The organism is Bradyrhizobium ingae (genome assembly GCF_055791185.1).
Window position 1 is genome coordinate 1 of record NZ_JBVUBB010000049.1, and the last position, 51,233, is coordinate 51,233.

Annotated in this window: 44 protein-coding genes and 1 other RNA gene; 28 read left to right on the plus strand and 17 right to left on the minus strand. The window is 64.7% G+C overall.

The genetic code is table 11. The features are described 5' to 3' along the window. Nucleotides 1-138 precede the first annotated feature (138 nt). The 6 genes from ACV1FX_RS37745 to ACV1FX_RS37770 form a co-directional block, all read right to left on the minus strand. Nucleotides 139-1,350 carry an ABC transporter substrate-binding protein gene (locus ACV1FX_RS37745; RefSeq protein WP_473122593.1) on the minus strand — a complete coding sequence of 404 codons (1,212 nt, stop codon included), beginning with the start codon at nt 1,348-1,350 and terminating at the stop codon, nt 139-141. A gap of 267 nt (nt 1,351-1,617) precedes the next feature. Further along, the gene (locus tag ACV1FX_RS37750) at nt 1,618-3,186 is read right to left on the minus strand and encodes a DUF4403 family protein (protein ID WP_473122594.1); all 1,569 of its coding nucleotides are present in this window, start codon (nt 3,184-3,186) and stop codon (nt 1,618-1,620) included. Nucleotides 3,187-3,300: 114 nt separating this feature from the next. Then, on the minus strand, nt 3,301-4,149 hold the full coding sequence (locus tag ACV1FX_RS37755) for an SMP-30/gluconolactonase/LRE family protein (protein ID WP_473122595.1): 849 nt from the start codon (nt 4,147-4,149) through the stop codon (nt 3,301-3,303). After that, nucleotides 4,146-4,670 (minus strand): GNAT family N-acetyltransferase, encoded by a 525-nt coding sequence (locus ACV1FX_RS37760; protein ID WP_473122596.1) that lies wholly within the window; start codon nt 4,668-4,670, stop codon nt 4,146-4,148. Before ACV1FX_RS37760 ends, ACV1FX_RS37755 begins: the two co-directional genes overlap by 4 nt. Nucleotides 4,671-4,690: 20 nt before the next feature. Beyond that, nucleotides 4,691-5,419 carry a dienelactone hydrolase family protein gene (locus ACV1FX_RS37765; RefSeq protein ID WP_473122597.1) on the minus strand — a complete coding sequence of 243 codons (729 nt, stop codon included), beginning with the start codon at nt 5,417-5,419 and terminating at the stop codon, nt 4,691-4,693. A 114-nt stretch (nt 5,420-5,533) separates the two neighbouring features. Continuing rightward, a complete protein-coding gene (locus ACV1FX_RS37770; protein ID WP_473122598.1) occupies nt 5,534-6,283 on the minus strand; it encodes a GntR family transcriptional regulator in 750 nt (249 codons plus the stop codon). 118 nt (nt 6,284-6,401) lie between these two features. Between ACV1FX_RS37770 and pcaB the strand changes: the two genes are divergently transcribed. After that, the gene (gene pcaB, locus ACV1FX_RS37775; protein ID WP_473122599.1) at nt 6,402-7,742 is read left to right on the plus strand and encodes a 3-carboxy-cis,cis-muconate cycloisomerase; all 1,341 of its coding nucleotides are present in this window, start codon (nt 6,402-6,404) and stop codon (nt 7,740-7,742) included. Between the two features lie 206 nt (nt 7,743-7,948). On the opposite strand, the gene ACV1FX_RS37780 is transcribed toward pcaB, so the two are convergent. Next, nucleotides 7,949-8,668 (minus strand): L,D-transpeptidase, encoded by a 720-nt coding sequence (locus ACV1FX_RS37780; protein ID WP_473122600.1) that lies wholly within the window; start codon nt 8,666-8,668, stop codon nt 7,949-7,951. A gap of 274 nt (nt 8,669-8,942) precedes the next feature. Between ACV1FX_RS37780 and ACV1FX_RS37785 the strand changes: the two genes are divergently transcribed. From ACV1FX_RS37785 to ACV1FX_RS37795, 3 genes are all read left to right on the plus strand, one after another. Continuing rightward, nucleotides 8,943-9,995, plus strand: coding sequence for a glycosyltransferase family 4 protein (locus ACV1FX_RS37785; RefSeq protein WP_473122601.1), 1,053 nt, complete (start codon nt 8,943-8,945; stop codon nt 9,993-9,995). Nucleotides 9,996-10,028: 33 nt separating this feature from the next. Beyond that, on the plus strand, nt 10,029-10,718 hold the full coding sequence (locus ACV1FX_RS37790) for a class I SAM-dependent methyltransferase (protein WP_473122602.1): 690 nt from the start codon (nt 10,029-10,031) through the stop codon (nt 10,716-10,718). Nucleotides 10,719-10,841: 123 nt separating this feature from the next. Then, on the plus strand, nt 10,842-11,501 hold the full coding sequence (locus tag ACV1FX_RS37795) for a hypothetical protein (protein ID WP_473122603.1): 660 nt from the start codon (nt 10,842-10,844) through the stop codon (nt 11,499-11,501). A gap of 335 nt (nt 11,502-11,836) precedes the next feature. Here ACV1FX_RS37795 and ACV1FX_RS37800 read toward each other — a convergent pair whose 3' ends face one another. Next, a complete protein-coding gene (locus ACV1FX_RS37800; protein ID WP_473122604.1) occupies nt 11,837-13,501 on the minus strand; it encodes an aminotransferase class III-fold pyridoxal phosphate-dependent enzyme in 1,665 nt (554 codons plus the stop codon). 35 nt (nt 13,502-13,536) lie between these two features. Here ACV1FX_RS37800 and asd point away from each other — a divergent pair, with 35 nt between their 5' ends. Both asd and ACV1FX_RS37810 read left to right on the plus strand, forming a co-directional pair. Next, complete coding sequence (gene asd / locus ACV1FX_RS37805; protein ID WP_473122605.1) at nt 13,537-14,406, plus strand: archaetidylserine decarboxylase; 870 nt, start codon at nt 13,537-13,539, stop codon at nt 14,404-14,406. A gap of 167 nt (nt 14,407-14,573) precedes the next feature. Continuing rightward, nucleotides 14,574-15,137 carry an NUDIX hydrolase gene (locus tag ACV1FX_RS37810; protein ID WP_473122606.1) on the plus strand — a complete coding sequence of 188 codons (564 nt, stop codon included), beginning with the start codon at nt 14,574-14,576 and terminating at the stop codon, nt 15,135-15,137. 228 nt (nt 15,138-15,365) lie between these two features. Here ACV1FX_RS37810 and ACV1FX_RS37815 read toward each other — a convergent pair whose 3' ends face one another. Together ACV1FX_RS37815 and ACV1FX_RS37820 are read right to left on the minus strand one after the other, a co-directional pair. Beyond that, nucleotides 15,366-16,763 (minus strand): FecR family protein, encoded by a 1,398-nt coding sequence (locus tag ACV1FX_RS37815; protein WP_473122607.1) that lies wholly within the window; start codon nt 16,761-16,763, stop codon nt 15,366-15,368. A 229-nt stretch (nt 16,764-16,992) separates the two neighbouring features. Further along, entirely contained in the window at nt 16,993-17,775 is a 783-nt protein-coding gene (locus tag ACV1FX_RS37820) for a DUF2147 domain-containing protein (RefSeq protein ID WP_473122608.1), read from the minus strand. A 516-nt stretch (nt 17,776-18,291) separates the two neighbouring features. Here ACV1FX_RS37820 and ACV1FX_RS37825 point away from each other — a divergent pair. From ACV1FX_RS37825 to ACV1FX_RS37835, 3 genes are all read left to right on the plus strand, one after another. Further along, the gene (locus ACV1FX_RS37825) at nt 18,292-18,654 is read left to right on the plus strand and encodes a thermonuclease family protein (RefSeq protein ID WP_473122609.1); all 363 of its coding nucleotides are present in this window, start codon (nt 18,292-18,294) and stop codon (nt 18,652-18,654) included. Between the two features lie 50 nt (nt 18,655-18,704). After that, nucleotides 18,705-19,112, plus strand: a complete 408-nt coding sequence (locus tag ACV1FX_RS37830; protein WP_473122610.1) for a hypothetical protein — start codon at nt 18,705-18,707, stop codon at nt 19,110-19,112. 403 nt (nt 19,113-19,515) lie between these two features. Further along, entirely contained in the window at nt 19,516-20,736 is a 1,221-nt protein-coding gene (locus ACV1FX_RS37835; RefSeq protein ID WP_473122611.1) for an extensin-like domain-containing protein, read from the plus strand. A gap of 23 nt (nt 20,737-20,759) precedes the next feature. Here ACV1FX_RS37835 and ACV1FX_RS37840 read toward each other — a convergent pair whose 3' ends face one another. From ACV1FX_RS37840 to ACV1FX_RS37850, 3 genes are all read right to left on the minus strand, one after another. Further along, nucleotides 20,760-20,954: a hypothetical protein gene (locus ACV1FX_RS37840; RefSeq protein ID WP_473122612.1), complete on the minus strand. Its 195-nt coding sequence runs from the start codon at nt 20,952-20,954 to the stop codon at nt 20,760-20,762. 646 nt (nt 20,955-21,600) lie between these two features. Continuing rightward, complete coding sequence (locus ACV1FX_RS37845) at nt 21,601-21,951, minus strand: DUF6665 family protein (protein WP_473122613.1); 351 nt, start codon at nt 21,949-21,951, stop codon at nt 21,601-21,603. Between the two features lie 249 nt (nt 21,952-22,200). Continuing rightward, nucleotides 22,201-22,836: a TetR/AcrR family transcriptional regulator gene (locus ACV1FX_RS37850; protein ID WP_473122614.1), complete on the minus strand. Its 636-nt coding sequence runs from the start codon at nt 22,834-22,836 to the stop codon at nt 22,201-22,203. 183 nt (nt 22,837-23,019) lie between these two features. On the opposite strand from ACV1FX_RS37850, the gene ACV1FX_RS37855 reads away from it, so the two are divergent. The 5 genes from ACV1FX_RS37855 to ACV1FX_RS37875 all read left to right on the plus strand — a co-directional run bounded on the left by ACV1FX_RS37855 (nt 23,020) and on the right by ACV1FX_RS37875 (nt 30,887). Then, nucleotides 23,020-24,342 carry an HlyD family secretion protein gene (locus ACV1FX_RS37855; RefSeq protein ID WP_473122615.1) on the plus strand — a complete coding sequence of 441 codons (1,323 nt, stop codon included), beginning with the start codon at nt 23,020-23,022 and terminating at the stop codon, nt 24,340-24,342. A gap of 25 nt (nt 24,343-24,367) precedes the next feature. Next, nucleotides 24,368-25,951, plus strand: a complete 1,584-nt coding sequence (locus tag ACV1FX_RS37860; protein ID WP_473122616.1) for a DHA2 family efflux MFS transporter permease subunit — start codon at nt 24,368-24,370, stop codon at nt 25,949-25,951. Nucleotides 25,952-26,287: 336 nt separating this feature from the next. After that, a complete protein-coding gene (locus tag ACV1FX_RS37865) occupies nt 26,288-28,087 on the plus strand; it encodes an ABC transporter ATP-binding protein (RefSeq protein WP_473122617.1) in 1,800 nt (599 codons plus the stop codon). Between the two features lie 63 nt (nt 28,088-28,150). After that, nucleotides 28,151-29,554, plus strand: coding sequence for an MATE family efflux transporter (locus tag ACV1FX_RS37870; RefSeq protein ID WP_473122618.1), 1,404 nt, complete (start codon nt 28,151-28,153; stop codon nt 29,552-29,554). A 70-nt stretch (nt 29,555-29,624) separates the two neighbouring features. After that, complete coding sequence (locus tag ACV1FX_RS37875) at nt 29,625-30,887, plus strand: O-antigen ligase family protein (protein WP_473122619.1); 1,263 nt, start codon at nt 29,625-29,627, stop codon at nt 30,885-30,887. Here the strand turns inward: ACV1FX_RS37875 and ACV1FX_RS37880 are convergent. Together ACV1FX_RS37880 and ACV1FX_RS37885 are read right to left on the minus strand one after the other, a co-directional pair. Then, nucleotides 30,884-31,627, minus strand: coding sequence for a sulfite exporter TauE/SafE family protein (locus tag ACV1FX_RS37880; RefSeq protein WP_473122620.1), 744 nt, complete (start codon nt 31,625-31,627; stop codon nt 30,884-30,886). The two genes, ACV1FX_RS37875 and ACV1FX_RS37880, sit on opposite strands and share 4 nt — an antisense overlap. A 131-nt stretch (nt 31,628-31,758) precedes the next feature. Further along, the gene (locus tag ACV1FX_RS37885; RefSeq protein WP_473122621.1) at nt 31,759-33,135 is read right to left on the minus strand and encodes an aminotransferase-like domain-containing protein; all 1,377 of its coding nucleotides are present in this window, start codon (nt 33,133-33,135) and stop codon (nt 31,759-31,761) included. Nucleotides 33,136-33,213: 78 nt separating this feature from the next. Here ACV1FX_RS37885 and ACV1FX_RS37890 point away from each other — a divergent pair, with 78 nt between their 5' ends. Continuing rightward, a complete protein-coding gene (locus ACV1FX_RS37890) occupies nt 33,214-33,654 on the plus strand; it encodes a DUF983 domain-containing protein (protein ID WP_473122622.1) in 441 nt (146 codons plus the stop codon). Nucleotides 33,655-33,719: 65 nt separating this feature from the next. Further along, nucleotides 33,720-34,448, plus strand: a complete 729-nt coding sequence (locus ACV1FX_RS37895; protein WP_473122623.1) for an alpha/beta fold hydrolase — start codon at nt 33,720-33,722, stop codon at nt 34,446-34,448. Nucleotides 34,449-34,610: 162 nt separating this feature from the next. On the opposite strand, the gene rnpB is transcribed toward ACV1FX_RS37895, so the two are convergent. Continuing rightward, nucleotides 34,611-35,036, minus strand: an RNA gene (gene rnpB / locus ACV1FX_RS37900) — RNase P RNA component class A. A 149-nt stretch (nt 35,037-35,185) separates the two neighbouring features. Between rnpB and ACV1FX_RS37905 the strand changes: the two genes are divergently transcribed. Next, on the plus strand, nt 35,186-35,536 hold the full coding sequence (locus tag ACV1FX_RS37905) for a YciI family protein (RefSeq protein WP_473122624.1): 351 nt from the start codon (nt 35,186-35,188) through the stop codon (nt 35,534-35,536). Further along, a complete protein-coding gene (locus ACV1FX_RS37910) occupies nt 35,536-36,768 on the plus strand; it encodes an RNA polymerase sigma factor (RefSeq protein WP_473122636.1) in 1,233 nt (410 codons plus the stop codon). Before ACV1FX_RS37905 ends, ACV1FX_RS37910 begins: the two co-directional genes overlap by 1 nt. A gap of 183 nt (nt 36,769-36,951) precedes the next feature. Here ACV1FX_RS37910 and ACV1FX_RS37915 read toward each other — a convergent pair whose 3' ends face one another. Beyond that, nucleotides 36,952-37,734: an N-acetylmuramoyl-L-alanine amidase gene (locus tag ACV1FX_RS37915; RefSeq protein WP_473122625.1), complete on the minus strand. Its 783-nt coding sequence runs from the start codon at nt 37,732-37,734 to the stop codon at nt 36,952-36,954. 517 nt (nt 37,735-38,251) lie between these two features. On the opposite strand from ACV1FX_RS37915, the gene rsmH reads away from it, so the two are divergent. The 10 genes from rsmH (at nt 38,252) to murC (ending at nt 51,168) form a co-directional block, all read left to right on the plus strand. Further along, nucleotides 38,252-39,241 carry a 16S rRNA (cytosine(1402)-N(4))-methyltransferase RsmH gene (gene rsmH, locus ACV1FX_RS37920; RefSeq protein WP_473122626.1) on the plus strand — a complete coding sequence of 330 codons (990 nt, stop codon included), beginning with the start codon at nt 38,252-38,254 and terminating at the stop codon, nt 39,239-39,241. A 3-nt stretch (nt 39,242-39,244) separates the two neighbouring features. Continuing rightward, nucleotides 39,245-39,637, plus strand: coding sequence for a cell division protein FtsL (gene ftsL, locus ACV1FX_RS37925; protein ID WP_473122627.1), 393 nt, complete (start codon nt 39,245-39,247; stop codon nt 39,635-39,637). Continuing rightward, nucleotides 39,634-41,385: a peptidoglycan D,D-transpeptidase FtsI family protein gene (locus ACV1FX_RS37930; RefSeq protein WP_473122628.1), complete on the plus strand. Its 1,752-nt coding sequence runs from the start codon at nt 39,634-39,636 to the stop codon at nt 41,383-41,385. Before ftsL ends, ACV1FX_RS37930 begins: the two co-directional genes overlap by 4 nt. 66 nt (nt 41,386-41,451) lie before the next feature. Continuing rightward, complete coding sequence (locus ACV1FX_RS37935; RefSeq protein ID WP_473122629.1) at nt 41,452-42,918, plus strand: UDP-N-acetylmuramoyl-L-alanyl-D-glutamate--2,6-diaminopimelate ligase; 1,467 nt, start codon at nt 41,452-41,454, stop codon at nt 42,916-42,918. Then, nucleotides 42,915-44,294, plus strand: a complete 1,380-nt coding sequence (locus ACV1FX_RS37940) for a UDP-N-acetylmuramoyl-tripeptide--D-alanyl-D-alanine ligase (RefSeq protein ID WP_473122630.1) — start codon at nt 42,915-42,917, stop codon at nt 44,292-44,294. The genes ACV1FX_RS37935 and ACV1FX_RS37940 overlap by 4 nt, the downstream gene beginning before the upstream one ends. 142 nt (nt 44,295-44,436) lie before the next feature. After that, on the plus strand, nt 44,437-45,540 hold the full coding sequence (gene mraY / locus ACV1FX_RS37945) for a phospho-N-acetylmuramoyl-pentapeptide-transferase (RefSeq protein WP_473122631.1): 1,104 nt from the start codon (nt 44,437-44,439) through the stop codon (nt 45,538-45,540). Nucleotides 45,541-45,547: 7 nt separating this feature from the next. Continuing rightward, nucleotides 45,548-46,948 carry a UDP-N-acetylmuramoyl-L-alanine--D-glutamate ligase gene (gene murD / locus ACV1FX_RS37950; protein WP_473122632.1) on the plus strand — a complete coding sequence of 467 codons (1,401 nt, stop codon included), beginning with the start codon at nt 45,548-45,550 and terminating at the stop codon, nt 46,946-46,948. 240 nt (nt 46,949-47,188) lie between these two features. Continuing rightward, complete coding sequence (ftsW, locus tag ACV1FX_RS37955) at nt 47,189-48,340, plus strand: putative lipid II flippase FtsW (protein ID WP_473122633.1); 1,152 nt, start codon at nt 47,189-47,191, stop codon at nt 48,338-48,340. A 200-nt stretch (nt 48,341-48,540) separates the two neighbouring features. Continuing rightward, a complete protein-coding gene (gene murG / locus ACV1FX_RS37960) occupies nt 48,541-49,641 on the plus strand; it encodes an undecaprenyldiphospho-muramoylpentapeptide beta-N-acetylglucosaminyltransferase (protein WP_473122634.1) in 1,101 nt (366 codons plus the stop codon). Between the two features lie 123 nt (nt 49,642-49,764). Beyond that, nucleotides 49,765-51,168 (plus strand): UDP-N-acetylmuramate--L-alanine ligase, encoded by a 1,404-nt coding sequence (gene murC / locus ACV1FX_RS37965; protein ID WP_473122635.1) that lies wholly within the window; start codon nt 49,765-49,767, stop codon nt 51,166-51,168. The last annotated feature ends 65 nt before the right edge of the window (nt 51,169-51,233 follow it).

A 51,233-nucleotide genomic window follows, 5' to 3' on the forward strand; every position in this document is an offset into this window, starting at 1 on the left:
TGTAATCTACTACAATAACTTCAGGCCTCATCAGGCCCTCGGCGGCAAGACACCAAAGGAATTTGCCGAGGTCCAGACCCAGACCATTCGATCAGCGAATTAGTGAACTTGCACAGCAATGACGGAGCTTGTGGAGGCTCAATGCCCCACCAGCGGGCAGCCGCCCTTGTCGAGCGGGCGGAATGCCTCGTCGCCCGGCACAGTGGCGATCAGCTTGTAGAGGTCCCATTCGCCCTTGGATTCCTCAGGCTTCTTGACCTCGAACAGATACATGTCGTGCACCATGCGGCCGTCGATGCGGATCTTGCCATTCTTGGCAAAGAAGTCGTTGATCGGTGTGGCGCGCATCTGCTCCATCACCTTCGGCGCCTCGTCGGTCTTGATGGCCTCGATCGCCTTCAGATAATGCATGGTTGCCGAATAGAGCCCGGCCTGGATCATGCTCGGCATGTGTCCGACCTTGTCGTTGAAGCGTTTTGAGAAGGCGCGCGTTTCCTCGTTCATGTCCCAATAAAAAGCGTCGGTGACGATCAGGCCCTGCGTCGCCTTGATGCCGAGCGAATGCGTGTCGGTGATCTCCTGGAGCAGCGCGATCATTTTCTGCCCGCCTTGCGTGAGGCCGAACTCCGATGCCTGCTTCAACGCATTGGTGGTGTCGCCGCCGGCGTTTGCCAGCGCCACCACCTTGGCCTTGGAGGCCTGCGCCTGGAGCAGGAAGGATGAGAAGTCGGAGGAGTTGAGCGGATGGCGGACGTCGCCGAGCACCTTGCCGCCGCTTTCCTTCACGACGTTGGCGGCGTCGCGCTCCAGCGCCTGGCCGAAGGCGTAGTCGGCGGTGACGAAGAACCAGGTGTCCTCGCCGCGCTTCACCATCGCCTTGCCGGCGACGTTCGACAGCGCATAGGTATCATAGGTCCAGTGCACGGTGTTGGGCGAGCAGGCAACACCGGTGATGTCCGACGAGCCGCCGCCGGAATTGATGTTGATCTTGTTCTTCTCGCGCGTCAGCGCGGAGATCGGCAGCGCCACCGAGGAGGTCGGCACGTCGAAGATCGCATCGACCTTCTCGTTGTCGTACCAGTTGCGCGCGATGTTGACGCCGACGTCGGGCTTGTTCTGGTGGTCGGCAGCGACCACCTCGACCGGCTTGCCGGCAACGTTGCCGCCGTAGTCGGCGACCGCCATCTGCACCGCTGCGAGCGAGCCCTTGCCGGTGGCGTCGGCATAGAGGCTCGACATGTCCGTAAGTACGCCTATCTTGACGACGTCGTTGGAAATCTGCGCCTGCGCGGCGCCGCCGCTGGCCGCAAGGGCGAGGGACGCCGCGACCGCGGCAAACAGTTTATGCATGGTGTTCTCCCTGAGCGTTCTTATTTGGGTTTCGTTGTACGGGAACAGTTCTAGCGGCTATCGGCGGCTGCAGCTAAGCGATCCCCGTCATGGCCGGATGCAAAAAGGGAAGGGGATGCGGTGTTCCTTTGCCTCTCCCCTTGCGGGGAGACGCCGTATCGCATCGAAGATGCGATACGGGTGAGGAGGACTCTTCGCGAATCCATCGGCCTCCGTTCGCGTGGGAGCAGCCCCTCTCCCCGCAAGAACTGGGGGAGGGAGTAGCGATTACATCCCCTGCAGCTTGGTCACATACACGTTCAGCGAGCCGCCGGCTTCCGCGATGATGCGGAGCGTCTTGGAATCGAAGGCGATGTCGGCGAGCGTCAGGCTGTCGATATTGGCCTCGACGCGCAGGCCGTCCTCGGTCTTCTGGTAGTCGGCGATCGCCGTCGCGATCTTGTCGCGTGCGTTGGCGGCGATCGGCTTCAGGTCGAGCGTCGCCTTCTGCAATAGCGCTTGCTGGAGGTGCGGCACCGCCGCGCGCGCCGCCGCCCCTAACAGTCCGAACGCCGCCTCGGATTCCACCGCGAGCTGGATGTCGGCGAGCCGCAGCGTCTGCTGCGCCTGGTCGAGCATCGGCCGTCCCCAGATGTGCACGGTGGCCTCGGCGCCGAGGCCGAACCAGCTCTTCTTCTCCGTGGCGCGCACCAGAAGCGAGATCAGCAGCCGGTCGCCCGAGGGAATGACGTTGACGCTTTTGACGGTGACGTCGGCCGGACCCGAGCCGTCTTCCGGATAGGTATGGCCGACCATCTGGGCTGCGATGAGCTTGTTGATCTCGGTGAAGGGTACGTCGATCGGCACGCCGATGTTCACGCCGGTGCCAGTCGGCGGCACGATCGAGATCTTCTCCGGGAACGGGCACTCGGGCCTGGTCTGGGCCGTGGTGACGCGGGTCTCGGCCTCGATGCCGAGCAGCAGCGTGACGGCCTGCGCATCGACGCGCGGCTGGGCCGCGATCGCGCGGATCGGCTTCATTTCCAGCCAGAGCGGCGGCAATGCGGCCGAGGACCCCGAGCCTTGCAGCGGCATCGAGCGGCAGGCCTTGATCCATCGCGCCTTCGCATTCTCACGCAGGCTCGGATCGTTGCGGATGCGCTCGGCGACAACGTTGAGCTGATCGTTGACGGTCTTGTCGATCAGCGGCTTGACCTGCGCCGGCACGTTGACCTTGGCGCCGGCGACCGCGAGGTTGGTGTCGCCGAGATTGACCTGCGCGCCGAGATTTGGCTCGAGGTGCCAGTTGGCGGCGAGTTTCGGGCGCGAAGTGATGACCACGTTGCCCTTGATCTCGGCACTGGCATTCAGGTTCTTGATGTTCACGGCGCCGATCTGCTTGGCGGCGTTGTTGCCGAGCATGCTGCCGAGCGCCTCGCCGAGCGCGCCGGTGGCCTTGGCGGACAGCGATCCCGTGACGTTGAGCTTCCCGGTCAGGGGAGTCGACATCGTCAGCACGTCCTTGTCGCCGCTTGCGGCAATCGCCCCGCGCGATGCCGTCCAGCCGATATCGGCGTTCTGGAGGATCTGTGAGATCGGATTGTCGGCCTTGCCGGTGAAATTGCGCGGGGTGCTCCTGTCGGCGGCCTCGCGGATCGCCGACAGCGCGATGGCAACCGGCGCGACCACGATCGAGCTCTTGGAGACCGGCGGCAGCGGCGGCAACTGCGTGACGGCGGGCGCTGTACCTGCGCCGCGCGGCGACAGCCAGTCCATGGCCTTCAGGCTCACGAAAAACGACGCCGCGATCACCGCGATCGCAATCAGGATAGTCTTCAAGTTCAACGTCAAACGCATCAATCCCCCGAAACGCCCCGTTGCGGGAGTCTACAGGGCGGGTGACAGCCGCGCTAGAGCGCGGCGATGGGGTGGAATTGGGGCGGCGGGCGCCGGGCGGCAATATGTGATGGATCAGGGATAGCCCGATCCCGGCGTCTCCACCTCGACGATATCGATTCGCGCCGACGATTTCCCTTGTCTCAGTTCCTCCGGCGATGTTGCCGCATTGATGCAGAACAGCGTTCTGCGGTCGGCACCGCCGAGCGCGCATGCAATGCCGCGGCGGCCGGGAACGCTGATGCGCTGCCGCTCGCGTCCATCGCGATCGATCCTGATGAAGGCGTCTTCACCATAGGACGCGACCCAGACGGCGCCGTCGCGATCGAGGCAGATGCCATCCGGCTCCTTCCCGCAAGCAAGCCGGCGGCGGAAATGCAGGCTGCCGTCGCTGCCGATCTCGTAGTCTGCGAGGCATTCGCCGTCCATCTCGGCGACGACGAGCCTGTCCTGATCTTCCGAGATTGCGATCCCGTTGGGAAAGCGCAGCCCTTCGGCGACGATGCGCGCCTGGCCGTCCGGCGTCACCAGGATGATGCGCCCATCGGCGCCGCGATCGGGAGGCGGCGGCAGATTGAAGCCGAGATCACCGACATAGGCGCGTCCGAGCCCGTCGATGATCATGTCGTCGATCGTGCCGGCGGCAATGCCGGACAGATCGGCATAAAGCGAGAGCGCGCCGTCGGCATGGGCCAGCAGGCGCTTGCGGAACATGGTGAGCACCACCAGCCTGCCATCCGGCAGAACTCCGGTGCCGCAAGGCACGTCGTCGAAGCTGGCATGTTGCGTGCGATCGCCCGACGGACCGACGCTGAGCAGGGTGCGCGCCATGCAGTCGACGAACCAGAGCCGCCCCGCATGCCAGCGCGGCGCCTCGAAATACCTGCCGCCGTCGAGCAGAGTTGTTAGTTGTGCTTCCTTCATTCGGCGCTCGCGTCGAGGAACAGCTTCATCAAGATCTCGTCGAAATACCGGCCGTCCTGCTTGAGCGCCTTCGGTTCGCGACCGTATTCGACGAATCCGGCACGGGTATAAAGACGCAGGGCGGGTTCGTTGTCGCTGACGACCGACAACTGAAGCTGTTCGACCTGTTGTGCCGCATGCGACACGACGGCCTCGACGAGGCGGCGCCCGACGCCGAAACGGCGTGCCGCCGGCCGCACATACATGCCCCAGAGCATTGCCTTGTGCGCGGTCTTCGTCCCATCCTGGCGGCGAAAGCCGGCGACGCCGCACAACACCTGTTCGATGAAGGCGCCAAAAACGTCAGAGGTTTTGAGGCGCTCCTCGAACCAGGAAAGCGCCATCTCCTTCTCGCGTACGAGCACGCTGGAGTAGGCCCCCGGATGCGCTTCGAGCGCTTCCAGCCTGATCTGTCGATAACTCGCCGCATCCGCCGGCGCGAGCAGCCTGACGACGGCAGTGTTGTGGTCCCCTGACGGCATGTCCTGCTTTCGCCTCCAAGTCAGCGCATCGCCGTTGCAAAGACTTCATCGAACAGGCCGAGCATCGCCGCCCAGGAGCGGCGATCCGCGTCTGCATGATAGGCGTGGTTCGGTATGCTTGCGTCAATGAGCTCGGGGTTGGTGAATCCGTGCGCCGCGCCGCCATAGACATGGGCCTGCCAATCGACGCTGGTCGCGCGCATCTCGCGCGCAAAATTCGCAAGCTGCGTCAGGGAGACCAGCGCATCCGCTGCACCGTGACACACCAGCACTTTCGCCTTGATGTTCGCGGCATCCTCCGGCCGCTCGCTCGGGAAACCGCCATGGAAGCTCACGACGGCCGCAAGGTTCGCGCCGGTCCGCGCCAGCTCCAGCGCCGTGCTGCCGCCGAAGCAATAGCCGATCGCGGCGAGCTTCGTGGCGTCGACCGGGTCGTGCCCGGCAAGCGCCAAATGCGCCGCCTCGGCCCGCTCGCGCCAGCGCGCGGTGTCGGCGCGCAAGCCGTTCATCAGCTCGATCGCCTGCGGCACATCGGGTGCCGTCTTGCCGTCGCCGTAGAGATCGGCCACGAGCACGACAAAGCCAAGCGCAGCGAGTCGCTCGGCGCGCGCAATCGCATGCGTGCCGATGCCGCGCGCGTCCGGGAACAACACCACGCCGGGGCGGGGGCTGGCGGCGGAGTCGTCAGTTAAGAGAATGCCCTTAAGCTCGGCGGCGCGATCGCGATATCCGAGAACAATCTTTTTCATGCTGACGTTCCTCGTCCGGCGAATTGACCATACGGGTTGCACCAAAGGCAACCTTTGATTGTCATCCGTCTCGCCTGGTGTCGCTTTCGCACGGCATGCGCCGTCGCGATCGCATCAGGCCTCGGGGTCCTCCTGGCGCGTCAGCCGCGTCGAATATTGAAAGCGGTCGGCGGGATGATAGCTGAGCGAGATCTCCACCAGCGTGCCGGGGCTCAGCATGTATTGCCTGCGGATTGCGAGCGCATGGTCGCCCGTCCTTGCAGCGAGGGGAGCTGCGATGTGCTCGGGCAGCCCGCAGGCCGCAATGTCCTGCCGGATTTCTACGATGCGCCGGCCGGTGACGGTTTCTATCAGGTCGCCGAAGATGCCGCGGTACTGCTTGAGCCGCGGCGTGATCTTCTCCGCCAGCGATGCGTCGATGTAGACGTCGGTCCAGCAGATCGGCGGCGCACTGCGCTCTCCCGGTACGCGGCGCAGGCTCGAGATGCTCAGCCAGCGGCTTCCCGGCTTGCACCCGAGCTTTGCGGCGAGCGCATTGTCGGCCACGGTCTCTCCGATTTCCTGGATGTCGCGCTCGGTTTCGACGCCGAATTGCTGGATCGCCTCGATCGAGCCGAGCGACTGCGCGAATGCGCCGCCGGCGCGTTGCGCGCTGGTCGCCTCAACGCGCGTTCCGGCGCTTTTCTTGCGGCTGACGAGGCCCATGGCCTGGAGCTCGCGCATGGCGGCCCGAACGGTCGAGCGGCTCACCGAAAACTGCTCGGCAAGGTCGAGCTCGTTGGGAAGCAGCGAGCCGACCGGATAGCGGCCGCTCGCGATGGCTTCCGTCAACTCCCTCGCGACAAAGGCATATCTGGTTTCCAAAGTACCCTCTCCAGGGCCGGCATGAGGACGTGAGTCAGCGGCTCCAGGCAAGGCCTCTTGACTCGTCCATTATGTTCGTACATAAATCTATGTACGAACATAATAGAGAGGAAGCGCTATGGCGAGCACGGTCTTCGATTCCCTCCTGTTCCGCGACATGTTTGGTACCGGCGAGATGCGCGCGGTGTTTTCAGATGAAGCGCTGGTCGGGCGCTATCTGGAAACCGAGGCCGCGCTTGCCCGGGCGCAGGCCCGCGCCGGCGTCGTGCCGAAGGACGCCGCGGCCGCGATCGATGCCGCCTCCCGCAGCATCAAGCTCGATTACGACAAGCTCCGCCACGAGACCGAGATCGTCGGCTATCCGATCCTGCCGCTGGTCCATCAGCTCTCCGAGGCCGCGGGCGAGGCCGGCCGCTATGTCCATTGGGGCGCGACCACGCAGGACATCATGGACACCGCCAACGTGCTCCAGATCCGCGCCGCGCTCGACATCGTTGCGCGCGACCTGAAGGAGCTGCGCACGATCCTCGCCGATCTCGCGCGCAAGCATCGCGATACGCCGATGGCGGGCCGCACCCATCTCCAGCAGGCGCTGCCCGTGACCTTCGGCTACAAGGTCGCGATCTGGCTGTCCTCGATCGACCGCCACATCGACCGCGTCGACCAGGCGCGGCCGCGCATCCTGCTCGGCGAGTTTTCCGGTGCAGCCGGCACGCTCGCCTCCGTCGGAGACGGCGGCCTCGAGATGCAGCGCCTGTTCTGCGAGGAGCTCGGCCTCAACCAGCCGCCGATCACCTGGCACGTGGCGCGCGACGGCATCGCGGAAGCGGTGACGCTGCTCGGCCTCATCACCGGCACGCTCGGCAAGATCGCCACCGACGTGATGCTGATGTGCGCGACCGAATTCGGCGAGCTCTCCGAGCCGTTCGTGCATGGCCGCGGCGCGTCCTCCACCATGCCGCAGAAGCGCAACCCGATCTCCAGCGAGCTGATGCTCGCCGCCGCCAAGGCGGTGCGCCAGCATGTGGCCACCATGCTCGACGGCATGATCCATGATTTCGAGCGTGCGACCGGTCCCTGGCATCTCGAATGGGTGTCGCTGCCGGAGAGCTTTTTGCTCACGGCGTCCTCGCTCGCCAATGCGAAATTCATGCTGGCCGGCCTCGTCGTGCACGAGCAGCGCATGCGCGAAAATCTCGGCCTGACGCACGGCCTCATCGTGGCCGAGGCCGTGATGATGGCCGCTGCGCCGAAGCTTGGCCGGCAGCACGCACATGACGTCGTCTATGATGCCTGCCGCAAGGCCATCGAGGGCGGCGGCGACCTCGCCGACATCCTCTCCGGCGTGCCCGAGATCGTGACCGCGCTCGGCGGCATCGATGCCATCCGCCGCCACTGCGATCCCGCCAACTATCTCGGCCTCTCCGGCCAGATGGTGGACCGCGTGCTCGGCGGCTGACCTGTCGCCCGGATGAGCGAAACGACATCCGCGTAGCTGGTGTCGCATACCGCTTCCGCATTCGCTCTTCGTCGAGCTTCGGCGGACAAGCCGCTCATGCGGGTCGCGATAGCAAATTAGACCTACCGAATCCTGCAGATCGTCTGCCAAGGCGCCGCAAGACGCGCCGTCGCACATCCATTGCCGTAACGAGGAAACGATGGCCGCTATCGCGTCGCGCTGCCGAGGTCTGCGCGGCGGTCGGTCATGGGGAGCACGACGACCTTGGTGCCGACGTTGACGCGGGAGTAGAGGTCGGTGACGTCTTCATTGGTCAGGCGGATGCAGCCGGAGGAGACGTGCTTGCCGATCGTCTCGGGGGCGTTGGTGCCGTGGATGCGGTAGATGGTGCCGCCGAGATACATGGCGCGCGCCCCTAATGGGTTGCCGGGACCGCCGGCCATGTGGCGCGGCAGATAAGGCTGGCGGGCGATCATTTCCGGCGGCGGGGTCCAGTCCGGCCACTCCGCCTTCTTGGTCACCGACTGGGTGCCTGACCAGGTGAAGCCGTCACGGCCGACGCCGATGCCGTAGCGCACGGCCTGGCCGTTCCCGAGCACGTAATAGAGATAAGTGTTGGGCGTATCGATGATGATGGTGCCGGGGGCCTCGCGCGTCGCATAGCTGACGACCTGGCGGCGGAAGCGGGCGGGCATCTCGACGCTGTCCTGATCCTCCGACGGCGCGCTCTGATAGGACGGTGCCGGCTGATAGGGCTGATAGGGTTGCAGCGGCTGCGGCGCGGCGAAGCCGGGAGGCGGCGCGAAGAAGGGGAAGAGCTGCACGGGTGCGGCGTGTGCCGGGCCGGCAAACGCGATCGCGGAGATCGCAACAGCACCGAAGGCAATGGCGCGCGAATACGTCTTGAACGTGTCCAGATTCAACATTGATCGCCCCTGTTTGATCGGTGTTTTTGATCACCGCGGCACCGCTACCGGTGCTCCGTTGCCTAAACTCGTAACGGCGAGAAGTTTCGGGACGTTTGCGCGGGAAATCGAAAACGGTTTCGTCGCGGCAAGGATTGTTTCATGACAGTTTCGTGGCTGTGCGGACCCGTTAACGAACAAAACAGTGGGTCGACACTTCTGTGACGTCACACGCCTGAAATATCCATGGTTGATGGTCGAAAGCCGAGAATCATCAAACTCTCGGGATTTTCCCATGCGGGTATTAATCGCGACTGACGCCTGGCATCCGCAGGTTAACGGTGTGGTGCGAACGTTGACCTCGCTGGCGAATGCGGCCAGAGCCCTCGATGTCGAGATCGACTTCCTGACGCCGGATGGCTTTTCTTCGCTGCCGTTGCCGACCTATCCGGGCCTGCGCATCGCGCTGCCGAGCCGCACCGAGATCGCGCGGCGGATCGAGGCGGCAGCTCCGGAAGCGCTGCACATCGCAACCGAAGGTCCGATTGGCTGGGCGGCGCGCAGCTATTGCCGCAAGCGCGGGCTTGCTTTCACCACCTCCTACACCACGCGCTTTCCGGAATACGTTTCGGTGCGCACCGGTATTCCGGCCAGCGTAGGCTACGCCGTGCTGCGGCACTTCCACGATGCCGCCGCCATGACAATGGTGGCGACGCCGTCGCTGCGGCAGGAGCTCTCCGAACGCGGCTTCAAGCGGCTCGGCTTCTGGACCCGCGGCGTCGACACCACGCTGTTTCATCCCGATCATCCTGCACAGCTCGACCTGCCTCGGCCGATCTTCATGGCGATGGGGCGCGTTGCGGTGGAGAAGAATCTCGACGCGTTCCTCTCGCTCGATCTGCCCGGCACCAAGGTCGTTGTCGGCGATGGCCCGCAGAAGGCGCAGCTCGAAAGGAAATATTCCGACGTTGTGTTCCTTGGCGAGAAGAAGGGCGCCGATCTCACCTCGCATCTCGCGGCTGCCGACGTCTTCGTGTTTCCGAGCCTTACCGACACCTTCGGCGTGGTGCAGCTCGAGGCGCTCGCCTGCGGCACGCCGGTCGCAGCGTTTCCGGTGACGGGTCCGAAGGACGTCATCGCGGATCATCCGATCGGAGCGATCGATGACGATTTGCGCGCCGCGTGCCTGCGCGCGCTCACCATGTCGCGCGAGACCTGTCGCAACTTCGCGCTGGCGCGATCCTGGGAAAACAGTGCGCGTCAGTTCGTCGGCAACCTCACCTCACTCCAGCCCAGCCGCTCGCTGCGCCCGACGCCCGTCATGGCGCGGCGGCCGGTGCGCGGCTGACCACCAATATCTGAACCAAACGGGACTTTGCTAATGGCCAAGATCATGAAGTTTGAAGACTCGCAGCAGCTCGACCTCGACCGCGGCACGGTCGAGCAGGCCTATGACCGGTGGGCACCGGTCTATGACCTCGTGTTCGGCGGCGTGTTCGCCAAGGGCCGGCAGGCCGCGATCACGGCGACCAACAAGCTCGGCGGCCGCGTGCTCGAGGTCGGCGTCGGCACCGGCATCTCGCTGCCGATGTATGCGCCGAACGTCCGCATCTTCGGCACCGATATTTCTGAGGCCATGCTCGACAAGGCGCGCCGCCGCGTCAGCGAACTCAAGTTGAAGAACGTCGAGGGCCTCGCGGTGATGGATGCCGAGAAGCTCGAGTTTCCCGACAACTGCTTCGACGTCGTGATGGCGCAATATGTCGTCACCGCCGTGCCCAATCCGGAAGTCGCGCTGGATGAGTTCGCGCGCGTGCTGCGTCCCGGTGGCGAGTTGATCATCCTGACCCGCGTCAGCGCGGATGCCGGCATGCGCCGCTTCATCGAGCAGAAGCTCCAGCCGGTGGTGCGTCACCTCGGCTTCCGCACCGCCGAGTTCGCCTGGTCGCGTTACGCGAAGTGGCTCGCGAGCGCGCATGGCATGGAGCTTGCCGAGCGCCGCCTGATTCCGCCGCTCGGCCATTTCTCGCTGGTCCGCTTCCGCAAGGTTCAGGTCGCCAAAGCGGCCTGAACCGACAGCTCCACGCGTTTATGCGTCACCGCGTCGCGCACATCGTCACATGACAAAATGATGATGTCACACGCCCTACATCGAATCCCTGTATCTCCTCACCCGAAGCCTTTGGGGGAAAGAATGATCAAAGAATTCCTTGAGCAGCTCCGCATCCAGCGCTGGGACGATCACCGCTATTATCATCACAGCCGCATCAATCAGAGCCTGCACTTCGTCAGCGCGGCGAGCTTCCTGTTCGCTTATCTCTGGCTGTTCGTCGATCCTGTGGTCTCCGGCCTGGTCGGCTGGCTGGTGTCGATGACCTCGCGCCAGGCCGGTCACTTCTTCTTCGAACCGAAGGGGTACGACCACATCAACCAGGCGACGCACGAGCACAAGGAAGAGATTAAGGTCGGCTACAACCTTCAGCGCAAGGTCGTGCTGATGGCGATCTGGGCGCTGTCGCCGCTGGTGCTGTTCCTCGATCCCACGCTGTTCGGCCTGTTCAAGCCATTCGCGAGTGCGACGGATTTCATGCGGCAGGTTGCAAAGATCTGGCTCGCGGTTGGCGCCGGCGGCCTCTTGTTCCGCACCGTGCACCTGTTCTTCATTCGCGATGTCGAGACCGGCCTCGTCTGGATGACCAAGATCCTGACCGACCCGTTCCACGACCTCATGCTCTACCGCAGTGCTCCGCTGGCGCTGATGCGCGGCGAACTGATGGACCCTGGCCTGCACCTCAACCCCGAGCACACGCTGGGCCTCATCCCCGAGCATACGCTCGAAGAGCAGCACGCCTGAGCGCGCCGTCCTCACCGAACACTCCGATGTCCAACGGTTACGTCATGCCCGGGCTTGTCCCGGGCATCCACGTCTTTGTCGAAGGCGCTGTAGCTTCTTCGCTTTTTCTCGCCTGCGGGGAGAGGCTGGAGCGCACATGGCGGAGAACATCATCGTCCCGGCGCGCGCAAAGCGCGAGCTCGGGACCCATAACCCCAGGATCGTGTTTGGCGAAGATAGCTAAACTCTATCTCGCGCCACAACTGCTGCCTCGGGTTATGGGTCCCCGCCTGCGCAGGGACGACATCGAACTTGTTGAAGCGGCGGCTGCGGAGCGGGGAGAGGGAGAAGAATTCTCAGCGCCCGAAGCGCTTGGCCAGCATCTCTTTCAGGATCTGGCGCTTGATGCGCTTGTTGGTGAGACCGGCATCGTGCCACCAGAAGCCGTCGGCCTTCATCTTCTGCGCGGCACGGACGAAACGTTCGGCAACCTCGGTGAAGTCGGCGTCGGTGTAGTTGAGGCTGAAGATCAACCGGCCGGTGCCGACCCAGCTCAAGGCGAGGCCTTCGGCGCGCAGGTAGTATTGCAGCATCCAGTTGTAGCGCGACGGTGTGGTGTACTTCACCGTCCAGATCGAGGACAGGTTGGCGACACGCACCGGCAGGTCGGCCTCGCTCAGCATCTGGTTGAGCTTTTGCGCGCGGCCGTTCCAGGTCCCATCCAACCCGTCATAGATCGCGCGGAAGTTCGGGCTTGCGAGCCGGCTCAGGAACTCGTCCATCGCCGTCATGACGTAGGGATGGGAGTTGAAGGTGCCGCGGGCAAAGCAGACATCGGCCGGGCGGTCGTCGCGGAAGCGGCGCATCAGGTCCTTGGGGCCGCAGACCACGCCGACGGGCAGGCCGCCGGCAAGGCTCTTGCCGTAGGTCACCATGTCGGCGCGCACGCCGAAATATTCCTGGGCGCCGCCGGGAGCGAGACGGAAGCCGACAAATATCTCGTCGAAGATCAGCACGATGCTGCGCTCGGTGCAGACCTCGCGCAGCTTCTTCAGCCAGGCGGTATAGGCTTCGCGGTCGAAATTGCCGCCGCGCGAACTGTCGACCAGCGAGGAATCGCCGGGCGCGTTCGCGTTCGGATGCAGCGCCTGGAGCGGATTGACCAGCACGCAGGCGATGTCGCGTCGCGTGCGCAGCACGTGCAGCGTCTTTTGCGACATCTCGGCAAGCGTGTATGTCTCGTGCGCAGCAATGGGATTGCCGACGCCGGGCTGCACGTCGCCCCACCAGCCGTGATAGGCGCCGGCGAAGCGGACGAGGTGCGTGCGCTTGGTGTGGTAGCGCGCAAGGCGCACCGCCTGCATGACGGCTTCGGTGCCGGACATGTGAAAGGAGACCTCGTCGAGACCGGAGATCTGGCAGAGCCGCGTCACGTTCTCGGCGATCACGGGGTGGTAGGGACCGAGCACAGGACCGAGAGCATGGGCGCGCTTCTCGCCTTCCCCGATGCACTCCTTGTAGAAGTCGTTGCCAAAGATATTGACGCCGTAGGAGCCCGTGAGGTCGTAGGAGACGTTGCCGTCGAGATCGGTGACGGTGACGCCATTCGACGACTGCATGAAGCTCGACGTGCCCAGGTTCTCGCGCACGAGGCGGGAGAACTGGAACGGCACGCGGTAGCTTTCGGTGAATTGGAGATCGGAGATTCGTTCCGCCGCCTCCTCGGTCAACGCGCGGCCCTTGGCGTAGCGCGCTGCGTAGAGACCGGCGAGGCGGAAGAAGCCGTCGTGTCGCTGCGCCGCGATATTCCCCGGCGCGCCGTCACAGGCGAAATAGTCGTCGCCCTCGAACTCGTAGAACGGGATCAGCCGCGCCACCCGGCGCGACATCTTGGAATGCCCCGAGAGCGAGCGGTGCTTGGCGCGGGAGAGTTCGATCCGCGCCTTGATCTTCGGGAAGGCGGCGGCAGCGGACGCTGCGGCGGCCACGGACAATGAGAGAATCGGGAGTGTCGTTTCCATGACAACAAGCGCTAACCGGACCTGCTGACAGATTCATGACAGTCAAAGCCCTCATCGCCTCTTTCACCCAGCAGGAAGACCTCAATTTCCTGCTGACCAACCGCATTCCTCGCGCCGCGCTGACCCGCTTCATGGGCTGGTTCTCCAAGATCGAGAACCCGCTGGTGCGCGACGGCTCGATCGCGCTGTGGAAGCTGTTCTCCGACCTCGACCTGTCGGAGGCGCGCAAGACCCATTTCAAGAGCCTGCACGATTGCTTCACGCGGGAGCTCAGGCCGGGCTTGCGTCCCTTTGAACCGGATCCCGCGATCGTTGCCAGTCCCTCCGACGGCATCGTCGGCGCGCACGGCAAGATCGCCGACACTGAACTGTTCCAGGTCAAGGGCGCGCCTTATTCTCTACTCGATCTCCTCGGCGATCCCACGCTGGTCGAGCAGCATCGCAACGGCTCCTTTGTCACGCTGCGGCTGACCTCGAGCATGTATCACCGCTTCCATGCGCCGTATGACGCGCATGTCGAGCGGGTCACGCTGATCCATGGCGATGTCTGGAACGTCAACCCGATCGCGTTGAAGCGGGTCGAGCGCCTCTTCTGCAAGAACGAGCGCGCGGTGATCCGCACGCATTTGTCAACCGGCGAGGCGGTGACGCTGGTGCCGGTGGCGGCCATTCTCGTCGCGAGCATCCGCCTGCACTTCCTGGATATGGTGCTGAATGCGCAGACCCGCGGCCCGGTCAATTTCCCGTGCGACGTCAACGTGAAGAAAGGCGAGGAGCTCGGCTGGTTCGAGCACGGCTCGACCATCATCATCCTGGCACCCGGCGATTTTACCTTCTGCGAGGGGATTGCCGAGGGTACGCGCATCCGTGCGGGGCAGGCGCTGCTCAGAAGAAATAGAGCATGATCCGACCCGTAGGGCCGCGTTAGCGCAAAGTGGATACCGGTTTTCCCTCGCGACACCCGCGGAACGCGTCGGCGCGGAGATCATGCTCCACTAAGTCTTCATTCTGCCGTGTCGGCGACCTATATCGTCCGCGAGGGCGATTCTTTCGACACGGCGGGTAACGACGGATGGCACGGGCGCCGGTTCTGGCGGCAGGGGGAATTGTGCTGCGGCGTGACGCGCCGCTGATCGCCGTGGTGCGCCAGCGCAAGCGCAATGAATGGGTTTTGCCGAAAGGCAAGCTCGACGATGACGAGACTCCGAAGGAAGCCGCGCACCGCGAAGTGCTGGAAGAGACTGGGCACGACGTCGCCATCCACGAATTCCTGGGCACGCTCGCCTATCCATCCGGCGGCCGCTCCAAGATCGTGCATTTCTGGCGCATGGAAGCGGACGGTGGTCCGGTCCGCAAGCTGATGAACGACATCAAGGCGGTCGACTGGTTGACGCTGGAGGATGCGGCCGCGCGGCTGTCGCGCGAATATGAGCGTGCGTTCCTCCTGCATGTCGGTCCGATCGCGCTCGCCGCCGCCGGACTTGTGCCGAGTGAAGCGGAAGCCACGCCGCCACTTGCCATGGACGACGTCGACGCCGCGATGCGGACGCTGACGCCCGCCGAGGCGGCTTCCGTCGAAGAGCTGCGCCACGGTCTGTTGCAAAAGGTAAAGGCTTGGCTTCGCGGCGAAGCGTAAGCTGGTTCTCTCTCTCTCTCTCTCTCTCTCTCTCTCTCTCTCTCTCGCGCGCGCGCGCCGCAGTGACCCTGCACCCTCTCCCCTTGCGGGAGAGGTGGCTTCGCGGAACGCGAAGCCGGGTGAGGGGTCTCTCTCCACGAATTCATCTCTCAGTTGGAGTACGAGGACAGCGACCCCTCATCAGGCGCTTCGCGCCACCTTCCCCCGCAAGGAGAGAAGGGAAGCGCACTATCTCCGCTCCTTCTTCTCCTTCGGCGGTCGCACGGGCTTGCGTGGTGCGGGCCGTTGCAGGCCCGGCAGGCGCTGCAATCCGGGTTGCCGCTGCATGCCGCCTTGCTGCGGCTGGACGGCGGGCGGGGTCGGCTGACCCTGCTGGCCGCTGCGTGGCGACTGCGGCGCGGGTGCTGCGCCTTGCTGCGGCGTCGTGCCCGGTTGCGACGACGGAGCCTGCCCGCTGCGCGGCGCTTGCGGATTGGTCGCGCCGCCCGGCGTCGTCTGCCCGGCGCGCGGCGCGCCCTGTTGCTGGCCTTGCCCGGTGCGCGGCGTGCCCGGCTGACCCGCGCCGCCCTGTCCTTGGCGCTGCGGCTGCTGCGTGCCCTGGCGGTTCGGCGCACCCGGTTGTTGCTGCTGACCCGGACGATTGTTCTGCCCCGGCTGGCCGTTCGGCCGCTGCGGCTGCTGTCCGGGCTGAGCGTTCGGCCGCGGCTGTTGCTGCGGTTGAGCCGGCTGGGCCGGCCGCGGAATACGCGGGGTCGCGCTTGGATTGGCCCTGCGGAATTCGCGCTGCTCGGTGACAATCTGCCGGCCGGCGGTCTGCGCCTGATGCACCTCGCTCACGAAGGCGCGGTCGCGTGCGACCTGTTGGGGAGCAATCGTGATCGGCACCGCAGCAAAGCGCACGCCGCCTGTCCCGGGCCGGATCGCAAAGCCGCTGGCGCCTTGCGTCAGCGCGCCGAGGCGCACGCCGCTGGTGCGGTCGTTGACATCGATGTGGCCGACCCTGCCATCGGCATCAGGATAGAGCTTGATGTTGACGTTGTTGGTCGCTGCCGTCGCAGCACTTGCGTTCGCGGGCACGTCGATGACGCCGGTGGTGCCGCGGATGCCGAGCGTCGCGGTCGGCGTCGTGATCTTCATGTCGCCGGTCTTCGCCACCGCTGCGGCGACAAAGGCGACGGTGCCCCTGCCGACGTCGAAGATCGCCGAGTTCTGCTTGCCGCTGTCCTCATAGACGTAGTTGTCGATCGTGATCTTGGCGCTGGCCGACAGATTGAACGTGGTGGAATCGTTGAAGGCGATGCTGAGCGAGGAGTTCGAGGCGGTCTGCACGACATCATTGAGATAGACGTCGTCGCGCACCTTCAGCGGATAGGAATTCTTGTCGCGGATCACCGTGGCGATCCCCGTCACCGTGGCGACGTTGCCGATCGGCTCTTCGGGCGCGGCGGTTTGCGCGTCAGGTGCCGGTGTCACTGATGTTGGCGAAGGAGACGGTGTCGGCGTCGCCTGTGGCGCCGGCTGCGCCTGCGCGAGCAGGGTCGCGTCGGATGCGCGTGCGTCCGTCGCGCCCGCCAGCGACATAACCAGCAGCGGAAGCGCGAGCACGCAGCGGCGCCAAGCCAGCATCAAAGCCACATTGAGGTCCCGGTGAAGACACGAGGCGAGATCAGCCGATTTCAGCCGGAGGTGGCTGAACGGCGGATGAACATCGTTAACATGCTGCCTGATTGTCAACCCTCATGGTCAGGAGGCGCGCAGGCGCCCGCCGCGAACCATGCAGGCCCGATTGCGTTGGGGCCTCGCCTTGGACGCTTGCTTGGCAAGCTCCTCGGGGGAGGCAGCGAACTCTTGCGCATCAACTCACGCGCTTCCAGGTCTGGCCGCCGCAGAACATGCCGCCGAAGGCACAGCCCTGCACGCGGAGCAGGTTCGGGCCCTTCATCGCAATGGTGGAGTCGTAGTTGCGCCCTGAATCGGGATCGTGGATGCGGCCGCTCCACTTGGCGCCGTCAGGCTGCATGTTGATCAGGATCTTCTCGTTGGTCGTTTCGGCATAGCCGCAGAGATTGGCGCCGCATTGTTCGACACGCACATTGCCCTTGTTCTCCTCGGTCGCCCACACGCCGAGCGGTGTGGTCGGAGCAGGGGCGGGCGCCGCCGCAACGGGTGCCGGCGCAGGCGTGACCGGGGCGGCAATGGGAGCCGGCGGTGCGATGGGCGCTGCCTGTGGTGTGACATTGGCAGCGACAGCCGCGGTGGTGGTCGGTGAGGCAGCGCTCGTGGCCGGCGCAGGCGGCGCAGTCACGATCGGAGCGGCGGCAATGGTCGCCTGAATCTGTGGCTGCGGCGCCGGTTGCTGTGCGGCGGGCGCCAGCGGCGCGGCGGTCGGCGCGCTCGACGAGGCGGTGTCGTCATCGTCCTTAGAGCCAATACCGTTGAGGTTGATATTGTTCAGCCTGATCGGCTTGTTCGAGAGGCCGGGCGCCACGATGGTGATGCAGTCCAGCGAGGCGCAGTTTCGCGGCGCCTGGATATGGATGCGCTGCCCGTCGATCTCGAAGGAGATTGCGCTACCCGCGTGGGCAATTGCGGTCGAAGCGAGGAAGAGCGCGGTAGCGGCGACAGAAAGCCTGGTCATGGCAGCCTCCCAAAATGCGGCGTGGAAACGGTGTGGCCGGATGTCGGTGATCGACTGGGCGTGGTTGAACGCTACGCGGCATGGGCCGCGGCTTCCGTGACGGGGATCACAAGAATTAGCACCACCGGAGTGAGCTGCGTCACATTCGTTGGGTGCAGCTAAGTGAGTTTCTTGCCAAGCCACCGCTGCACCCCTCGCCACTTGTGGGAGAGGGGATTCGATGCGAAGCGCCCCATGGACGTCTGGCACGTTCGCAGTTCGCTCAGGGATTGTGAAGGTGACGAATGGAGTACTCCTCATCCTCCATTGGAGGTAGGGGGCGGTGCCGACTTCTTAGTCCGTGACAGAAGCCGCCAGCGACGGGCAGGGTAGTGACAACGACCGTGATTCCATTTCAGCGTCGCCGCACATTCTCGAGCTGGCCCGTCATCTTCGGCGCAACTAGCTGGCGTCTCCGCTGTTTGGGGTCGGCAGAGCACGTCTCGCGCAACAGGGGCTTATCAAGGCGCGTCTCAAATGATCGAGGTTGTCGACCGAGACACCATCAGGCTGGAAGCCGAGACCCAACGTCTTGTCGGCTTCAATACGCCAGAGATGGGCGATCTGGCCCGTTGCGCAGATGGGGGGAAACGAGCGGATGCCGTGACCGATCGGGTGAAAGCTCTCATCGCGACAAGCGATGCATGCCTAAGCCGTGTCGCCTGCACATGTAAGCCCGGCCAGGAGGCCGCCAAGCCCTGCAATTATAGGCGCCTGTGTGGAGTGCTGGCGATTGCCGGGCGCGACGTAAGCGAAATCATGATTAGGGAGGGGCTTGCCGAGCGCTACGTTTGCAGTGGAGCCCACGCGGGTCCGCTCAGAAGGGAAATTGCGCAATGAATACGAAGCATGCCGCTGCTCAACTATCGCGCGCCAGGAATGCGCTGCAATTGATCAAGCGCTGCATCAAGGATGGTGAAGAGCACCAGGCGTTCAATCATGCGAGCGTCGCGCTCGACGCACTGTCACAGATCGAAGGCGATACCCTGCCTGACGACATCGTGATCCATTGGGACGATCGCGCAAACTACAACCGCTACAAGGTCGCCTGCGAAGCGCAGGACGCTGGCAACCTGCGCGCTCTCGCCCGCGAATTCGTCAAGGTCGTGGAGCGCGCCAGCGAAGAAACTCAATCGATGGAGGCGACGTGGCACGATGATGCTGTGACGCTGTTTGTTAACAAGCTGGAAAATCTGTGCAATTCCGAACGTCGCTTTAGCGAAGTCTACGCCAACTGCAAAAAGAAGATGGAGGCCCCAAGCAGAGCATCGAACGTGGTGATATTCTCACGGGGCTGATCAGCGTGCGTCACGGGATCGGAGTGCTCGCATTGCGACTGAACCATACTGTGTCTGCTCGGCGCGTCGCGACCCATGCGCGCAAGGTCGCGCGCGGAACTCCCGCCAGCCGCCGTCGATGTCCGGAAACTAGATCACGCCGAGCACGATGGCTCCGACAAAGGCGATCGCGAGGTACGCAGTCACAACGCTCAGTCTGCCGACGAACGTCATAAAGAGACTCCCTCTGTTCGCGCGTCTTTGCGCGCAACTCCTGAGGTTAACAGCGGGCCTCCATTTGAAAAAGTCAGTCTTGCTGCCGCTGAGCTGACGCGCCCGCTACTGCAGGCCGGCCCGTATGGTTAAAGAAACGTAAAATCAACGTGTTGAAGAGTCTTTAAGTAAATTCACCGAACCTGCGCAGATGACGCGCGGAGTTCGTTTGTATCTCGTCGGCTCCATCGTCCTTGTTTCGCTTGCGGGTTGCGGACGCGGCTTTTTCCAGGCCGAGCGCGAGCCGTGGCGGGCCGAGGCGGAAGCCGCCTGCCTGAAATCCGGCGCGGTGAAAGAGAGCGCCGAGATCGTCAGGATCGAGCCGATCTCGGGCCCCGGTGTCTGTGGCGCTGAATTTCCCCTGAAAGTGGCCGCCATCGGCGAACCCAGCAGCAGCTTTGGTTTTGCCGATGAGGAACTGCGCCCGCCGGGGAGCATCGGCAACCAGCCGCGATGGCCGGGAACTCAGCCGGGGTACCCGCAAGGCCAGAGTTATCCGAACCAGACCTATCCGAACGCCTCGAACTATCCGCAGCGCCAAAACCAGCCGACCGGCTACGGCGGAGCCTCGGGCCCGATCTCGCTCAGCGCGCCCGGCGTTGGGCCGCAGCAGGAGGACGAGATCGACCTGCCGCCAGAGGGCACCGATGCGGCGGGAGCGGCGCGCTACATGAACGCGCCGAGCTATCCGGCGCGGCCGAATTACTCGTCGCGATCGCAGGCGCCGTATGCGCAGCGCCCCGAGCAGCAGCCCTTGCCGCGGCTTGGCCCTGTGCAGGGCAATCCAGTCGGTGCCGTCGGCCCGGTCGTCGTGAAGCCGACCGCGACGCTGGCCTGTCCCATCGTCTCCGAGCTCGACCGCTGGTTCGCCGACACGGTGCAGCCGTCGGCGATGCGCTGGTTCGGCCAGCGCGTGGTCGAGATCAAGCAGATCTCCGCCTATTCGTGCCGCGGCATGAACGGCAATCCGCACGCCCATATCTCGGAGCACGCCTTCGGCAATGCGCTCGACGTCGCCGCCTTCACGCTCGCCGATGGCCGCCGTATCTCGGTGAAGGATGGCTGGCGCGGCCTGCCGGAGGAGCAGGGTTTTCTGCGCGACGTGCAGTCTGGCGCCTGTGCCCACTTCACGACCGTGCTCGCGCCGGGGTCCAACGTCTATCATTACGATCATATCCACGTCGATTTGATGCGTCGCGCCAGCCGCCGCCTGATCTGCCAGCCGGCCGCCGTCTCCGGCGAAGAGGTCGCCGCTCGCGCGCAGGCACGTAGTCCTTACGCCAACTCCCGCGATCCCTACGTGACCGGCTCGCTCGGTCAAAAAGCCAAGCGCGCGAAAGTCAACGAGGAAGAGGAGTTCGAGGACGAGTAGGGGGACTGCGGACGAGGGTCCCGTCAGTTTGGCGCGGGGCGACCGATTTCGTACTGCGTGTCTGGCTCACCGATACCAGCCGGATCAGCGTGGTCGGCGACTTCGCAATCCGCTTGTGGATCTTCGGCACTCGCACCGGCGATCAGCAGTTGTTTGCGCATTTCAGCGAGACGGGCGCGGCAATATTCGCGATAGAGCAGGTCGAATATGGCGGGCATGATCACCCCCGTCGTTGCTATCACTGGCTGAAGAAATTCCCACCACGAATTAACTGATTGCAATCGACCCGTTGGATCGCGGCCCCACATGGCCGCGTTCGCGGCTCCGCCTATTCCAAGGCTCCAAGGAGCGATCAGTTGATTTGTCGGTGCAAAGGAGCACGGCCAACGCACCAAACGTAGCCGCTCTCTGTTTCAGGACGACTTCGTTGGACAACTCAGGAGAGTGAAGCGGGACTGGAAAATCCAACTACAGCGCGAAATTACTCATCTCTGACTGCATGCGTCATTGGATGCAATCTGAACTGCGGCAAATGCACCGATTCAATCTGCGGCGGTTCGAAGCTCGCACCCATCACGCTGCGCGCGATCAACCAGGAGCGCACGAAGCGATGCTCAGCGTCCTCAGATTGAAAATGCAGTTCGGTTGCCGGATGTCGGCTACTTCATAGTCTCCTTCGAGCCGACCACTTAAGCTTCGACAAAACCGCTCGGGAGGCAACGATGACACCCGATTGGCTAACCGTCCCAGCAACGATCGTCTGCATTTTTGTGCTGACCGTTGTCGTCTTGATTGCTGTCGGCGCCTGGTAGGCCCCGGTTGGGGAGCGCGATCCAGGCACCAGGCGTCGTCGAACTCAACGAGTCACTTTGTAGCCGGCATCGATGCTGCGGGCGCCAGCCCCATGCACCGTTGCACCTCGCCCGGCACGTTGTAGTCGCGCATCACGGGGCGGCTGTCGCGCATGCCGCACGCCTCGCGCTGCACCACGAACATCCAGAGCGCGTGGCCGGCCTCCATCACCAGGGTGCGTCGTGCCTGCCGCGTCGATGTCGGCGCGTCCGCGAGCGGATGGGCGGCATCGAACTCGCGCAGCTTCGCGAGGGCTTGTTCCAGCGCTCGCCCCATCCGCCCGAACGCGGACGCCTGCTCCCGGACGATCTCGTAGTTGAGAACGTCGACCGGCGTGCGGTGAAGGCGAAGATCAGGAGGCATGGCTTATGTATAGCGTCACGGCGTAGGCCAGCAATGACGTGGTTGAAGTGAAGTGCGAATGCTGCTCCCGGCCGTCGTCCTGGCGAAAGCCAGGACCCATTGCCACCAATCTATATGGTAGCGCGCGCTGTGGCCGTGGCTTGTCCAACAACGACCGTCTGGGATTATGGGTCCTGGCTTTCGCCAGGACGACAGCGGAGGATGTTGCGTTCGTGCGACCCCATCACTGATGAGCTGCCGCGAGCAAGGTCACTTCCCCCGATACGCCGCCAGAAACATCCGAGTCGCGCTATCGACCACTTCGGTCATGCGCTTTTCCGATGGCGCCGGCGCGGCCTGGAAGACGAAGGGCAGGAACAGCGAGGCCTTGCACAATTCCATGAACTGCGAGGCGGCAAGGTCGCAATCGTCGATCGCAAGATCGCCGGAGGCGACATGGGCCTTCAGATAGTCGGCGAGGCGGTTGATAGTCTTGTCCAGAACGCGCCCATAGTAGCGACGGCCGACGTCGGGCATGCGCTCGGCGATTGCCATCACGGTGCGGATCGCCGATCCGCCGCCGGGCCGGCAGAGCAAATGTATATAGGCCTGGCCGAACTCCTTCAGCGTGGTCTCGGCATCGCGCGCGGGGTCGAAGTTGAAGACGACCTGGCCGTGCTGAAGCGCCTCCTCCTCGAGGATGGCTTCGAACAGCGCGCATTTGTCGGCGAAGTAGACGTAGAGCGTGCCCTTGGAGACGGCGGCCGCGCGCGCGATCTCGCCCATGCTGGCGCCGTCGAAGCCGAAGTCCATGAATACCCTGCGGGCGCCGTCGAGGATCTGGCGGCGCTTGGAACTGTCCTCTTCAGAGACGATAGCGACAGTGTTGCGAACGGCTGCAACCATTGATTCAGGGTTCCCTGAGGTTTTTTGCGCCGGAAACCCAAAGAAAGGATTCCGGTCACTAGGGTCCGACTCGGCAATAATCTATATTGACCGAACCGTTCGGTCAATGGTATTCGTCTTTTGGCGAAGGCGAGGGGCCGCGTCGCGGACCGTCCGATCGCGTGTTTTTGTGGGGAGGCCTTTATGGCCGTATCGAGAGACCAGGCCGCGCGCGTCCTTCGCCAGGATTCCCCGGAGCAAGCGCCAGCTCAGAGCGGAGCCGCCAGCGACAATTCAGCGGCATTGGCCGAGCAGCTGCGCTCCGTGGCCGAAGAGAGCAAGCGACGCACGGCCGAACCACTGGAGAAGCCGGCAATCGAGAAGTCCGCACCAGCTACGCCAGCAACCGCGCCTGCATCGAGCATCGCCCCGCCGAAATCCGGCAAGCGCAAATTCGTCCTGTTGGGCGTCGGTGTTCTGCTTGCACTCGCGGCCGCGAGCTACGCCGGCTACTACACGCTGGTCGGCCGCTTCTACATCTCGACGGATGATGCCTATGTGCGCGCCAACAACACAATGCTGGGTGCGCGCGTTGCCGGCCACATCTCCTCGATCCTGGCCGGCGACAACGCGCTGGTGCATGCCGGCGACGTGGTCTTCCGCATCGACGACGGCGATTACAAGATCGCAGTCGACGCCGCCGCGACCAGGATTGCGACCCAGCAGGCCACGATCGATCGTATCGGCCGCCAGGTCGCAGCGCTCGACAGCCAGGTCGTGCAGGCCAAGGCGCAGCTCGTTTCGGCCGAAGCCGGCCTCAAGCGCGCCGATCTCGATTATGAGCGCCAGCAGGCGCTGACCAGCAAGGGCTTTGCCTCGCGCGCCACGTTCGAAACCTCGGAAGCCGGGCGCGACCAGGGCGCCGCCGCGGTCAAGGCCGCGCAGGCCGCCTACGACGTCGCAGTCAGCAATGTCGACGTCGCCAAGGCGCAGCAGGCCGAGGCGCAGGCTCAACTTGCCGAGTTGAAGACCACACTCGCGAAAGCCGAGCGCGACCTCAACTTCACCTCGGTGCGCGCCCCGGTCGACGGCACCTTCTCCAACCGCCTGGTCAACACCGGCGACTTCGTCGCGGTCGGCCAGCGGCTCGGCAACATCGTGCCGCTCGACGAGGTCTATATCGACGCCAATTTCAAGGAAACCCAGCTCAAGCGCATCCGTCCTGGCCAGCCGGTGACGATCAAGGTCGATGCCTACGGCCTCCGCAAGTTCTCGGGCGTGGTCGACAGCATCTCGCCGGCTGCGGGCTCGGTGTTCACGCTGTTGCCGCCTGACAATGCCACCGGCAATTTCACCAAGATCGTGCAGCGCCTCCCGGTCCGCATCCGCGTGCCGAAATCGGTTGCGCGGCAGAACCTCTTGCGCGCCGGCATGTCGGTCTACGCGACGGTGGACACCAACAAGGGCGCGGCGGATGCCGACAGCGAAGTCGATCTCGACGATCCCACGATGATCCATCCGCAGTAGGCGAAGGGCGCTGCGAGGTCAGACGATGGCGACTGCAACGACCGCCGATCCCGCCATGATGGCGAACCCAGCTTCGGAGCGCATCGAGCCGAAGCGGCTGTTCGCCTTCATCATCATGGTGTTCGGGATGTTCATGTCGATCCTGGACATCCAGATCGTCTCGGCCTCGCTGTCCGAGATCCAGGCGGGCCTGTCGGCGAGCCAGAGCGAAGTCTCCTGGGTCCAGACCGCCTATCTGATCGCCGAAGTGATCGCGATCCCGCTCTCCGGCTTTTTGTCGCGCGCCCTCGGCACGCGGCTGCTGTTTGCGATCTCGGCGGCGGGCTTCACGCTGTCGAGCCTGCTCTGCGGCTTCGCCTCTTCGATCGAGGAGATGATCCTGTGGCGTGCGCTCCAGGGGTTCCTGGGCGCTGGAATGATTCCGACGGTGTTCGCCTCTGCCTACACCGTGTTCCCGCGCACGAAATTCTACATCGTCGGTCCCATCATCGGTCTCGTCGCGACGCTGGCGCCGACCATCGGGCCGACCGTCGGCGGCTACATCACCGACATCATGTCCTGGCACTGGCTGTTCTTCATCAACGTCGTGCCCGGCATCGGCATCACGCTGGGCGTGCTGGCGCTGGTCGATTTCGACAAGCCGCATTTCGAGCTGCTCGACCGCTTCGACTGGTGGGGCCTGATCTTCATGGCCGGCTTCCTCGGCTCGCTGGAATATGTGCTGGAGGAAGGCCCGCAATATGAATGGCTGCAGGACACCTCAGTCGCGATCTTCGCCTGGGTCTGCGCGATCTCGGCGATCGCCTTCTTCTGGCGCGTGTTCACCGCGGCTGAACCGATCGTCAATTTGCGGACCTTCAGCAACCGCAATTTCGCGGTCGGCTGCGTGCTCACGTTCTGCATCGGCATCGGGCTCTACGGCCTGACCTACATCTATCCACGCTATCTTGCAGAAGTGCGCGGCTACAGCGCGCTGATGATCGGCGAGACCATGTTCGTCTCCGGCGCCACGATGTTCCTGGTCGCGCCGCTGGTCGGCCGTCTCACGCTGCGCTTCGACATGCGCTACATGATCGCGTTCGGGCTGATCGTGTTCGCGATCGGCTCCTACCAGATGACCTGGATCACCCGCGATTTCGATTTCTACGAGCTGCTGCTGCCGCAGATCCTGCGGGGCATCGGCATGATGTTCGCGATGGTGCCGACCAATACCATCGCGCTCGGCACGCTGGCGCCGGAGCGGGTGAAGAACGCCTCCGGGCTCTTCAACCTGATGCGCAATCTCGGCGGCGCGGTCGGCCTCGCCGTGATCAACACCGTGCTCAACGACCGCACTGATCTGCACATCACGCGTCTTCAGGAGCGCGTGACCTGGGGCAACGCGACGGCGACTGAGACGCTCAACACTCTCATGCAGAAATTCCAGGGCCTGGGCGATGCCACGCTGATGGCGATGAAGCAGCTCTCCCAGATCGTGCATCGCCAGGCCGTCGTGATGGGCTATGGCGATGCCTTCTTCATGCTGACGCTGTTCTACCTCGTCCTGAGCCTGCTGGTGATGCTCCTGAACAAGCCGGCATCCCTCGTAAGCGGCGGCGACGCGCATTAAATTTGCAACACTCGCGCGACATCTTACGCGAGCGGTGTTGCAAATCGCAACCGACGCATCTATAAAACCTGCCTCATTGCTCGAACCGGGGAGGGATTTGCATGATTTCCACGCACTCGCAGATCGTACGCCCGCGCTCGATGTCTAAATTTTTCAAGCTCGGTATGTGTTCGGTCCTCTAGAGACCGTTTTCGCCAGCTTCGACCGGGCCTGTTTCCCCGGCCGCTCCAACTCCCAAGCGACAATCTGAACTAACGACACCATTTTCGGCCTTGGTGGCCATCATGCGTTCATCGATGGAGCCGGACTGCGCGGGAAGCGCAGCCGGATAACGCTATGACTTCACTGTCAAAAAAGCCCGCGGCGATACGCGTGGTGCTGCCCTTCGTGTTTCGCCACTGGCTGAAGCAGCCGGGGCGGGCACTGGCGGTTGCTTGCGGCCTGCTGGGCGCGACGGCCGCCGATCTCTTCATGCCGGTGTTCTCGGGACGTCTCGTCGACGCCCTGACGCACGGTCCCAACGATCCGGCCGCGCGCCACGCGGCGCTGGTCGCGTTCGGCGCGATCGTGGCGCTCGGCTTCACGTCGATGGTGCTGCGGCTGGCCGGCCTGCAAGTGATCGTGCCGTTCACGCTGAAGCTGATGTCTGACATCGCGCAGGACGCCTTCCTGCGCGTGCAGCGCTTCTCGACCGACTGGCACGCCAACTCGTTCGCCGGCTCGACGGTGCGCAAGATCACCCGCGGCATGTGGGCGCTCGACCTCCTCAACGACACCATCCTGCTGGCGTTGTTGCCCTCGCTCAGCGTGCTCATCGGCTCGATGATCCTGCTGGGTGCGCACTGGGCGTCGCTTGGTGCGGTGATCGCGCTCGGCGCGCTGGTCTATGTGACGATGACGGCGCTGTTCTCCACGCGCTACATCGCGCCGGCTGCGCGCGTCTCCAATGCCTGGGACACCAAGGTCGGCGGAACGCTGGCGGATGCGCTGACCTGCAATGCGGTGGTCAAGTCGTTCGGCGCTGAGGCGCGCGAGGATGCGAGGCTTGCGCGCGTCATCGGGCGCTGGCGCGTGCGCGTGCGGCGGACCTGGCTGCGCTACAACTACACGGCGCTGGCGCAGCTCTCGCTGCTGCTGGCCTTGCGCGCCTCGGTGATCGGCGGTTCGGTGCTGCTCTGGATGGCGGGGCGCGCCTCGCCGGGTGACGTCACCTATGTGCTGACGAGCTACTACGTCATCCACGCCTATTTGCGTGACGTCGGCATGCACATCAACAACCTGCAGCGCTCGGTCAACGACATGGAGGAGCTGGTTGCGATCCATGACGAGCCGATCGGCATTGCCGATGCGTCCGATGCGACGCCGATCCTGATCGAGGGCGGCCGCATCGTGTTCGACGACGTGACCTTCCACTATGGCGGCCATCGCGCGCCGCTGTATGACGGTCTGTCGATCGACATCCGCGCCGGCGAACGGGTCGGTCTCGTCGGCCGCTCGGGCTCCGGCAAGACGACCTTCGTCAAGCTCGTGCAGCGGCTCTATGACGTCAGCGATGGCCGCGTGCTGATCGATGGGCAGGATATTGCGAAAGCCACGCAGCAATCGCTGCGCAGCCAGATCGCGATCGTGCAGCAGGAGCCGATCCTGTTCCACCGTTCGCTCGCCGAGAACATCGCCTACGGCCGGCCCGGCGCCAGCCTGGAGGCGATCGAGCAGGCGGCGCGCCTCGCCAATGCGCACGACTTCATCCTGCGCCTGCCCAAAGGCTACGGCACGCTGGTCGGCGAGCGCGGCGTCAAGCTGTCGGGCGGCGAGCGGCAGCGCGTCGCGCTGGCGCGCGCGTTCCTGGCGGATGCGCCGGTGCTGATCCTGGACGAGGCGACCTCCAGCCTGGACTCAGAGTCGGAGGCGCTGATCCAGCAGGCGATGGAGCGGTTGATGAAGGGCCGCACCTCGATCGTGATCGCGCATCGCCTGTCCACGGTGCGCAGCCTCGATCGCATCCTGGTGTTCGACCGCGGCGAGATCGTCGAGCAGGGCACCCACAAGGCGCTGACGGCGCGGCCAGGCGGGCTCTATCGCGGCCTGTTCGAGCGTCAGGTGATCGAGTTCGGACCGAGTGCGGCGGTGGGGTGAGGAAGTGGCGGCGTAGCCGACGGACGCCTGTCCGATGGCTGCGCCGCCGGAAATGAGAACGACATGAAAGATCTGACACACGGCTCCATCGTAAGCCACATCCTGACCATGGCCCCTCCGATCGTGGTCGGCATGATCACGATCATGATCTGCCAGCTCGTCGATCTCTATTTCGTCTCGGGGCTGGGCGAGGCCGCCATCGCCGGCGTGGCCGCGGCCGGCAATGCCGGCTTCCTCGTCAATGCGCTGATGCAGGTGCTCGGCGTCGGCACGGTTTCGCTGATCGCGCATGCCGTGGGACGCAAGGACCGGGACGACGCGAACCTGATCTTCAACCAGTCGATCGCACTTGCGTTGCTGTTCGGCCTGCTGACGCTCGTCGCCGGAGCCCTGCTGGCGCGTCCCTACATGCGCGGGATTGCTGCAGACGCAGCCACGATCGAAGCGGGCTCCACCTATCTCCTGTGGTTCATGCCGGCGTTGGCGCTGCAATTCGCCATCCAGGTGATGGCGTCTGCGCTGCGGGCCACCGGCATCGTGCGGCCCCCCATGCTGGTGCAGGCGGTCGCGGTGGTCATCAATATCGCGCTGGCACCGGTGCTGATCGCCGGCTGGGGTACTGGCCATGCGTTCGGCGTTGCCGGTGCGGGTCTGGCAAGCACGATCGGCGTCGTCATCGGCGTCGTGATGCTGCTCGCGTATTTCCGCAAGCTGGAGCGCTACGTCGGTTTCGATCCCTCGCAATGGCGCCCCAGGCTGCATCATTGGAAGCGTATCCTCAATGTCGGCCTGCCGGCCGGCGGCGAGTTCGCGATGATCTTCATCTACATGGCCGTGGTCTACTACGTGCTGCGCGATTTCGGCGCGGCGGCGCAGGCCGGGTTCGGCATCGGGACGCGGGTGCTGGGTCTGATCCAGATGCCCGCGCTCGCCGTCGCGCTTGCGGCAGGCCCGATCGCCGGCCAGAATTTCGGCGCCGGCAACAGCGGACGCGTGCGGGAGACTTTCCTGAAGGCGGCGTTGATTGCCACGACCGTGATGATCGCCTTCATGATCCTGGCGCAGTGGAAGCCGCAGCTCCTGCTCGCCGGCTTCTCCAGCGATCGGCAGACCATGGCGGTCGCCTCGCTGTTCCTCCACATGATCTCCCTGAACCTTGTGTCGCAGGGCTTGATCTTCACCTGCTCGAGCATGTTCCAGGGTCTCGGCAATACCAAGCCGGTGCTGTTCAGCTCGGTGTCGCGCGTGCTTACCTATGCGCTGCCTGCCGTCTGGCTCTCGACGCGGCCCGGTTTCCGGATCGAGCATGTGTGGTACGTGTCGATCGCGGCGACCACGCTCCAGGCCGCTCTCAGTGTGTGGCTGCTTCGCCGCGAGTTCGGCAGACGTCTGGCGCCGCGCGAGGTCGTCGCAGTGCGAGTTGCAGCCGAGCCGGACGAATCGACTGCGCGCGCGGCGGCGGAATAGGCTCATGCGCTTGTCCCCGGCCCACGGCTCCGGCTAGTTTGCACCGGCCGTGGGAAGGCAAGGGGGCGGCATGATCGAAACATGGAACGAGCGGGTGGCGTCGCGGCTCGCGGCGATCTGGACCGCGCGCTACCGGACGCCGGCCCGTTTCGTCGCGCTGATCGCGCTGCTGTTGCCGTGGACGACGACCGGCGTGATCTTCGCGCTCCCGGCCTGGCTGATTGCCTTCGCGTTCATCGACCTCCGGGAATTTCCGCGCTCGCTGCTGCGTCCGATCTGCCTGCTGCCGATCGCGCTGTTCGCGCTCGCTCTCGCCGGTACGCTGTGGTCGGATGCATCCTGGCCGGAGCGGCTGCGTGCGGTCGCGCCATCGGCGAAGTTTTTGGCGCTGCCGCTCCTGATCTACCAGTTCGAGCGCTGGCCTCATGGCAATTGGGTGTTCGCGGCATTCCTCGCCTCCTGCACGCTGTTGCTGCTGACGTCGTTTGCCGTCGCGATCGAGCCCGGCCTGTCGCTCAAACTCTATCTGTCGCGCGGACCCTACAAGGTCGAGAGCGGGATCGCGGTGCGCAATTATATCGACCAGAGCCAGGAATTCGCGCTCTGTGCGCTCGCGCTGGCCTATCCGGTCGTGGCGCAGCTTCGCGCCGGTCGAAAGCGTAGTGCGGCGTTGCTCGCGCTGCTTGCGATCGGCTTCCTCGCCAACATGATGTTCGTGGTGGTCTCGCGCACCGCGCTGGTCACGCTGCCGGTCCTGATTGCGGTGTTCGCGCTGCTGCATCTGCGATGGCGCGCGGCGACTATTGCAGTCGGGGCCATGTTGTTGACGGGTATCCTGCTGTGGAGCATTTCGCCGCATCTGCGCACCACGGTCGGCAAGTTCAGCGGCGACTATGAGCGCACCACCGTCGAGGGCGAAGTCAGCGGCATGGGCTCGCGGCTGGAGTTCTGGCGGAAGTCACTGCACTTCGTCGCCGATGCGCCGCTGTTCGGTCACGGCACCGGCGCGACCCGCGGGCTGTTCGAGCGCGCCGCAATGGGCGAGAGTGGCATGCGCGCGCAGATCGTCGGCGATCCCCACAACCAGACCCTCAACGTCGCGGTGCAATGGGGCGCGCTCGGCGTCATCGTGCTCTACGCGATGTGGCTTGCACATCTCCTCCTGTTTCGAGGCGGGGGACTTGCGAGCTGGATCGGGCTACTGGTCGTGCTGCAAAATATCCTGTCCTCGCTGTTCAACTCGCATCTGTTCGACTTCAGCGAGGGCTGGCTCTACGTCCTGGGCGTCGGCGTCGCCGGTGGCATGGCGCTGGCGAAGAGAACCCAGAACTAGGGTGTGCCAAAACTGTTCCAGACCAGGCCGACACCCGACAGGAACAGCAGCGCGAGCACGACGTCGCCAAAATGCTGGTCGCTGAGCGCGTGATAGACGCGGGCGCCGCACCAGGCGCCGACCAGCGTACCCGGAAACGCAATCAGCGCGAGCCAGACCAGTTGCGTCGCGACCAGGCCCGACGCCGTCTGCAGTGCGAGCGCGGCAGCCAGCACCGTGAAATTGAAGAGCTGGAAGATGCCGCGCCGCTCATGCTTGTTCCAGCCGCGGATATTGGCCCAGAGGATCGGCAGTGGCCCCGATAGTCCGGCAAGGCCGCCCAGGATGCCGCCGGCAAAACCGATCGCGCCATCGGCGATCCTGCCGCCGAACTTGAAGGAGAGCGGCCGCTTGTTGAGATAGAGCGCTGTCGGAAAGATCAGCAGCAACACGCCGATGCTGAGCTTGAACACTTTTGGGTCGGCCTGGGCGACCATCATGGTGCCGAGCGGCACGCCGGCCAGCCCGCCGATCAGGAACGGCCAGACCAGCGAGAGATCAAAGCTCTTCCACATCGAGGGCAGCGTCGAGGCTTGCGCGACCACCGAGCAGATCAGCACCAGCGGCACGGCGAGCGATGGCGGCAGCAAGTAAAGCCAGATGCCGAGCGCCATCAGCGCCGTGCCGAAGCCGGCCAGCCCGGAGACGAAGCCGCCGGCCAGTGCGCCGAAAAGCAACAGCGCGTAGTTAAGCGTACCCACCACTCGTGTCCTTGTTGTTGTCTGCGGTGTACTAAAGCATGATCCGGAAAAGTGCGTAGCGGTTTTCCGGAAAGATCATGTGAAACAAAAACCTAAAGCGCGATGACGATTCATCCGGATCTCATTGTGCTTTAGACGATCTGCCGGGCGTCGACCGGCCTGTGCAGCGCACTGAGGAGAATCTGCAATGCCTGACCGAGCTCGGCGCGATTGCGGGCCGCGCCGAGCGACAGTCGCGCCGCATGCGGCGGATGATCGCCGACCACGAAGGCGTCGCTGGCGATGACCGCAAGCCCGTTTTGCAGTAGTTGCGCTGATATCTCGGCACGGCTGCGCCCCTCCGGCAGCCGCAGCCAGAGATGATGCGCGGCAGGCTTGGCGATGAACTGAAAGCCTTTCAGCGCGCGCTGGGCGAGCTGCTGACGGCCGATCGCCTCGTTGCGAATCGCGGTGATGATGCGGTCGGCGACACTGGTCTCGAGCCAATGGGTGACGAGCGCGACCATCAGCGGCGCGGGCATCTGAACGGCCGCCTGAAGATAGCTGCGCATCTGTTGCTGCGCGGCGGCGTCGGGCGTCACCAGATAGGCCACGCGCAGCGCCGGCGCGATGCACTTGGACAGCGTAGTCGCAAGATAAGTCCGCTCCGGAATGAGATTGGCAATCGGCGAAGCCGAGCGATCCAGCAGGCCATAGGCATCGTCCTCGATCAGCGTCGTGTCGGCGTCGCGGAGGATTTTTGCGATCGCGCTCCGCCGCTCGGCCGAGAGCGTCGCTGTCGTGGGATTGTGCAGCGTCGGAATGAGATAGACGGCCTTCGGCTTGTTCTCCCGGCACGCTTTGGCCAATGCGTCAGGAAGGATGCCGCCTTCATCCATCGCAATGCCGGCCAGTCTGATGCCAAGCCGTGCTGCGACAGCCTTGATGCCTGGGAAGGTGAGCGCTTCGGTTAGCACGACATCACCGGGCGTCGCGAGATAGGCGACAAGGTTGAACAAGATCGCCTGCGTGCCGGGAAAGATCACGAGCCGGTCGGAGCGGACATGGGGAACGCGCGTGCGCATCCACTTCGCGGCGACATCGAGTTCGTGCGCGCTGCCGCCGGGCGGCTGATAGTTGAGAAATGCGGTTAGACCGGATTGCTGGCGGATCGCCTCGAGGCCGGCAAGGATGCGTTCATCGAGCTGCGCCTCCAGCGGATGCGGCGGCACGTTCATCGACAGATCGATCGTGACGGGGTTTGGCAGGTCGACCGCGCGGCGCGCGCTGGTCTCCGACACGAACGTGCCCTGTCCGACCCGTGCTTCTAGGATTCCGCGCCGCCGTGCCTCGGTATAGGCGCGCGTCACCGTGGTGAGATCGATGCCAAGCGCTTTCGCCAGCGCGCGCTGCGTCGGCAATTGCTGGCCTCGTACCAGCCTTCCTGCGGCGATGTCGGCCTCCATGGCGTCGACGATGCGCTGATAGCGCGGGCCACTGAGCTCGGCGATTGTAGGGATCCAATCCATGCAAATCTGGCTGTTTCCTTTGGATGTATGGATACAAGATATTATTGTATGGAACGTTGGAAAGGAAGAGGTGTGGTCATGGCGACCGGTTCAATCTCTCTGACGAAGGCGATGTGGCGCGGGTTTTGCGGCAGGTGTCCGCATTGCGGCGAAGGCCATGTGTTCAAGCGCTTCCTGAAAGTGGCCGACAGTTGCAATGTCTGCGGCGAGGAACTCTTTCACCACCGCGCCGATGATTTCCCGGCCTATCTCGTCATCGTCGTGGTCGGCCATCTCGTGGTGCCGGCGATCCTCGCGATCGAGACGGCTTATGCACCGCCCGTCTGGCTGCAATTGGCGGTTTGGCTGCCGGTGACGCTGTTTGCTTCGCTCGCTTTGTTGCAGCCGACCAAGGGCGCCATCGTCGGACTGCAATGGCAGGTTGGCATGCACGGCTTCGAGGAGGCCAAGCAGCAGCGCGAAGCCGGAGAGCTCGCGCCGGTGCTCGTCAAGGCCAAACCCTCAGCGCGCGCTGCCTGAGCGCGCGTCGCGACGTTTACATCGCGCGGTCAGCCGCTACACTCCATCGCATCGAACAAGAAACGATGGAAATGCCGATGATCGCGCGCTCGCCCAAAACCTTCCTGCTCTGTCATGGCGCGTGGTCCGGCGGGTGGTCCTGGAAGAAAATGCATCCGCTGGTGGCGCAGGCGGGCCATCGCCTGGTAGCGCCGACCTATACCGGCCTCGGCGACCGGTCGCATCTTGCCAACCCTTCGATCGACCTCGAGACGCATATCCAGGACATCCTCAACGTCGTCAGGTTCGAGGACCTCGGCGACATCGTGCTGCTTGGCCACAGCTATGGCGGCATGGTCCCGACCGGCGTTGCCGATCGCGCCCGCGATCGCGTGACGCAACTGATCTATCTCGATGCTTTCGTACCGCGCGACGGCCAGTCCCTGTTCGATCTCAACGAGCAGGGGCGCGAGCCGATGTGCAAAGCTGCCGCCGCAGGTGACGGCTACCGCATCCCGCCCAACCCGCCGCCGTCGGATACACCGCAAGCCGATCTCGACTGGCTCAACGCGCGTCGTGTCAACATGCCGGTCAAATGTTTCGAGACCAAGCTGAAGCTCGAACACGGCGAGCCGACGATGCCGCGCAGCTACATCTACTGCACGCGCATTCCGCCGGGTGATCCGTTCGGGCCATTCGCCAGGCGCGCGAAGAGCGAGGCCGGCTGGCGCTATTTCGAGCTCGACGCCAGCCACGCGCCGAATGTGACGGCGCCGGAGGCCCTGATGGCGGTGTTGGTGAGAATCGTAGCGTAACACATACGCCGTCATTCCGGGTTCGTGCTACGCACGCCCCGGAATAACAACCTCTAAGATGGTGAGGGGTCCGATGCGTCAGCATCGAACCCCTCGTCGCTTCCTTAGTAAGACGCGTTTTCTTCGCGAACCGGAAAACCATTTCGCTCGAAAACGCTTTAGAACATCAGCCGGCCTGTAAGCCGGGTTCTGTAGGGCACCGCCTGCTTGCGCAGGCGATACGTGACGGCCATTCCTCTGGGACAATGTTTGCACATTGCCTCGAGCAACCTACCCGGACGGCGGGCCTGACATCGCCCCGCGGCGTTATCGCTCAAGGCGAACAGCCCGCTTAAGCCGTCCCTATTCGGTTTTGCTCCCGGTGGGGTTTGCCATGCCGGCTCCGTTGCCGGAACCGCGGTGCGCTCTTACCGCACCTTTTCACCCTTGCTCACCCGCCCTTTCGGGCGGGAAGCGGTTCGTTCTCTGTGGCACTTTCCCTGGGGTCGCCCCCGCCGGACGTTATCCGGCACCGCATGTCAAGGGAGCCCGGACTTTCCTCCCCGGCGGCCTTTCGACACTTGCAGGGGCGGCCGTCCGGCCGACTGACGGCCTACGCAATGGGCATTTATGACGGTTTCGTCAAGGCGATATCGGCGCCCATGCGGGGTCGAAAATAATTTATCCTGAAGATGTCGTTTGGTGTCCGCCCCGTTCGACTGGATGTCGGCAATCAAGCCGAGCAACAGGAGTGAGCAATGCAGTATTTGCTGCTGATCTATCGGAACGAAGCTGACCTGGGCAAGATGACGGCCGAGGACCGGCGGGAGATGTCGGCGGAGTATGGCGTCTACACGCAATCGATCATCCAGAGCGGCCATTTCAAGGCCGGCGACGGGCTGCAGCCGACGACGACCGCGACCACCGTGCGTGTGCGCGACGGCAAGACCCTGACGACCGATGGTCCCTTCGCGGAGACACGCGAACAGCTCGGCGGCTACTATCTGGTCGAAGCCAAGGACCTCGACGCCGCGATCGCACTGGCCGCGCGGATTCCCGGTGCCAGGTACGGATCGATCGAGGTTCGTCCGATCATGATCTACAAGTGATCTCGTCCACAGACATCGACAAGGTCTTTCGCGACGAGGCGGGGCGGGCGCTGGCCACGCTGATCCGCCTCGTCGGTGATTTCGATCTCGCCGAAGATGCGCTCCAGGACGCCTTTGCGGTGGCGCTGGAGCGGTGGTCGACGCTCGAGATTCCCGACAATCCGCGCGCCTGGCTCGTCAATGTCGGGCGCAACAGGGCGATCGACCGCATTCGTCGACAGGTCGTGTTTCGCGGTAAGCAGCAGGCGCTCGTGCAAGAGCTCGCGCTCAACGCGCAAGCGCCCGACGAGCCGGCGACGATGCTCGACGACGATATGCTGCGGCTGATCTTCACCTGCTGCCATCCTGCCTTCGCGCCCGAGGTCCAGGTCGCGCTGACGCTGCGCACGGTCTGCGGACTCACCACCGCGCAGGTGGCGCGCGCCTTCCTGGTCAGCGAGGAGGCGATGGGGCAGCGTCTCGTCCGTGCCAAGCAGAAGATCAGGCTCGCCGGCATTCCCTACGAAGTGCCGGAGCGCGATGCGCTGGAGCCGCGGCTGCGTGGCGTGCTTGCCGTCATCTATCTCGTCTTCACCGAAGGCTATGTCGCGACGTCAGGCGCAGACCTGATGCGGCCTGATCTTGCGATCGAGGCGATCCGGCTTGGCCGGCTGCTCGATCGCTTGATCCCGGGCCGCGGCGAGATCAAGGGACTATTGTCCCTGATGCTGCTGCACGATGCGCGCCGCGCCGGGCGCGAGACGTCCGCCGGCGACATCGTTCTGCTGGAAGAGCAGGACCGTATGCTGTGGGACCGCGCGCAGATCGAGCAAGGTTTGCGTCTGGTCGACGATGCGCTGCGCGTGCCCGGCCGACCGCAGCCCTACGCCGTGCAGGCGGCGATTGCTGCGCTCCATGCGCGTGCGCCGAGCTATGAGGAGACCGACTGGCCGCAGATCGCCGGACTCTACGAAGTGCTGCTCCGGATCAACCCGTCGCCGGTGATCGAGCTCAATCATGCTGCGGCCGTGTCCATGGTCGACGGCCCCGCACGCGCGCTCGATCTCGTCGACGCGATCGCGGCGCGCGGCGGGCTCGACGGTTATGAGCTGCTGCCCGCGGTGCGCGCCGACTTGCTGCGACGGCTTGGCCGGAAGGACGAGGCGCGCGAGGCATATGTCGCGGCGACCGCGGCGACGCAGCTCGAGCCGCTGCGGAGGCTGTATGCGAGAAGGATGAGGGAGCTGGATTAAACCGCCTCGAATTCCGCCTTCGTGCCCCGGACGCAGCGCAACGCCCCTTTGGCGGTGCGCTGCAGAGCCGGGGCCCATCTCACCGCAGCGGACCGCGTCGCCACTGGGTCCCGGCTCTGCGCGCCAACGCAAGCGCGTTGTCGTGCGTCCGGGACACGAGACTGAGCCGCTCGACCATCGCCGTCACTTCGACGCGATCGTCGTTCCCTCCTGCGGCAAGCTCGCGAGCAGCGCCCGCAGTGTCGACAGTGTCGAGTGGTCGGCGACGCCATCGAGCCGCGCCGGGCGGAAATGGCGCTGGAAGGCGGTGACGACCTCCATCGTCGTCGCATCGTATTTGCCGGTGAGCGGGACGCCATAGCCATATTTGGCGAGCGCCTGCTGCAGGCTCAGCACCTCATCGCTGATGGTGCCGAGCATCAGGCTTTCGCCGCGCACGATCGGCGCCGGCGTCACCCAGTGACCGACGCCGGAATTGGCCAGCGAGTGCCACGGGAATTTCTCGCCAGGGTCCTTCTTGCGCGCGGGGGCGACGTCGGAATGGCCGAGCACCCGGTGCGGCGCCACCTTGCGGCGGAGCATGATGCCGCGGCAGAGCGCTATCACGGCGGCGATCTGGCGCAGTGGGAACTCCGGATAGCCCCAGTCGTGACCGCGATTGACGATCTCGATGCCGATCGAGCAGGAGTTGACGTCGTCCTCGCCCGCCCATGAGGAGACGCCGGCGTGCCAGGCGCGCTTGCTCTCCGGCACGCATTGCACGATGCGGCCGTCCTCAAGCACGACATAGTGAGCCGAGACCTCGGTGCCCGCCGTGCACAGCCGCGCCAGCGCGCCCTCGACATCGGGCATGCCAGTGTAGTGCAGCAGGATCATGTCCGGCTGGCGGTCCTTGTTGCGCTCGCCATAGTTCGGTGAAGGGATGATGTCGGAGACGGTGGAGGAATCGGGGTCGAACGTCCGCATGCTCGCGGCGGCCTTGGGGACCGGGAGCACGCGTTGACGCTTCGAATCAGATCCTTGGGACGCGGACGAACCGGACGACATTATAGGGCTCAATCGGACGGGAGCGGCGGGCGCTTCAAGCCCTTCACTTTACTATTCCTTTACGCTTGCCGCCGCGCAATCGCCCGCTTCGGTTAACGGGCGCATTTTGTCTGATGTGTGTGGATGACGCATCACCACGGATTTTACCTTTTTGACTTGTAATCGAACCATCAACCGTTTCTTAACGCTAAGGGCCGTTACTGAGAGATGAAGAGCCGTCCCGCGTCTGGAGGCGGCCAATGCGTTTTTTGTTCGAAATCCCATGGCTGCCCGACAAATTCCATGCGGAAAACAGGGTCTACAGCCTGGGACCGCCAGGCTGGGCGAGCGCGCCGTACAGGGGTTGAGCCGTGGAACCGCCGCGAAGCGGAACAATTCGAGAGGCGATGGACGCGTTAACCATCGTTCTCGCCCGCACCGCCTGCGAGCCGGGTGCATGAGTTCGGCTGCCCACATTCCCGTACTCGGCCGCGAGGCGATCGAGCATCTCGCGCCGCGCGAAGGCGGCGTCTATGTCGATGCGACCTTCGGTGGCGGCGGTTACAGCCGCGCCATCCTGGATGTGCCGGGAACCCGTGTCATCGGCATCGATCGCGATCGCACGGCGATCGCCGGCGGATTTGATCTGGTCGACCGTTCCGGCGGGCGCCTGACGCTTGTCGAAGACCGCTTCTCGAATCTCGCCGAGGTCTGCGCCGCGCAAGGCCTCGACGCCGTCGACGGCGTCGTCATGGATGTCGGCGTCTCCTCGATGCAGCTGGATCAGGCCGGCCGCGGCTTCTCGTTCCGGCTCGACGGTCCCCTCGACATGCGGATGGGGCAGGCCGGGCCGACGGCCGCGGATGTGGTCGCAAAGGCATCCGAGAGCGATCTCGCCGACATCATCTATCTCTTCGGCGAGGAGCGGCATTCGCGCAAGGTCGCACGCGCCATCGTTGCGGCGCGTGAGGAAGCGCCGATCGCCACCACGCGCGCGCTCGCCGATCTCGTCGCAAAAGTCGTGCGATCGAAGCCCGGCGACATCCATCCGGCGACGCGAACGTTCCAGGGCTTGCGCATCTTCGTCAATGAAGAGCTCGAAGAATTGGAGACGGCTCTCGCGGCTGCCGAACGCGTGCTGAAGCCCGGCGGGCGTCTGGTCGTGGTATCCTTCCATTCGCTGGAAGACCGCATCGTCAAGAATTTCCTCAGCGAACGCGCCAAGACCGGCGGCGGTTCGCGGCATCTGCCCGCGGTCGCACAGGTACCGCCGAGCTTCCAGCTTCTGACACGGCGCCCGGTCGTCGCTGATGAGGCGGAGGTCGCGCATAATCCGCGCGCGCGTTCCGCCAAGCTGCGCGCCGCCGAGCGGACCGTGGCTGCAGCGCATGCAGAGGGCGAGTCATCGTCCTGGCCGAGCCTTTCCGACGTCATGAGGGGTGGCTAGCGCATGCGCATCATTCACCTCCTCGTCATCGGCGCGCTGATCTTCGCTGCGGCCTATGTCTATCGGATCAAGATGGAGTCCACCGCTCGCACCGAGCGGGTGCTGCGGCTGCATGCCGACATCCGCGAGCAGCGCGATGCCATCGCCGCATTGCGCTCCGAATGGGCCAAGCTCGATGCGCCGCTGCGGCTGCAAGGACTTTCCGAGCGCCATCTGCCGCTCAAGCCGGTCAATGGCACGCAATATGACTCGCTGAAGAACCTGCCCGATCGTCCGGCGCGGCTGGTCAAACCCGGCGAGCCCGATCCGATCGGCGCCATGATCAACACCATCGAAGCTGCGACCGACGCCGACACGGTCACGGGTTCGGTGCGAGAGCCCGAGGACAAGCAATGAGCGCTGCCGCTCCGGGCAAACCCGCAAAGCCTGCAGAACCTTGGCGCCAGCGGCTGATCCGCAGTCTGCTCTACGGGCGCAACGTCGATCGCGCGGCGAAGGCGCGTGCGCGTGTCGGTCTTGCAATGCTGGCGTTTTCGGCCGTCTATGTGCTCATCGGCGGCCGGCTCGTGATGTTCGCCATCGGTGCCGACGCCCACAGCGCCCGCCGCGGCGGCGCGCAGGACGTGGTTGCGACCGCGCGGCCCGACATCGTCGATCGCAACGGCGAGATCCTTGCCACCGACGTCAAGGCGCCGAGCCTGTTCGGCGAACCGCGCCGCATCATCGACAAGGATGAGGCCATCGAGCTGCTCACCGCCACCGTGCCCGACCTCGATGAGGCCGAGGTGCGCGAGCGGCTGTCCTCGCGCAAGGGTTTCGTCTGGCTGAAGCGCGAGATCACGCCGAAGCAGCAGCAGGAAATCCACAAGCTCGGCATTCCCGGCATCGGATTCCTGCGCGAAAACAAGCGCGTCTATCCGACCGGCAACGAGGTCGCCCACCTCATCGGTCTCGTCAACATCGACAACCAGGGCATCGCCGGGATGGAGAAGTGGCTCGACAATAACGGGCTTGCCGATCTTCACCGCGCCGGCTTTGCGACGGACCGGCTGCAGAAGCCGATCGAGTTGTCGGTCGATTTGCGCGTCGAGCACGCGCTGCGTGACGAGCTCTTGAAGGCCAAGGAAAAATTCCACGCCAAGGCGGCCTCCGGCCTCGTCACCAACGTCAACACCGGCGAGATCGTGGCGATGGTTTCGGTGCCGGATTTCGATCCGAACAATCCGAAGGAAGCGCACGACCCTGACCGCATCAACCGCCTGACCACCGGCGTTTACGAGATGGGCTCGACCTTCAAGGCGTTCACGCTTGCGATGGCGCTCGATACCGGCAAGTACGGTCTCGACTCGATGTGGGATGCGCGTGGGCCGCTGCACTACGGCAAGTTCGCGATCCATGACGATGAGCCGAAAGGCCGCTTCCTCAGCATGAAGGAAGTGTTCACCTTCTCCTCCAACGTCGGCGCCGCGCGGATCGCGCTGTCGCAGGGCGTCGAGGCGCACAAGGCGTTCCTGCGCAAGATGGGGCAGCTCGAGCGGTTGCGCACCGAACTACCGGAGAGCGCATCGCCGATCGTGCCGCGGCGTTGGGGCGAGCTGAACACCATCACCATTTCGTTCGGCCATGGCATGGCGGTGGCGCCGCTGCAGGCGGTGATGGGGGTGAGTGCGCTGGCGAACGGTGGCCTGCTGATTCCGCCGACCTTCTTGAAGCGCTCGGAAGAGGAGGCGAGGGCGCTCGCAAAGCGCGTGATAAAGCCCGAGACCTCGGACAAGATGCGCTTCCTGATGCGGCTGAACGCAGAGATCGGCACCGCCAAGAGGGCTAATGTTCCCGGTTATTACATCGGCGGCAAGACCGGCACGGCGGAGAAGGTCGTCAATGGCCGCTACGCAAAGAAGCGGGTGCTCACCGCCTTCACCGCGATCCTGCCGGCGGACAAGCCGCGTTACCAGCTCCTGATCATGCTCGACGAGCCGCAGCCGTTGAAAGAAACCTACGGCTTCATCACGTCCGGCTGGAACGCCGTGCCGACCGCCGGCAATGTCATTAGTCGGATCGCGCCTCTCCTTGGCATCGAGCCCCGTTTTGACCTGCCGCCGTCCGACCGCCTTATTCTTGCAGCATCCAGGACAACCCAGTAAGCCGTAACCGGGCCGCCCCGAGTCGGGTTTCCCCTGGATCCGGCTTGGCATTTCGACTGGAACGCCATGAAACTGCGCGACCTCCTAGGTCAGGACTCTCTGGGCAATGATGCCGCAATCGAGCCCGCTGCGCTCGATGTGACGGGGCTTGCGCTCGACAGCCGTACGGTCAAATCAGGCGATCTCTTTTTCGCGCTCGCCGGCAGCAAGACCGATGGCGCGCGGTTCATCGATGCTGCGGTTGCCGCGGGTGCGGCGGCCGTCGTCGGCGACCACGCGCCGCGCGGCTGCAAAGTGCCGGTCATCGCCGTCTCCAATCCGCGCCGCGCGCTGGCCCTGGCTGCTGCAAGATTCTTTCCCGCGCAGCCCGCGACGATCGCGGCGGTGACCGGCACCAGCGGCAAGACCTCGGTCGCGGCGTTCACGCGGCAGATCTGGGAGCGGCTGGGGCACGTATCCGCCAGCATCGGCACCATCGGTCTGGTCTCGCCGAAGCGCACCGTGTACGGCTCGCTGACGACGCCCGATCCGATCGCGCTGCACCGGCAGCTCGATGAGATCGCGCGCGATGGCGTCACGCATCTTGCGTTCGAAGCGTCCTCGCATGGCCTCGATCAATACCGCCTCGACGGCGTGCGCGTCGCGGCCGGCGGCTTCACCAATCTCTCGCGCGACCACATGGATTATCATCCGACCGTCGCGCATTATCTTGCCGCCAAGCTGCGGTTGTTCCGCGACCTGGTGCCGCCGGGCGGCGCGGCCGTGATCTCCGCCGATCATGATTGCTCGACCGAGGCGATCGAGGCCGCGAGGTCGCGCGGCCTGCGCGTGATGGCGGTCGGCCGTAACGGCGACGGGGCAGGCGAGGGCATCCGCCTCGTCGAAGCCAAGGTCGACGGCTTTTCGCAAGCGCTCGCGATCGAGCATCGCGGCCAGACGTATTCGGTCCGGCTGCCGCTGGTCGGCGCGTTCCAGGTCGAGAACGCGCTGGTCTCCGCGGGTCTTGCGATCGGCACCGGCAGCGATGCGGGAGGCGTGTTTGCGAGCCTCGAGCATCTCGAAGGCGCAAAAGGTCGGCTCGAGCTTGTCGGCGAGCGCAATGGCGCGCCGATCTTCGTCGACTATGCACACAAGCCGGACGCACTGGTGAAGGCGCTCCAGGCGCTGCGGCCCTATGCCAGGCGCAAGCTGATCGTCGTGTTCGGCGCCGGTGGCGATCGCGATGCCGGCAAGCGGCCGATCATGGGGGCGATCGCGGCTGAGAACGCCGATGGCGTCATCATCACCGACGACAATCCGCGCAGCGAGAAGCCGGAAACCATTCGCGCCGCGATCCTCGGCGCTGCAAAGGGCGCGAAGGAGATCGGTGATCGCGCAGCGGCGATCCGCGCTGCGATCGACGAGCTCGAGCCGGGCGATGCGCTGCTGATCGCCGGCAAGGGCCACGAGACCGGGCAGATCATCGGCAGCGAGGTGCTGCCGTTCAGCGATCACGAAGCGGTTGCTGCCGCATTAGCGACGAGGGTTTCATGAGCGCGCCATTGTGGACGGTTGCCGAGGTGGCGCGAGCGTTGGGCATCGCGGGATCGTTCCCCGAGACGGCCATCGACTTCGTCACCCAGGACAGCCGGCTGGTGAAGCCCGGCAGCCTGTTCGTTGCGCTGAGCGGCACGCCGAGCGGCGGCTTCGTCTCGGCCTTTGCCAGCGCACGCGATGGCTGGGAGTTTGCCGACAAGGCGGAAGCTTCCGGCGCGGTCGCAATGATCGTGCCGCACGAGATCGCAGGCATCCGCGTCCCGCAGCTCGTCGTCAAGGACACGTTGATCGACGGCCTCTGGGGCCTCGCGCGTGCTGCCCGCGCGCGCTTTGCGGGACCGGTGATCGGGCTCACGGGCAGTGCCGGCAAGACCAGCACCAAGGAATATCTCGCGGCCTATCCGAACGCCTATGCGAACCCGTCCAGCTTCAACAATTTCTGGGGCGTGCCGCTGACGCTGTGCAATGCCAGACCAGATGCGAGCCTATGGGTCGTCGAGATGGGCATGAACCAGACCGGCGAGATCGCGCGGCTGAGCGAGCTGACGCGGCCGACGGTGGCGCTGGTCGTCAACGTGCAGCCGGTGCATCTGGAAAAGCTCGGCTCGCTCGAAGCGATCCGGCGCGAGAAGGTCTCGATCGCGCTCGGCCTGTCCGGCGACGGCGTGCTGGTACTGCCCGCCGATATCGCCGCCCCCGAATGGAACGGCAAGGTCATCCGCTTCGGCGACGGCACCGATGTCCGCGAACTCGGCCACACCCCGCAGGGCGAAAGCTGGCAGGTGAGCGCGCAGGTCGGCGGCAAGGAGATCGATTTCAATCTCACGCCCGGCGCGCCGCATCGCGTCCACAACGCGCTGGCCGCGCTCGCGTCAATCGACGCGGCAAATCTCGACGCGGCCGCGCTAGCGGCAAGGCTCGATAGGGTCGGCATCATGACCGGCCGCGGCGTCGAGCAGGCCGTCGGCGGCGTCATCGTGATCGACGACAGCTTCAACGGCAACCCGGCCAGCATGGCGGCGGCCCTGGAAAGCCTCAAGGCGCGCCACATGACGACTGGCCGCCGCATCGCCGTGATCGGCGACATGCTCGAGCTGGGAACTGACGCGCCGTCCTATCACGTGAATCTTGCAAGACATCTCGACGGCATCGACGGGGTCTACTGCGTCGGTCCCTTGATGCATCATCTCTATGAGAAGCTGCCGGCGGCCAAGGGCCTTGGCTGGCATGACGACCCCGCCACGCTGGCTCCGCGGGAGGTCGCGGATCTGCTGAAGGCAGGCGATGTCGTGGTTGTCAAGGGCAGCAAGAAGATGTTCTGGGTCAACAAGTTTGTGCCGGGGCTAGTGGCCGCCTTGCAGGCAAAGGCGTAAACTGGTTAAGCGCCGTGTCTGATCCCACAACACCGGCCGTCCGATTTTTGAGGGTCGTCCGACCACACCATGGAAGCCGGCGAATACGCCAAAAGCGCTTTCGGCAAGGCCGCACGTGACGAGGCGGTATAGGACTGTCTGAATGTTTTATTGGCTGATCGAGCTCTCCAACACGTTTCCGAGTCTTGGTGCGTTTCGCACCTTGCTGAACGTCTTCCGCTACATCACGTTCCGTACCGGCGGCGCTGTCGTTACCGGTGCGCTGTTCGTCTTCCTGTTCGGGCCGTGGATCATCGATCACTTGCGCATCCGCCAGGGCAAGGGTCAGCCGATCCGCGCCGATGGCCCACAATCGCATCTCAGCAAGAAAGGCACGCCCACCATGGGCGGGCTGATGATCCTGTCGGGCCTCACGGTCGGCACGGTGCTGTGGGCCAACCCGCTCAATCCCTATGTCTGGATCGTGCTCGCAGTGACGCTGGGGTTCGGCTTCGTCGGCTTCTACGACGATTACCTCAAGGTGACGAAGCAGACGACGAGCGGGTTCGGCGGCAAGCTTCGCTTGCTGATCGAGGCGATCATCGCGCTGGTCGCCTGTTACGCGCTGGTGCGGCTCAACCGCGATCCCTCGTCCACCGCGCTGGCGATTCCCTTCTTCAAGGACGTCGTGCTGCATTTCGGCTGGTTCTTCGTGATCTTCGGCGCCTTCGTCATCGTCGGCGCAGGCAATGCGGTGAACCTCACCGACGGCCTCGATGGCCTCGCCATCGTGCCGGTGATGATCGCGACCGCGAGCTTTGCCATGATCGCCTATCTCGCCGGTAACGCAGTGTTCGCCGACTACCTCCAGATCAAATATGTCGCGGGCACCGGCGAACTCGCCGTGCTCTGCGGCGCGCTGCTGGGAGCCGGCCTCGGTTTCCTCTGGTTCAACGCGCCGCCGGCCTCGATCTTCATGGGCGACACCGGCTCGCTGGCGCTCGGCGGCATGCTCGGCTCGATCGCCGTTGCGGTGAAGCACGAGATCGTGCTCGCCGTGATCGGCGGCTTGTTCGTGCTGGAGGCGGTCTCGGTGATCGTGCAGGTGGTGTCGTTCAAGCTGACGGGAAAACGCATCTTCAGGATGGCGCCGATCCATCACCATTTCGAGCAACTCGGCTGGACCGAACCGCAGATCGTGATCCGCTTCTGGATCATCTCGGTGATGCTGGCGCTCGCCGGCCTTTCCACGCTGAAGCTGCGGTGATCGATCGATGATCCCGGTCACGTCCTTTGCCGGCAAGACGGTCGCGGTCTTCGGCCTCGGTGGCTCGGGGCTCGCCTCCTGTCACGCCCTGAAAGCCGGCGGTGCCGAGGTGATTGCCGGCGACGACAGTGCGGACAATCTCGCCAGGGCCGCGCAGGAAGGTTTCATCACCGCCGATCTGCGCACCGTATCATGGGCGAATTTCTCTGCGCTGGTGCTCGCGCCCGGCGTGCCGCTGACGCACCCTGCGCCGCACTGGAGCGTCTTGAGGGCGCGCGAGTCCGGCGTCGAGGTGATCGGCGACATCGAGTTGTTCTGTCGTGAACGGCGTCGCCACGCGCCGAATGCACCCTTCGTCGCCATCACCGGCACCAACGGCAAGTCGACGACGACTGCGTTGATCGCGCATCTCACCAAGGTTGCCGGCTACGACAGCCAGATGGGCGGCAACATCGGTACCGCGATCCTGTCGCTGGAGCCGCCGCGCATGGGCCGCGTCCATGTCGTCGAGATGTCCTCCTACCAGATCGATCTCACGCCCTCGCTCGATCCCTCCGTCGGCATTCTGCTCAATGTCAGCGAGGACCATATCGACCGCCACGGCACCATCCAGCACTACGCCGAAGTGAAGGAGCGTCTCGTCGCCGGCGTGCAGGCAGGCGGCACCTCGATCGTCGGCGTCGACGACGGCTGGTGCCGCGACATCGCCGACCGGCTCGATCGCTCCGGCAAGAACGTGGTGCGCATCTCCGTCAGGAATCCGCTCGCGACCGGCATCTATGTCGAGCGCGGCGCGATCGTCCGCGCCTCGGGCGGTGCTCGCAGCGAAGTCGCAAAGCTCGGCGGCATCGGTTCGCTGCGCGGCCTGCACAATGCGCAGAATGCGGCCTGCGCATCCGCCGCCGCGCTCGCGATGGGCATCAGCCTCGACGTGCTTCAGAACGGCCTGCGCAGCTTTCCCGGCCTGGCGCATCGCATGGAGCAGGTCGGCCGCCGCGGCAACGTGCTGTTCGTCAACGACTCCAAGGGCACCAACGCGGACGCTGCCGCGCATGCGCTGTCGTCCTTTGCCGACATCTTCTGGATCGCCGGCGGCAAGCCGAAGATGGGCGGCATCACCAGCTTGACCGGCTTTTTCCCGCGCATCCGAAAAGCCTATCTGATCGGCGAGGCCGCGCAGGAATTTTCCGGCACGCTGGGCACGCAAGTCGCCCACGAAATCAGCCAGACACTCGATGTTGCGGTGGAGCACGCCGCGCGCGATGCGGAGGCATCAGGCCTTGGCGAGGCCGTCGTGCTGCTCTCACCCGCCTGCGCCTCCTTCGACCAGTACCGCAATTTCGAGATCCGCGGCGCGAAGTTTCGCGATCTGGTCCAGGCGCTGCCGGGCGTGAAACCGGTGGTGTAGGGCACACGCGTGCCTCGCTCTCCGCTGTCGTCGCCCGGCTTGACCGGGCGACCCAGTATTCCAGAGGCGGTGCTTGAGCCGAGCGGCTGCGGCGTACTGGATGCCCCGGTCAAGCCGGGGCATGACAGTGTATTTTGTGGTGGCGGCCGAGATCATCTCCAATCATCCGCAATTCATTAACCCCCCGTAAACCAACCTCGGCGACCAATGGGCTGATCTCTGTCCGAAGGTCGGCCGCCCATGCTCTCCCGTGAAGAACGCACCCCCTTTTCCGAATGGTGGTGGACCGTCGACAAGCCGCTCCTCGGCGTGATCCTGGCGCTGATGCTGACAGGAGTCATCCTGTCGCTGGCGGCGAGCCCGCCGGTCGCGACCCGCATCGGGCTCGATCCCTTCCACTTCTTCAGCCGGCACGTGATGTTTCTGGTGCCGTCCTTCATCGTCCTGATCGGCGTATCGTTCCTGTCGCCGCGCGCGATCCGGCGCAGCGCGTTGATCATCTTCGCGATCAGCATCATCCTGATCGTGGTGACCCTCGCCGTCGGTCCGGAAGTGAAGGGTTCGCGGCGCTGGATCACGTTGCTCGGCGTCAACATCCAGGCCTCCGAGGCCGCAAAACCGTCCTTCGTCGTCATCGCCGCCTGGCTGTTCGCGGAATCGACCAAGCGTCCGGAGATGCCTGCGACCTCGATGGCGCTGGTGCTGCTGTTGATGCTGGTCTCGCTCCTCATCATGGAGCCCGATTTCGGTCAGACCATGCTGATCCTGATGGTCTGGGGCGCGCTGTTCTTCATCGCCGGCATGCGGATGATCTGGGTGTTCGGGCTTGCGGGCGCGGCAGGCGTCGGCCTGTTCACCGCCTATCTCTTCGTCCCGCACGTTGCAGGTCGCATCAAGCGCTTCATGAATCCGGCTTCCGGCGATACCTTCCAGGTCGATACTGCGATGGAAGCCTTCTACAACGGTGGCTGGTTCGGCCTCGGGCCGGGCGAGGGCATCGCCAAGCGCAGTCTTCCGGACAGCCACACCGACTTCGTGTTTGCGGTCGCGGCCGAAGAGTTCGGTATCATCCTGTGCCTTGCGATGCTGGCGCTGTTCGCCTTCATCGTCATCCGCACGCTGTCGCGCGCCTATGCCAATGAGGACATGTTCTCGCGCTTCGCAGCCTCCGGCCTTGCTATCCTGTTCGGCGTGCAGGCCGCCATCAACATGTCGGTCAATCTCCAGCTCATCCCGGCAAAGGGTATGACGCTGCCGTTCATCTCCTATGGTGGCTCCTCGATCGTGACGCTCGCCTACGGCGTCGGCATGATGCTGGCGTTGACACGGCTGCGTCCACGCACCGAGGTCGAGTCGATCGGCCAGGCCGAGGCGATGCGCAGCTACGCGTGAAGACTCTCGTGTCCCGGACAAGCGAAGCGCAGATCCGGGACCCAGAATGTGGCAACGATGGGCCCCGGTTCAGCAGCACACCACGCCTAACTGGACGATGCTTCGCATCGCCAGGGGCGCGCTGCGCTGCGCCCGGGGCACGAACACCGTGACGTGGTCTGGCTCGCAATGACGGCTGACTGTCTGTAAAATCCTCAGCCATGGACACTTCTCCCCTGATTCTTCTCGCCGCGGGCGGCACCGGCGGTCATCTGTTCCCGGCCGAGGCGCTCGGCGTCGAATTGATCCGGCGTGGATTTCGCGTGCGTCTCGTCACCGACGCGCGTGCGCTCCGCTACAGCGGGCTGTTCAGCAAGGACATGATCGACGTCGTCGCCAGCGAGACCGCGCGCGGCCGCAACCCGCTGCAGCTCGCTCATGCCGGCTTCACGCTCGCCGCCGGCACGCTGTCCGCCTTCAGCCTGATGCGCCGATTGAAGCCGGTCGCGGTCGTCGGCTTCGGCGGCTATCCGACGCTGCCGCCGTTGATCGCCGCAAAGCTCGCCGGCGTGCCCGGCATCATCCACGATGCCAATGCCGTGCTCGGCCGCGCCAATCGCTTCCTGGCGCGCTATGTCCGCGCGATCGCGACGTCCTTGCCGGGCGTGCTCGACCGCGATGCTGCGCTGGCGCCGAAGACCACGACGGTCGGCACGCCGATGCGTCCGGCGATCCTCGCGGCCGCCGCAGTGAAGTACGCGCCGCCGGAGCCGAACGGTCCGCTGCGCCTGCTCGTCGTTGGCGGCAGCCAGGGCGCGCGTATCATGGCCGACATCGTGCCCGGCGCGATCGAACGGCTCGCGCCTGCGATCTGGAGCCGGCTGATCCTCACCCAGCAGGTCCGCGATGAGGACATGACGCGGGTGCGCGCGGTCTACGACAAGCTCAAGATCAATGCCGAGCTCGCGCCGTTCTTCACCGATTTGCCGGCGCGGCTTGCCTCCAATCACCTCGTTGTTTCGCGCTCGGGCGCCGGCACGGTCGCCGAGCTCGCGGCGATCGGGCGGCCCTCGATCCTGGTGCCGCTGCCAGGCTCGATCGACCAGGACCAGTTCGCCAATGCCGGCGTCCTCGCCCAGGTGAATGGCGGCCTGCGCATCCCGCAGACCGAGTTCACCTCGGACCGGCTGGCCGCCGAGATCTCCGCTTTCGCCGCCGAGCCCTCGCGGCTTGCCGCCATGGCCGAGGCCGCCCGCCGTGCCGGCCGGCTCGATGCCGCCGAGCAGCTGGCCGATCTGGTGGTCAAAGTCGCGGGAATCTGACGTGAAAAAGCCCTTGTCTTCGCCTTCTAAAGCGGGGCATCCAGTAGGAAAGGCGCGCGGCTGATTTGGCCGTGACATCAGCCAGATGCCGCCTTTGCTAGGCGGCGAGGTCGGGAACAGAGCATGAGACTGCCGCGCGGGATTGGACCCATCCACTTCGTCGGGATCGGCGGCATCGGCATGAGCGGCATTGCCGAGGTGCTGGTCAATCTCGGCTACACCGTGCAGGGCTCGGACGCCTCCGACAATTACAATCTCGAGCGACTGCGCAAGAAGGGCGCCAAGGTCTCGGTCGGCCACAGGAGCGAGAATGTCGACGGCGCCGACGTCGTCGTGGTGTCCTCCGCGATCAAGCGTGACAATCCGGAACTGATGGAGGCGCGTGCGCGCCGCATTCCCGTGGTGCGTCGCGCCGAGATGCTCGCCGAGCTGATGCGGCTGAAGAGCTGTGTCGCGATTGCCGGCACGCATGGCAAGACCACGACGACCACGATGGTCGCAACGCTGCTCGATGCCGGCGGCCTCGATCCGACCGTGATCAACGGCGGCATCATCAACGCCTATGGGTCGAATGCACGTCTCGGTGCCGGCGACTGGATGGTGGTGGAAGCGGACGAGAGCGACGGCACGTTCCTGAAGCTGCCGACGGATGTCGCGATCGTCACCAATGTCGACCCTGAGCATCTCGATCACTTCAAGACGTTCGAAGCGGTGCAGGATGCATTCCGGCATTTCGTCGAGAACCTGCCGTTCTATGGCTTTGCCGTGATGTGCATCGATCATCCGACCGTGCAGGGCCTGGTCGGCAAGATCGAGGACCGCCGCATCATCACCTATGGCGAGAACCCGCAGGCCGATGCGCGGCTCGTCGATCTCACGCCGATGGGTGGCGGATCGAAATTCAAGGTGGCGATCCGCGATCGCAAGAGCGGCGCCGTACATGAGATCGCGGATATCACGCTGCCGATGCCGGGGCGCCACAACGCCTCCAACGCGACAGCCGCAATCGCGGTAGCGCACGAGCTCGGCGTCTCTGACGAGGCGATCCGCAAGGCGATGGCTACCTTCGGCGGGGTCAAGCGCCGCTTCACCAAGACCGGCGAGTGGAACGGCATTACCGTGATCGACGATTACGGTCACCACCCGGTCGAGATCGCTGCGGTGCTGAAGGCAGCGCGCGAATCCACCAACGGCAAGATTCTCGCCGTGGTGCAGCCGCATCGCTTTACCCGCCTGCAATCGCTGTTCGAGGAATTCTGCACCTGCTTCAACGATGCGGATGCGGTTGTTGTCGCCGAGGTCTATCCCGCAGGCGAGGCGCCGATCGAAGGCATCGACCGCGATCATTTCGTCGCCGGCCTGCGCGCCCACGGCCATCGCCAGGTGATCCCGCTGCCGGCATCCTCGGATCTTGCCGGCATCGTCAAGGGTACGGCGAAGCCAGGCGATCTCGTCGTGTGCCTGGGCGCCGGCAACATCACGCAATGGGCCTATGCGCTGCCCGACGAATTGAAGGCGCTGGGGTGAGCATGCTGAAGAAGGACTCGCAGGCAGCCACAAGGCACACTGCGCTCCCTCCCCCCTTGCGGGGG

Bases quoted from the DNA above. Each gene is read 5' to 3' on its own strand.
- ACV1FX_RS37745 (WP_473122593.1), bottom strand. From the start codon at position 1,350: ATGCATAAACTGTTTGCCGCGGTCGCGGCGTCCCTCGCCCTTGCGGCC.
- ACV1FX_RS37750 (WP_473122594.1), bottom strand. From the start codon at position 3,186: ATGCGTTTGACGTTGAACTTGAAGACTATCCTGATTGCGATCGCGGTG.
- ACV1FX_RS37755 (WP_473122595.1), bottom strand. From the start codon at position 4,149: ATGAAGGAAGCACAACTAACAACTCTGCTCGACGGCGGCAGGTATTTC.
- ACV1FX_RS37760 (WP_473122596.1), bottom strand. From the start codon at position 4,670: ATGCCGTCAGGGGACCACAACACTGCCGTCGTCAGGCTGCTCGCGCCG.
- ACV1FX_RS37765 (WP_473122597.1), bottom strand. From the start codon at position 5,419: ATGAAAAAGATTGTTCTCGGATATCGCGATCGCGCCGCCGAGCTTAAG.
- pcaB (WP_473122599.1), top strand. From the start codon at position 6,402: ATGGCGAGCACGGTCTTCGATTCCCTCCTGTTCCGCGACATGTTTGGT.
- ACV1FX_RS37780 (WP_473122600.1), bottom strand. From the start codon at position 8,668: ATGTTGAATCTGGACACGTTCAAGACGTATTCGCGCGCCATTGCCTTC.
- ACV1FX_RS37785 (WP_473122601.1), top strand. From the start codon at position 8,943: ATGCGGGTATTAATCGCGACTGACGCCTGGCATCCGCAGGTTAACGGT.
- ACV1FX_RS37790 (WP_473122602.1), top strand. From the start codon at position 10,029: ATGGCCAAGATCATGAAGTTTGAAGACTCGCAGCAGCTCGACCTCGAC.
- ACV1FX_RS37795 (WP_473122603.1), top strand. From the start codon at position 10,842: ATGATCAAAGAATTCCTTGAGCAGCTCCGCATCCAGCGCTGGGACGAT.
- ACV1FX_RS37800 (WP_473122604.1), bottom strand. From the start codon at position 13,501: ATGGAAACGACACTCCCGATTCTCTCATTGTCCGTGGCCGCCGCAGCG.
- asd (WP_473122605.1), top strand. From the start codon at position 13,537: ATGACAGTCAAAGCCCTCATCGCCTCTTTCACCCAGCAGGAAGACCTC.
- ACV1FX_RS37810 (WP_473122606.1), top strand. From the start codon at position 14,574: ATGGCACGGGCGCCGGTTCTGGCGGCAGGGGGAATTGTGCTGCGGCGT.
- ACV1FX_RS37815 (WP_473122607.1), bottom strand. From the start codon at position 16,763: ATGCTGGCTTGGCGCCGCTGCGTGCTCGCGCTTCCGCTGCTGGTTATG.
- ACV1FX_RS37820 (WP_473122608.1), bottom strand. From the start codon at position 17,775: ATGACCAGGCTTTCTGTCGCCGCTACCGCGCTCTTCCTCGCTTCGACC.
- ACV1FX_RS37825 (WP_473122609.1), top strand. From the start codon at position 18,292: ATGATCGAGGTTGTCGACCGAGACACCATCAGGCTGGAAGCCGAGACC.
- ACV1FX_RS37835 (WP_473122611.1), top strand. From the start codon at position 19,516: ATGACGCGCGGAGTTCGTTTGTATCTCGTCGGCTCCATCGTCCTTGTT.
- ACV1FX_RS37840 (WP_473122612.1), bottom strand. From the start codon at position 20,954: ATGCCCGCCATATTCGACCTGCTCTATCGCGAATATTGCCGCGCCCGT.
- ACV1FX_RS37845 (WP_473122613.1), bottom strand. From the start codon at position 21,951: ATGCCTCCTGATCTTCGCCTTCACCGCACGCCGGTCGACGTTCTCAAC.
- ACV1FX_RS37850 (WP_473122614.1), bottom strand. From the start codon at position 22,836: ATGGTTGCAGCCGTTCGCAACACTGTCGCTATCGTCTCTGAAGAGGAC.
- ACV1FX_RS37855 (WP_473122615.1), top strand. From the start codon at position 23,020: ATGGCCGTATCGAGAGACCAGGCCGCGCGCGTCCTTCGCCAGGATTCC.
- ACV1FX_RS37860 (WP_473122616.1), top strand. From the start codon at position 24,368: ATGGCGACTGCAACGACCGCCGATCCCGCCATGATGGCGAACCCAGCT.
- ACV1FX_RS37865 (WP_473122617.1), top strand. From the start codon at position 26,288: ATGACTTCACTGTCAAAAAAGCCCGCGGCGATACGCGTGGTGCTGCCC.
- ACV1FX_RS37870 (WP_473122618.1), top strand. From the start codon at position 28,151: ATGAAAGATCTGACACACGGCTCCATCGTAAGCCACATCCTGACCATG.
- ACV1FX_RS37875 (WP_473122619.1), top strand. From the start codon at position 29,625: ATGATCGAAACATGGAACGAGCGGGTGGCGTCGCGGCTCGCGGCGATC.
- ACV1FX_RS37885 (WP_473122621.1), bottom strand. From the start codon at position 33,135: ATGGATTGGATCCCTACAATCGCCGAGCTCAGTGGCCCGCGCTATCAG.
- ACV1FX_RS37890 (WP_473122622.1), top strand. From the start codon at position 33,214: ATGGCGACCGGTTCAATCTCTCTGACGAAGGCGATGTGGCGCGGGTTT.
- ACV1FX_RS37895 (WP_473122623.1), top strand. From the start codon at position 33,720: ATGGAAATGCCGATGATCGCGCGCTCGCCCAAAACCTTCCTGCTCTGT.
- ACV1FX_RS37905 (WP_473122624.1), top strand. From the start codon at position 35,186: ATGCAGTATTTGCTGCTGATCTATCGGAACGAAGCTGACCTGGGCAAG.
- ACV1FX_RS37915 (WP_473122625.1), bottom strand. From the start codon at position 37,734: ATGCGGACGTTCGACCCCGATTCCTCCACCGTCTCCGACATCATCCCT.
- rsmH (WP_473122626.1), top strand. From the start codon at position 38,252: ATGAGTTCGGCTGCCCACATTCCCGTACTCGGCCGCGAGGCGATCGAG.
- ftsL (WP_473122627.1), top strand. From the start codon at position 39,245: ATGCGCATCATTCACCTCCTCGTCATCGGCGCGCTGATCTTCGCTGCG.
- ACV1FX_RS37930 (WP_473122628.1), top strand. From the start codon at position 39,634: ATGAGCGCTGCCGCTCCGGGCAAACCCGCAAAGCCTGCAGAACCTTGG.
- ACV1FX_RS37935 (WP_473122629.1), top strand. From the start codon at position 41,452: ATGAAACTGCGCGACCTCCTAGGTCAGGACTCTCTGGGCAATGATGCC.
- ACV1FX_RS37940 (WP_473122630.1), top strand. From the start codon at position 42,915: ATGAGCGCGCCATTGTGGACGGTTGCCGAGGTGGCGCGAGCGTTGGGC.
- mraY (WP_473122631.1), top strand. From the start codon at position 44,437: ATGTTTTATTGGCTGATCGAGCTCTCCAACACGTTTCCGAGTCTTGGT.
- murD (WP_473122632.1), top strand. From the start codon at position 45,548: ATGATCCCGGTCACGTCCTTTGCCGGCAAGACGGTCGCGGTCTTCGGC.
- ftsW (WP_473122633.1), top strand. From the start codon at position 47,189: ATGCTCTCCCGTGAAGAACGCACCCCCTTTTCCGAATGGTGGTGGACC.
- murG (WP_473122634.1), top strand. From the start codon at position 48,541: ATGGACACTTCTCCCCTGATTCTTCTCGCCGCGGGCGGCACCGGCGGT.
- murC (WP_473122635.1), top strand. From the start codon at position 49,765: ATGAGACTGCCGCGCGGGATTGGACCCATCCACTTCGTCGGGATCGGC.